Genomic DNA, 55,543 nt, shown 5'->3' on the forward strand with positions numbered 1-55,543 from the left:
CGTTCGGCGAGCCACCCGACGGTGTCCCAGGAGTTCTCGCCGCGGGTGGACCACAGGTACAGCCCGGCTTCGGAGTGGTCGACGGTGAAACCGGCGGCGCGCAGCGCGGGCAGCAGCACGGCTCGGCGGGCCGCGTAGCGGTCGCGTTGGGCGGTCGTGTGCTCGTCGTCCGAGAGCGCCGCCGTCATCGCCGCCTGCACCGGTCTCGGCATGATCATCCCGGCGTGCTTGCGCCGCTCCAGCAGGTCGGCGACCAGCTCGGGGTCACCGGCGACGAACCCGGCCCGGTACCCGGCGAGGTTGGACGACTTCGACAGCGAGTGCACGGCCAGCAGCCCGTCCAGCGAGCCGCCGGACACCGCGGGGTCGAGCACGGACACCGGGGTGGCGTCCCACGACAGGGCCAGGTAGCACTCGTCGGAGGCCACCACGGCGCCGACGGCGCGGGCGGCGGAGACGGCGGCGGCCATCGCCGACGCCGACAGCACCCGGCCGGTCGGGTTCGACGGCGAGTTCAGCCACACCAGCGCGGTGCCCGCGGGGGGCTCCTCGCCGTCGGCGAGCCGCACCACCGAAGCGCCCGCCAGCAGCGCGCCGACCTCGTACGTCGGGTACGCCAACTCCGGGATGGCCACGACGTCGCCGGGGCCGAGGCCGAGCAGCGTCGGCAGCCAGCCGACCAGTTCCTTGGACCCGATCGTGGGCAGCACGGCGGCGGGGTCGAGCCCCGCCAGGCCGTACCGGCGCGCGAGCGAACCCACGACCGCCGAGCGCAGCTCAGGTGTGCCGTGGGTGGTCGGGTAGCCCGGCTGGTCCGCCACGGAGCTGAGCGCGGTCCGGATCAGCGGCGGCACCGGGTCCACCGGGGTCCCCATCGAGAGGTCGACCACGCCACCGGGGTGCGTGCGCGCCTTGGCGGCGTGATCGGCCAGCGAATCCCAGGGGAAGTCCGGCAGCGCCGGCCCCCTGCGCGTTCGCGGGGTCACTCGGAGGCTTGCGGGGGCAGCGCCTTGATCCAATCCGGGTCGGCGCTGGTCTTGCCGACCTTGGAGGCACCGCCGGGCGAGCCGAGCTCGTTGAAGAAGTCGACGTTCGCCTTGGTGTAGTCCTTCCACTCATCGGGGACGTCGTCCTCGTAGTAGATGGCCTCCACCGGGCACACCGGCTCGCAGGCGCCGCAGTCAACGCACTCATCCGGGTGGATGTAGAGCATCCGGTCGCCTTCGTAGATGCAGTCGACGGGGCATTCCTCGATGCATGCCTTGTCGAGCAAGTCCACGCACGGCTGGGCGATCACATAGGTCACTGCGGTTCTCCTGCTCTTCCTGGTACACCGCGCAAGCCGCAGACTACGCGGCGAACTCGGCCAACTCATGGTGAGGCTTGCCTTAGCAGGCACGCGCTCGGCTCCGCGAAATCCAGTTTCCCGCACCGGGGAGGATGGTGGGGTGGATCCGGTCTTCGAGGTGGAGCAGCGGTGTGCTGAGGCGTGGCCCGCACTGGTGGAGGAACGGCTCGGGGAGTGGAGGATGCGCGCGGCGGCCGGGTTCACCGGTCGCGCGAACAGCACGTTGACCTGCGGTGATCCGGGCGTTCCGGTGCCGGAGGCGCTGGACCGGGTGATCGCGTTCGCCGAGGCGAACGACATCGGTCCGACCGCGCACGTCGTACGTGATTCACGGCACGAAGATGCCGTCGGATCGGCCGGATGGGTGGTGGCCGACGACCATCCGGGCGGTGCCGAGTCCGGCGTCCTGGTCGGTGAGCTGGCCGGGTTCCGGGGCGCGGAGGTGGACGGGGCTTCGGTGTCCGACGCGCCCGGTCCCGGATGGTGGGAGTTGACGGCGTCCGCCACGCCGACGGAGGCGCAGCGGCACGTGCTGGCCTCTGGGCCGAGGACGGGGTTCGGGGTCGTCGAGCGGGACGGCGAGGTGGTCGCGGCGGTGCGCGGGGCCGTCGTCGGGGACCTGCTGCACATCGCCCGGCTGGCCGTGCGGCCGTCGCACCGGCGCGGGGGCCTCGCACGGGGGCTGCTGGTCGAGCTGGCGGCCTGGGCCGCGGCGAACGGGGCCGTCAGGTGCGCGCTCCAGGTGGCCGAGCACAACACGGCCGCGTGGAAGCTCTACGAGTCGCTGGGGTGCGTCGAGCACCACCGCTACCGGTACTGGGTGCCCGCGTGACCCGCTACCCCCGCCGCATCTCCTTGGGCACGTAGTTGCGGCCCATCGACGCGCCGACGGCCAGCGCGCCGGGCAGGGCGCCGCCCGCCAGCAGGGCCAGGCTGCGCCAGTCGTTGGGCAGCATGACGTCGCCGCCGGGGCCGAACAGGCCGAGCACCACCAGCGCCGTCAGCCACACCAGCAGCGGCGAGCTGGAGACCAGCAGGCCGCGCTGGAGGTCCGACGCCCACAGCACCAGCAGCGGCGTCGTGAGGACCGCGACCAGGACGGCGATGGGGAACGGCCAGTCCGCGCCCCACTGCGGCAGCAGGGTGCCGTCGAAGCGGAGCGGGAGGTAGAACAGCTCCAGCACCGCCAGCACCAGCGACTCGACCCACAGCATGGGCAGCACCCACCACCCCGGTTTGCGGTCACCGCTCACGAGTCACCCCAGTCCGCCGAACAGGTCGGTCTCGGCCCCCGCGCCGGAACCCTTGGCCAGCACGTAGAACTCGCCCTGCACGAGCGGCTGGGCGATGCCGTTGGACAGCGCGTAGGCGGCACCGCCCGCACCGTCCTGCCAGACGCTCACCTGGGTCGAGTGCGCCCGCAGCGCGCGCAGCTTCGCGGACAGGTGCTCGGAGATGTCGACGGTGGTGGTGATGATCGCGTCGTCGGTGACCGGCAGCTCGCCGGGCTCCGGCAGGCGGAACGGCAGGTCGGCCAGTTCCGCCAGCGCGGCTGCGCCCTTCTCCGTCGCGTCGCGGGACGTGACCGCGTAGAAGACGCGGTCGACGTCCGGGACGACGGCGGTGGCGGCCGTGGTGATCTCGTGCGCGCGGATGTGGTCCGGGTGGCCGTAACCGCCGAACGCGTCGTAGGTGACGACCACCTGCGGCTTCACCTGGCGGAGCACGTCGACCAGCATCGCCGTCTGCTCGTCGACCGAGCCCTGGACGAACGCCCTCGGGTGCTCGTTCGACGGGACGCCCACCATGCCGGAGTCGCGCCAGCGGCCGACGCCGCCCAGGAAGCGGTGGTCCGTGACGCCCAGCGCGGCGCACGCGGAGCGGAGTTCGGCGACCCGGTACCCACCGAGCTGGTCTGCGGCGTCGGCGGCGAGTTCGCGCAGCCCGGCCGGGATGATCTCGCCCTCCTCGCCGAGGGTGCACGTGACGACGGTGACGAGCGCGCCGGTCGCGGCGTATCTCGCGATGGTGCCGCCCGTCCACAGGCTTTCGTCATCCGGGTGCGCGTGTACCAGCAACAACCGTGGTGGGGAGGTGAGCGTCACCGGATCAGAGTAGAGGCACTTGCGCACGGTCACATGACGGCACCACCCCGGAATGCCGTCAGGGCCACCATAGCGTCGCCGTGGTGGCCCTGACAGAACCCGTGGTGGAGCAGTCGATCACGCCAGGAGCGAGCGCTCCTCGGCGAAGTGGCACGCCGACAGCGTGCCGTCGCCCGCGCCGCGCCGTTCCAGCTTCGGCTCCTCGACGGCGCAGATGTCCTGCGCCTTCCAGCAGCGCGTGCGGAACCGGCAGCCCGACGGCGGGTTGACCGGGCTGGGCACGTCGCCGGTGAGCACGATCCGCTGGCGCCTGCGCTCCAGCTTGGGGTCGGGCACCGGCACCGCGGACAGCAGCGCCTGGGTGTACGGGTGCATCGGCCGCGCGTAGATGTCCTCGCGGTCACCGAGTTCGATGATCTTGCCGAGGTACATCACCGCGACCCGGTCCGAGATGTGCCGGACGACCGACAGGTCGTGCGCCACGAACAGGTAGGCCAGGCCCAGCCGTTCCTGGAGCTCCTCCAGCAGGTTGACCACACCGGCCTGCACGGACACGTCCAGCGCGGACACCGGCTCGTCCAGCACGACCAGCTTCGGGTTGAGCGCGAGCGCCCGCGCGATGCCGATGCGCTGCCGCTGGCCGCCCGAGAACTCGTGGGCGTAGCGGTTGCGGTGCTCCGGGTTCAGGCCGACGAGCTCCATCAGCTCGTTGACCCGGTGCTGGACGTCCTGGCCCTCGGCGCCGTGGATGCTGAACGGCTCCGAGATGATGTTGTTGATCTGCCAGCGGGGGTTCAGCGAGGCGTACGGGTCCTGGAAGACGATCTGCATGTCCTTGCGGACGTTCTGGAGCGCCTTGCCGCGGAGCTTGGTCAGCTCCTTGCCCTCGAACTTCACCGAGCCGGAGGTCGGCTTGTGGAGCTGGAGGATCGCCCGGCCGGAGGTGGACTTGCCGCAGCCGGACTCGCCGACCAGACCCAGGGTCTCACCGGGGTACAGGTCGAACGAGATGCCCGACACGGCCTGCACCTGGCCCACGGTGCGCGGGATGATCCCGCCGCCGCGGACCGGGAACGACTTGACCAGGTCGTTGACTTCGAGCAGCGGCGTCTTGCCCGCGTTCTTGGTCGCGGAAGAGGGTTTCACCGCGGTCAGGACGCTGGGCCCGTCAGTCGGGGTCGTCATGATGGCGGGTTCTCCTCTTCTTCCTGCATCCGGGCTTCCACCACGTCGACGTCCTCGACGATGGGCATGTCCGGGTCGGCCACGAGGAGCGAGGCGGGGTTCTCGACCACGCCGATCTCGTCCGTCGCGAACAGCTTCTGCGGGTCCACGATCGTGGCCAGGTGGGCGGACCGGTGGCAGCGGGAGAAGTGCCCGTGCCGATCGGTCTCCAGCAGCTCCGGCTCGGTCTCGCGGCACTCATCGATCGCCAGCGGGCAGCGCGGGGAAAACGCGCAACCCTCGGGCAGGTTCATCAACGAGGGCGGCGCGCCCTTGATGGGCGTGAGCCGCTTGCCGAGCAGGCTCGGGTTCGGGATCGACCCGAGCAGGCCGACGGTGTACGGCATCCGCTGGGTCTCGAAGACCTCGTCCACGGTGCCCTGCTCGACGACCGTGCCGCCGTACATGACCTGGACGCGGTCCACCATGCCCGCCACGACACCGAGGTCGTGGGTGATCACGATGATGCCCGCGTTCGTCTCGTCCCGGATCCGCAGCAGCGTGTCCAGGATCTGCGCCTGCACGGTGACGTCCAGCGCGGTCGTCGGCTCGTCGGCCACGATCACGTCGGGGTCGTTGATGATCGCCATCGCGATCATCACGCGCTGCCGCATGCCGCCGGAGAACTCGTGCGGGTACTGCGCCGCGCGCCGGTCGGGCTGCGGGATGCCGACGAGCTCCAAGGAGTCGACGGCCTTGGCCCAGGCGGCCTTCTTCGACACGTCGTGGTGCGCCTTGTAGGCCTCGGCGAGCTGCCACCCCACGGTGTAGACCGGGTTCAGCGACGTCATCGGGTCCTGGAAGATCATCGAGATGTTGTTGCCGCGCACCGGCATCATCTGCTTGTAGTTCAGGCCCACGAGCTCGCGGTCCTTGAACTTGATCGACCCGGTGACGTTCGCCGTCTTGGGCAGCAGGCCCATGATCGCCATGGACGACACCGACTTGCCGGAACCCGACTCGCCGACGACGCCCAGCACCTCGCCGGGGGCGAGGGTGAACGTCACGTTGCGCACGGCGTGCACGACGCCGTCGTCGGTCGGGAAGTCGACCGACAGGTCCTTCACCGTGAGCAGCTTCTCGCCGGACGCCGAGCGGCCCGCGGACTCGGGTGCGTCCATCACGTCCAACTCGCTCATGCCTTCACCTCGCTGACGCTCGGCACGAAGCCATGCGCGTCCAATGATTCGCTCGTGAACTCGCTCATGCCTTCACCCTCTTCTGCCGCGGGTCGAAAGCGTCCCGGAGCCCGTCACCGATGAAGTTCACCGACAGCGAGATCAGCACGATGAACACGAAGGGGATCAGGAACAGCCACGGGTGCAGGTTCAACTCGTTCTTGTTCAGCGAGATCATCAGCCCGAGCGAGGTGTCCGGGCTGTGCACGCCGAGTCCGATGAAGGACAGGGCGGCTTCCAGCAGCACCGCCTGCGCGACCGCGAGGGTCGCGTTCACGATGATGACGTCCACCGTGTTCGGCAGGATGTGCCGGAAGATGATCCGCGGCGTCGACGCGCCCAGCGCGCGGGCCGCCTCCACGAACTCCTTCTCGCGCAAGGACAGCACCATGCCGCGGATGACGCGGGCGATGGAGAGCCAGCCGATCAGGCCGAGGTAGAGGGCGACCACGAGCCAGTTGCTGCCGCCGTTGCTGCCCGTGGCGGAGGCCACGAAGCTGTTGCGCACCAGCACGGCCGCGATGATGAACGACGGGATCACCAGCAGCAGGTCGATGAACCGGCTGATCGCCGTGTCCACCCAGCCGCCCTTGTAGCCCGCGAGCGCGCCGAGCACGACGCCGATCAACGTCGACAGGAACGCGACGACGAGCGCGATCTGCAACGAGAACTGCGTGCCGCGGATCGTCTGGGCCACCATGTCGGCGCCCAGCCGGTCCGTGCCGAAGGGGTGGTCGGCCGTCGGGTTCTGGTACCGGGGGAACCCGAGGTCGGTGTAGCTGTACTGCCAGAAAGCGCTGCCCAGGAAGGCGAACAGCACCAGGATCACGAAGATCACGACGCCGACGACAGCGGCGCGGTGCCGCAGGAACCGGCGGGCGATGACCTGCCACTGCTTGCGCGCCGACGACGAGTCGAACTGGCTCTTGTCGGCCGTGGTGGGAGCCGCGGGTGGCACCGCGGGCGTAGTCAGGTCAGTCAAGGCGGATCCTCGGGTCCATGAACGCGTAAAGGATGTCCGCGATCAGGTTGAACACGATGATGAACACGGCGGTCACCATCATGAAGCCCAGCACCTGGAACGGTTCGAGCTTGGTGATGGCGTCGACCAGGAACTTGCCCATCCCCGACCAGCCGAACACCGTCTCGGTGATCACGGCGCCGCCGATGGTGGCGCCGAAGTTCAGCGACGACACGGTGACGATGGGGATGAGGGCGTTGCGGAAGGCGTGGCGGAAGATCGACCGGGCCTCGGAGATGCCCTTGGCCTGCGCGGTGCGCACGTAGTCGGCGTTCAGCGTGTCCAGCATGGACGCGCGCTGGAAGCGGCTGTAGAGCGCGAACTGGATGACGACCAGCGAGATCGTCGGCAGGATGTACGCGCCGGTGTACTGGAAGAACTGCTCGCCGAAGCCGCCCTTGAACCCGTCACCCGGTGGTCCGGCAGTGACGATCCAGCGGTCCGCGCCTATGGACTCCAGCCAGTTGTTGAGCGAGATGCCGCCGGTTTTCAGGATGAGGGCGACGCAGAACAACGGCATCGAGAACATCGCGAACGATATTCCGGTAGCCGTGTAGTCGAAGAGCGAATACTGTCTGACAGCGCCGATGACGCCGACGATCATGCCCAGCAGGAGGGCGATGATCTCGGCGACGATGACCAGCCGGAAGGTGACGACGAAGGCCTTGCCGATGTCTTCCTTCACGGAGCGGCCCGCGTTGCCGGGGACGACGGACTCGCCCCAGTCACCGGTGACGAAGTCGCCCGCCCAGTTCGCGTAGCGCTCCAGGAACGGGTCGTTGTAGCCGGTCCGCTCGTACGCCGCGGTGATCTCGGCAGGGGTGCGAGGCTTCTGCAACTTCCACTCGCCCAGGGGGTCGCCCATGGCCGTGGTGAGCCCGAAGCAGAGGAACGACGCGAGGATCAACAGCGGGATGGAAATCATCAACCGCCGGATTATGTATCGCAGCATGAGAGGTCTCCCTAGGCACCCCCGCAGGCGCGGGCGAGCCTACCGGACGGTGACACCGTCCGGGGGGTTGGTGCTCGTGGCACCAACCCCCCGGCCCGGTTTGGTTATGTTCGGAACAGCTCGGTGACTACTTCTTCTGCCACGCGAAGATGTTCCAGGTGACACCGCCGCCGACGCCCACGTAGCCGATCGGGCCGATGTCGGCGCTCGAAGCCGCGAAGTCGGGGAGCTGGAACAGCGGGACGCTGTGGAGGTCGTCGCGCATCTGCTTGTCGACCTCGTTCATCAGGGTCACGCGCTTCTTGTAGTCCAGCTCGCCGTTGGCGGCCTTCCACTTCTCGTCCACGACGGAGGAGGAGTAGTTGTTGTAGTTGCCGGAGCCGCCCTTGTCCTTGCTGGCGTAGTTGCCGTACGCGCCGGCCTTCAGGGGCTGGCCGACCCAGGCGAACAGGGCCGCGTCGAACTCGCTGGCCGGGAGTCGCTTGTCGTTGAAGTCGACGTCCTGGTCGTCCACGATCTCGATGCCGGCCTGCTTGCACTTGTCCTGGAGGATGCGGACGGTGTCGGCACGACGCTGCACGACCTTGTGGCCGAGCTTGAAGGACGCGCGGAACTCGCCCTTGGTGTAGATGCCGTCGGCGCCCTGCTTCCAGCCGCCGCCTTCGAGGGTCTTCTTGGCCGCTTCGACGTCACCCTTGCCGATGTCGCTGAAGTGCTCCTCGTAGCCGACCTCGTTGGGCATGAAGGTGAGGCTGTTCAGGGGCTTGGCGTTCGGGTCGACGTCCTTGACCAGCTTGTCGACCAGGGACTGGCGGTCGAAGCACTGGGCGATGGCCAGGCGCAGGTCGGCGTTCTGCTTGAACAGCGGGCGCGCCATGTTGAAGTCGACGTGCTCGAAGGTCTGGCCACCGGCGGCGAACACGTTGAACGCGCTGTCGCCGCGGAGCTGCTGCGCGACGGCCGGGTCGGCCTGCGGAGCGATGACCTGGACTTCCTTGTTCTGGAGCTGCTGAGCCGCAGACTGGGAGTCGGTGTTGGTCTTCAGGATGATCTTGGACGAGGAGCCCTTCTCACCCCACCACTTCGGGTTGCGCTCCAGGACCGTCTGGTCCTTCAGGTCCGTCGAGGTGATCGTGTAGGGACCACCGGAGAGCGCGACGGCGGCGTCGAAGCCCAGCCAGCCCTTGGTGTAGAACTCGGCGACCTTCTTGACGGTCTCGTCGTTCTGGCTCGGGAGCACCTTGGTGATGTCCGCGACGCCGGTCTTCTCCTCCAGGATGTGCGCGGGGAGGAGGCCGTCGCTGCCCGGCGAGGAGAAGATGCCGCGGTAGTCCGCGTAGTTCTTGTTCGCGAAGAAGGTGGTGGTGATGGTCTTGTTGTTGTCCGAGCAGTCCAGCTTCTCGATGTCCTCGTAGCCGGTGGGGCTGGAGTCGAAGATGCTGGCCTCGGAGCCGTCCTCACCCTTCACGGTCGCCTTGCTGGCGCCCGCGAGCCACTTCAGGTGGAAGTCCTTGCAGTCGATCGGCTTGCCGTCCGACCAGACCGCTTCCTTGCGGACCTTCCACACGATGGTCTGCGGGGAGTTCGAGGTGACCTCGATCGACTCCATCAGGTCGCCGTCGACCTTGATCACGAGCTTGCCGTCGACCAGCTCGGAGATGAACGGGGAGGGCTGCACGGACGACAACGCGATGGTGCTGGAGAAGTTGTTCGTCGCACCGATGTTGTTGTTGTAGTTGTGGAAGCCCTCTTCGATGGCGACGGCGATCTCGCCGATGTCCTCGACCTTCGGCCGCTTGTAGACCTGGTCCGCGCCGCCGACCTCACCAGGGTTGGAATCCTGCTGCCCGGCATCGCCAGATCCACCCGTACCGCCTGAGCCGCATGCACCCAGGACGAGTGCGGAGCTCGTCAGCAGCGCGAGCGCCGAGACAGCCTTTGATTTCCTCATCGACACGTGCCCTCCTAGCACCGGGTTGGAGCGGCCGTTTGAGCCGTCGTCCACCCATAACCGTGATGTGCCAAACGCGCCCCGAACCGACACACCGTTGCAGCACGATAAGAACGGTTGAGCAGCACGGTCACTGCCCAGCGGTCGATCGTGACCAAAGGGTGACACGCTGGTAGCAGCACGCTACTTCGCGGTTACCGGGCGGGAGCGTTCGTTAACCGGACGGAGGGAATACTGTCAAAATTAACATCCGGCGGCCAGTCGAGGAAGAGGTCGCCGGAAAGTCGATTCTCAGCCGCCTTCGCGGCGCCAGCTCGCGGCACCGCTGAGCGGGCCCGCGAAGGGTGCTCCGACGTCCGCGCCCTGGGCCTCCGGAAGGACTACCAGGAGGTCCGCCACCTGGAACAACGGGAGCGCAATCGCTTGCTGCCAGAGCGTCGGTTCGATCTTGGTCAGGGCCTCGGCCAGCAGGGTCCGACCGCTCAGGGCGGCGTCGATCGTGGGCTGGAGCGTTTGGTCGCAGAATCCGGCCACATTAGCCGGAATGGGTGTAGATCCGTCCTCGACCGAGGGACGGCAACCAAATGACGAGGCCAGCGTGGCGGCCGAATCACCCGTGTCGACCTGCGGGATCACGGTTAGGTCAACCGTTGTGGTCTGTTCACCATTGGGTGAACCTGTGAGGTCCTGTTCGAACAACTGATTCGCGGGCGGCGAGATCACCTTGGCCCGGATTCCGGCCAAAGCGAGTTGGCGCTGCACCTGCGCGGCGACCGTGCCGTAGGGCTCCGCGCCTTCCGGGGCGGCGATGACCAGGTTCAACGGCTTCCCGTCCCGCGACCACACGCCCCCGTCCGGCCGGACGTACCCGGCCTCGCCGAGCAGCCGCGCCGAGGTGGCCAGGTCCAGCACCCCGACGCCCGGCGGGATCGTCGGCACGTAGCCGGGCCTGCTCGGCGCGACGACCTGCGAGTCGGCGCGCAACTTCGCGGCCGGACCGTTGCCCGTGCCCACCGCGATCAGCGCGTCGCGGTCCAGGGCCGCCAGGACGGCTTGACGGACCTTGAGGTCGACGAGCTGCGGGGAGGCGGGGCGCAGGAGGACCTGGACCACCTCAGGCCTCGGGACCGGCTTGCTCACGAGGGGGGTGGTCTTCGCCAGGTCCGCCACCGTGTTCAGCGCGATGGCGTCCGCGCGGATCAGCGCGGCCTGGTCGTCGCGGTCCCGCAGCGCGTTCACGACACCCTCGTGACTCGCCCGCCGCAGGACCACCCGGTCCAGCGCGGTCGCCTGCTCCCAGTACCGGTCACTCCGCTCGAGCACGATCTCACCGCGCGGCTGGTCGAGCGTCTTCACCTGGAACGGTCCGCCCGTCGCCGGGAAGCTGTCCGCCAGCGCGGACGCCCAGCCACCCGGCTGGTCCTTCAGCAGGTGCGCGGGCAGCAGGTTGCCGAACAGCGAACGCCAGCCGGGGTACGGCTTGTCGAACGTGACCTCGACGGTCTTGCCACCGTCGCGCGAGGCGATGTTGGAGATCAACCGGTAGCCCGCCGGGTCGACCACACCGGTCTCACCGCGCATGCGCTGCCAGAGGTAGACGAAGTCCTCGGCGGCGATGGGCGCGGTGTCCGTCCAGGACGCGTCCTGGCGGACCGTGTAGCTGACGGTGTACGGCTCGGTCTTGATGACCTCCGCGGAGACCATGAGGGTCGTGTCGAGCCGCGGGGTGCCGTCCGGGGCGGTGCGGAAGACCGAGGGGAGCAGGAGGCTGGTCAGGGCCGTGGTGATCGTCGACTGACCGGCGATGGTGTGGGGGTTGTAGCTGCCCTTGACGTCGTCCACGCCGACCACGACCTCGTTGAGGGTCTCCTCGGGGACGATCGACATGCCGGGGGTGGAGGGGACCAGGGGGAGGGGGCCGGAGTTGGTGCAGGCGGACAGGGCTCCGGCGGCCGCGAAGAGGATGGCGGCAGTTCGAGTCCCCCCAGACCGAGTCATGTTCCGCAGCCTGCCAGACGGGGTTGACCGTTGACGTGGGGGCCTTGGGTTCATGTTCGGGAGACGTTTGGGGGTGGGTGGGGGTTGTGCGGTTTTGGGTTTGGCGTTCGGGGGTCTGTCGTTCGTGGGGGTCGGGTTGTGGGTGGGTTCTGGCGGTTTGGGGCAGGGAAGACAGGTAGCGCTGTAGGTGATCCTCGGGCGGCCGATTTGACTTGGGGCCCCTAGATTTGCCCCTTCGTCGGACAATAAAGGGCAGAAGGTGAAGCTGCCGTCCGACGCAAGTTTAAGGGGCAAATCCCCCAAGTAAAATCGGCCTCTACGCGAGACGTTCGCATGACCGTAAGCAGTCAATCGGCAGTCAGTGGTTGAGGTCCGCGTTCGCTTGAGTGCGCACTAACGCTGGTACGCCGAACTACCAGCGTCAGTCCTTGGTTGCACAGAAGCCAACGCGCTCCTACTTCCCCACCACCACTCTCACCTGCGCTTTTCGCCTTGATCTCAGCCCCGTACACAGGGTGCACGCGCAGTGTCTTTCAGACTTCCCCGCCCCGATCCCAAGCGCCCTCCTCTTTGATCTTGGTTTGTCAAGGCATCTTTCCCGCCTTGACAAACCAAGATCAAAGATTGAGATAATTGCGCGAGCGGGGCGGAAAGACGTCACCACCCGAACCAAAAGAGGGACCACCCCAAACAAACATCCCCCAATAGCAAAAGGGGCCATCCCCCAAAAGGAACAGCCCCCTTCACCCCAAAAACTACCCGCGAAGCTTGTTACGCGACCTCTCACGACCACGCGAGTTCGCGTCCAGGATCAACTTCCGAACCCGGACCACATCCGGAGCCACCTCGACGCACTCGTCCGAAGCGCAGAACTCCAGCGCCTCTTCCAGCGACAGCTTCCGCGGCCGGGCCAGCGTCTCCATGACATCCGCGGACGACTGCCGCATGTTGGTGAGCTTCTTCTCACGGCACACGTTGATGTCGAGGTCCTCGGCGCGCGGGTTCTCGCCCACGACCATGCCCTCGTACGCGTCCGCGCCGGGTTCGACGAAGAACGTGCCGCGGTCGGCCAACTGGATCATCGCGTAGGCGGTGATCATGCCGGAGCGGTCGGCGACCAGGGAGCCGTTGTGGCGGGTGCGGATTTCGCCCGCCCACGGGAAGTAGCCCTCGGACACGGCGTTGGCGATGCCGGTGCCGCGGGTTTCCGTGAGGAACTCCGTGCGGAAGCCGATGAGGCCGCGCGACGGGATGACGTAGTCGAGCTTCACGCGGCCGCTGCCGTGGCCGGACATGTTCTCCATGCGGCCCTTGCGGTTCGCGAGGAGCTGGGTGACGGCGCCGAGGTGCTCTTCGGGGGCGTCGATGGTGACGCGCTCGAAGGGCTCGTGCAGCTTGCCGTCGACGGTGCGGGTGACCACCTGCGGCTTGCCGACGGTCAGCTCGAAGCCTTCGCGGCGGATCTGCTCGACGAGGATGGCGAGGGCCAGTTCGCCGCGGCCCTGCACCTCCCAGGTGTCGGGGCGCTCGGTCGGGAGGACCCGGATCGAGACGTTGCCGACCAGTTCCGAGTCGAGGCGGGCCTTGAGGACGCGGGCGGTCAGCTTGGTGCCGCCGCCACGGCCGGCGAGCGGCGAGGTGTTGACGCCGATCGTCATCGAGATGGCCGGGAGGTCGACGGTGATGCGCTCGAGCGGCACCGGGTTGTCGGCGTCGGCGAGGGTGTCGCCGATCGTGATCTCCGGGATGCCCGCGATGGCGACCAGGTCGCCCGCGTGCGCCTCTTCCGCGGGGACGCGGTCGAGGGCCTCGGTGATCAGCAGCTCGGTGATGCGGACGCGCTGGGTCGTGCCGTCCTCGCGGCACCAGGCGACCCAGTCGCCCTTGCGCATGCTGCCCGAGTGGATGCGGCACAGCGCGATGCGGCCGAGGAACGACGACGCGTCGAGGTTCGTGACCAGCGCCTGGAGGGGGGCGTCGACATCGCCGCGCGGGGCGGGGATGTGGTTGAGCAGCACCTCGAACAGGGTGTCGAGGTTCTCCTCGTCCGGGAGGCCGCCGTCGGCGGGCTGGGTCATGCTGGCGCGACCGGCGCGGGCCGACGCGTACACGACCGGCAGGTCGAGCACGGAGTCGTCGGCGCCGACCTCGGCGGCCAGTTCGAGCAGCAGGTCGTGGGCCTCTTCGACGACCTCGCTGATGCGGGCGTCGGGGCGGTCGACCTTGTTGACGACCAGGATCACGGGCAGGCCCGCGGCCAGGGTCTTGCGCAGCACGAAGCGGGTCTGCGGGAGCGGGCCCTCGCTGGCGTCGATGAGCAGGACGACGCCGTCGACCATGGAGAGGCCGCGCTCGACCTCACCGCCGAAGTCGGCGTGGCCGGGGGTGTCGACGACGTTGATCGTCACCGGGCCGTCGGGGGTCTCCCTGCGGACCGCGGTGTTCTTCGCGAGGATGGTGATGCCCTTCTCGCGTTCGAGGTCACCGGAGTCCATGACTCGGTCGACGAGTTCGGCGCGAGCCGAGAACGCTCCGGACTGCCGGAGCATGGCGTCGACGAGGGTGGTCTTGCCGTGGTCAACGTGCGCGACGATCGCGACGTTGCGCAGGTCAGCACGCACCTGAGCGGGCGATTCGTTGATCGACGCGGTGGCCGTGGGCACGCGGAACTCCTAGAGCTGGAAGTCGAGGAAGGGGGCCAGCGCCAGGACGGAGATCGCGCGCAGCCTTCACAAGAGTACCGGCTTCGTTGCCAATACCACACATCGCCGAGGGTGAGGTCAGCCTCACCTAGTCTGGGAATGGACTCTACGGGAGGGGCTCGCCGCACGTGGGCAAGGTGAAGAAGAAGTGCTGCCGATCGACGCCGCGGTGCAAGAAGTGCCCGGTAGTGGCCCTGCTCAAGGCTCGAGACAAGGCCAAGAAGAAGGCGCTCAAGAAGGAGCGCAAGAAGGACAAGAAGGCGGCCTGATCCGCCCGTCCGGTCCCCTGTCGGCCGGATGGTCGTGCGCGCTCGGCCGTCAGGCCGGGATGGCCTCGTTGAGCTTCGTCAGCTCCGGCGCCGTCCGCGTGGCCCGGAACTCGGTCACCTCGTAGCGCGCCAGCCGCTGCGCCACGTACGGGCAGGTCGCCATGATGGCGTCGAGCTTCCCGCGCGTCATGGCCTTCGCGATGATCACGACCCCGTCCGGCGGCACCTGGCGGCCGGAGACGAGGAAGTGCCCCGCCTCGTACTGCCGGGTCGACCACGCCACGTGGTCGGGCAGGGCCAGGTCGACGACGTCCAACGACCGGGTGAACTCCAGTACGACGATGTACATAGAAGAAATGTAGACCCGCCAGACAAGGCCCGAACACGATAGGCTCGCGGCCATGCGCAGTCTTCACACGTTCTGGTGGCCCGCCTTCCGGCGGCCGTAGAACTGTGCGTTGAAGACGACCACAGGCCGCCCGCTCGGGCGGCCTTCGTCATGTCTGGGGGTCCCGCGCCGACGGGTGGCACACCTGTCGAAGGGACCACCATGATCAGGCTTTCCGCCATCACCCCGTCCGGTCACGTCCAGCTCGGCAACTACCTCGGGGCCATCCGCCGCTGGGCGGCCGAGGGCACCGAGCAGGACGTGTACTTCATCAGCGACCTGCACGCCATGACGACCTCGCACAACCCGTCGAAACTCCGATCGCTGACGCGCGAGCAACTCGCGCTGCTGATCGCGGCGGGCGTCGACCCGCACTCGGTGTCCGTCCAGTCCGACCTCGTCCGCGAGCTGGGGGCGCTGACCTGGATCCTGGAGTGCACCTGCACCTACGGCGAGGCCGCGCGGATGATCCAGTTCAAGGAGAAGTCCGCCGGGCGCGACTCCGTCCGGTTGAGCCTGCTCACGTACCCCGTGCTCATGGCGGCCGACATCCTGCTCCAGGGCGCGCACGAGGTGCCCGTCGGCGACGACCAGGCGCAGCACGTCGAGCTGGCCAGAGCGCTGGCCAAGCGCTTCAACGGCACGTACGGCGAGGTCTTCGTCATGCCGCGCGGCACCGTGCCGCCCACCGCGTCACGGGTCCGCGACCTGGCGGACCCGACGCGGAAGATGGCCAAGTCGGCCACCGACGCGGCGGGCACCGTCTTCGTGCTCGACCCGCCGGACCTGATCCGCCGCAAGATCAAGCGGGCCGTCACGGACAACCTCAACCAGGTCCGCTACTCCCCCGACGAGCAGCCGGGCGTGGCGAACCTGCTGGAGATCATCGCCGCCTGCACGGGGAAGGCCGCGGACGAGATCGCGGACTCGTTGGGGAGCTACGCGGAACTGAAGGAAGTGGCCTCGGAGGCGGTCGTCGAGGAGCTGCGCGGCGTCCGCGACCGGACGCTGCGGCTCCTGGACGACGCCGGTGAGCTGGAACGGGTTCGCGCCGAAGGCGCCGCCCGCGCCCGCGCACGGGCACAACACCGGCTGGACGCGGCACTGCGGATGACCGGACTGGGCTGACCCTCAGGTGGGCGCGGAACCCCCGCGCCCACCCCGCTTCCGCACGACCACGGCCCCACCACCGACCACACCTGCCAGCACCCCGGCACCGGACGGGGACACCATGGCAACCGCACCGATGATGACCAGCACCAGCAACAACGCGGGGATCAGCACCATCAGCAGGCGCAGGGTGTTCCGGGTCCGCCGGTCATCCCGCACGATCCCGTCGAACACCGCCCACCCGGTCACCAGGCACGCTCCCGCTGCGGTTTCCGGAGTGCGTAGCTGAGCATGGGCGCTCCGAGCAGGATCCTCAGGGCGCACGCGATCCGAGTGCGCCGGGGAGATCCGCGAAGAACCAGTTCGTACACCTCGGAGCGGAATTCCTCCAGGTAGCGATCACGATCCGCCGCGGGCAGCAGTCGAACGGCCAGGGCGATGGACACACCCGGTCGTGCCACCCGACCAGACGAAATCCCGCCGATTCGTCGAGCCCCGTCGACCTCGACCACGTCCACGAAAAGGCTCCAGACGGACCTGGTGAGGGCTGCGGCCTTGCCCCAGGTCGACTGGACGAAGGCGCGCCGATCGTCCTCGACAGGCCCGAAGTCGTACTCGCTCACTGCGCACCCCCGGCTAACCTGGGCCGCAACCGCCCCAGCGCCTTGACCGACGCGTCGGCCCGGTGCAGCGCCGCCTGGACGTGCGCGATCGAATCCGACTTCAGGCGGTAGTACCGCCGCTTCGGCCGCCCCTGCTCGGCGGGATCGACTTCCTCCCACCGGCTTTCCAGCCACCCGACCCTCTCCAGCCGGGCCAGGATCGGGTGGATCGTCCCGCTCGGCAGCCCGGCCGCCGAGCAGATCTCCAGCCCGTACATCTCCCGCGACGGGTCGTCCATCAACTGCCGGAGCACCAACTGCGTGGGCAATGTCATCCGCGGTCCTGCCATACCCAGAACTCTACCTAGCCCCCTAGGTAGAGGACAAGAGGGCCCGCAGCCCCGGCACCAGGACGCGGTCCGCGGGCAGCCAGTCGAGCGCGTCCAGTTCGGACGGGCCGATCCAGCGCACGGCGCGGTGTTCCCGTGCCTCCGGTTCGCCCGACCCCAGCGTCGCCGCGAACACCCGCAGCAGCAGTTCGGCGCGCAACGGCACGTCCGGGCCGACCTGGTCGCCCACCACGACCTGCACGCCCAGCTCCTCGGCGCACTCCCGCGCCAGCGCCTCGCCGTCCGACTCGCCGTGGTCGACGCGACCGCCGGGCACCTCCCACTTGCCCGCCGCCTCGACCGGGAAGTCGCGCTGCTGCACCAGCAGCAACCCGTCCCGCACGATGGCCGCCCCCACGACGACGTTGGCGTTCACGAGCTGCGTCGCCCGCCGGGACACGGCGCCCGCGCGGGCTTCGAGGATCTTCAGCGCGAGGCCCCGGCCGACGACCACGTCGGCGAGCCGTCCGAAGGGGCCGCCGGGGCTGGTCCACTCGACCGCGTCGACGACGAGGGTGCCGCCGCCGGTCTCCACGAGGTCCGTGGTGAGGGCGAGCATCGGCAGCGGGCCGTCGACCAGCGAAGCCGCCACGCCGGTCACGTCCGCGCGGGTGACGACCAGCTTCCCGCGCACCGGGCCGACGGAACCGGCCAGCTCGGTGCCCACGTGGAGGATGCCGGAGCCCCCGGAGATCCGCACGCCGAGGCCGCGCACGGACGACGCGAGCAGGCGGCCGTCGAGGAGGGCGCCCGCGACGGTTCGGACGGGTGCTTCGACGAGCGTGGTGGCGCGGAGATCGGGCACGGCCGAATACTGCCATTCACCTGTGAAATCACCGGTAAGCGGGCCAACGGATCTCGAATCGCGCACCGCCCTGCGGCGAATCCGAGACCCGGACGGACCCCCTCCGCTGCCGGACGAGGTGGGCGACGAGCGCCAGTCCGAGGCCGAACCCGCCGCTGGCCCGGCCGCGGTGCTCCTCGACGCGGTAGAAGCGGTCGAACACGCGGGCCCAGTGCTCGGGCGGGATGCCGTGGCCGTCGTCGTCCACGACCAGGCGGACCTCGCGGGCCGCGGGCAGCACCGCGATGCGGATCAGGCTGGTCGCGTAGCGGGAGGCGTTGCGGACGAGGTTGTCGACGACCAGTTCGACCTCGGTCCGGGTCGCCGACACCATGCACGCGCTCATCGGGGCCGCGACCTGCACCAGCAGGTCGTGCGACGGCATCCGGTCGACGGCGGCGTGCACCTGGAGCACCAGGTCGACGGGTTCCGCGCGCGGCAGCTCGCCGCTGTCCGCGCGGGCCAGGATCAGCAGGGCGTCGACCAGCGCCGAGAGGCGTTCGGACTCCTCGACGACGGATTCGAGGACCTCGAGGGAGAAGTCCGGGTCGGGGTGGGCGACGGCGACCTCGGCCTGGGCGCGCACCGACGTGACGGGCGAGCGCAGCTCGTGGGCGGCGTCGCCGGTGAACCTGCGCAGCCGCTCGGTGGCCTCGTCACGCCTCGCGAGCAGACCGTTCAACGCCTGCGCGAGCGCTTGCAGCTCGTCCTGCGACTCCGGCACGGGCAGGCGTTCGCCGCGCGGGAGTTGGGCGGCGGCGACGCGCATCCGCTCGACCGGCCGCAGCGACGACCGGACGGACAGCCAGGTGGCGATGCCGACCAGCAGCGCGACCAGCGCGGTCGCGACGGCGAGCCACTTGGTGCCGAGGTCGTTGGCGCCGTTGTAGCCGACGAGCGTGTCACCAGCGGCGATGAGCCGCGGCGTGCCGTCTGGGGCGGTGTCGACGCGGCCCTGCCAGCGCATGGCGCTCTCGCCGTCCTCGCGCAGCACGGGCCTGCCGGACTTGAGCGTCCGCACCTCGGCGGGGGTCAGGTCCGGCGCCGGGAGGCCGTCCAACGGCGCGCCCGCGGTGTCCAGTACGCGCACCGACGGACCGGAGCCCACCGCGACCGCCTTGGTCAGTTCGGAGTCGACGGCGCTGATCTGCACGCGGGCGATCAGGCTCGGGGCGAGGCTCGTCAACGCCATCAGGCACAGCCAGGCGACGCCGGTCGCCACCACGGTGATCCGGAAGCGCAGGGTGCGCCGGAACCACCACCGCCTCGGGTTCACCTACGGGCCGCCCGCTGCGCGGTCGCGCCGAGCGCCGCGTCGAGGTCGGCGGTGGAGGCCAGGTAGCCGTGGCCGCGGACGGTGCGGACGACCTCGCCCGCGCCCATCGCGTCGAGCTTGCGCCGCAGGTAGCCGACGTACACCTCGACGGCGTTGCGGGTCGCCGCCTGCTCGTCGCCCCACACGGTCCGCAGCAGCTCGTCCTTCGTGACGACGGAACCCGCGCGGCCCGCCAGCACGTCGAGCACGGCGTACTCGCGGGGGCTCAGCGCCACCGCCGCGCCCGCCCACGTGACCTCGCGCAGCCCCCGGTCCACGACCAGTTCGCCCAGCTTGAGCCTGCGCCGGGAGTTGCCGCCGGAGTTGCGGCGCAGCAGCGCGCGCACCTGGGCGACCAGCACCACGAACGAGAACGGCTTGACCAGGTAGCCGTCGGCGCCGAGGTCGAGGCCGTCGGCCTGGTCGACCTCGCCGTCCTTCGCCGACACCATCAGCACCGGCGTGCGCACGCCCTCGGCCCGCATCCGCTGGAGCACCCGGTAACCGGACAGGCCGGGCAGCATGATGTCGAGCAGCACGACGTCGAACGCGCCGGTCAGCGCCACGCGCAGCGCGTTCGGGCCGTCCGCGGCGGTCACGACCTCCATGCCCTCCGCCGACAGCCCCCGTTCCAGCGCTCGCCGAACACCGATCTCGTCGTCGACAACCAGCACCCGTGGTCTCACACCCGCAAGCATGCCGCTTGAGGGGCACAATCGGCTGGGGATCTCAGCGGTCTCTCAGGCTCTCAGCGCGATCTCAGCACGGGGTGGGCACTGTCAGTGGTGTCGGACGGCACACGGCTGACCGGCAGGTTGAGGAGGGGACATGAACAGGAGAAGGGTGACCGTGGCCATCGCGGCGGCCGGGGTGGTCGCCGGGGTCGCCGGTCTGGGGGTGCTGGCCATGCCCGCCGGTGCGGGACCCGCGCCTGTGCTGCCTCAGGTCGACGCGCAGTCGCTGGTGGAGTCGGTGCTCACGGCCAAGCCCACCGCGTTCGGCGGCACGGTGGACGTGAACAACAGCCTCGGCATCCCGGCCATCGCCGGCCTGCCGCAGCTCTCCGACGGCGCCAGCCAGATCCGCGTGTGGAGCGACGGGGACAGCCGGTCCCGCGTGTCGCTGCCGACCGGCAACTCCGAGCGGACCATCGTCGACGACGGCACGACCGTCTGGTCGTGGAACTCGGAGACGCAGACCGTCACCAAGACGAAGCACGACACCGCGAAGGCGGAGGCCAAGCCGGACCTGGGTCTCGGCCTCGGTCTTGGCCAGGACGGCCAGGCCGTCGACCCGGTGCAGGTGGCGCGCGACGTCGTGGCCGAGATCGAGAAGTCCAGCACCGTGACCGTCGACGGGACGGCCCGCGTGGCCAACCGCTCGGCGTACGAGCTGGTCCTCACGCCGAAGCCCACCGAGCGGACGGTGCTGCGCGAGGTGCGCGTCGCCGTCGACTCGGAGCTGCGCCTGCCGCTGCGGGTGTCGCTGCTGACCAACGGCACCGACGAACCGGCCGTCCAGGTCGGCTTCTCGGAGCTGACCGTCGGCACCCAGGACGCCGGGCTGTTCCAGTTCACGCCGTCCGCCAGCGCCAAGGTCGAGGAGCAGGAGCTCAAGGGCCCGTCCGACCAGGACAAGGCCGACGCCGAGAAGGCACTCGGCGAGGCCTCGCCGCAGGTCGTCGGCGACGGCTGGGACACCGTGATCGTCGCGAAGACCCCGGCCGAGGCCCTCGCGGGCGCACAGCTCCCGGCCGAGGACAAGCCCGACCGCCGCGGCCCCGGCCGCGACCAGGCCGGCACGAACCCGCAGGACCTGCTGAAGCAGCTCGGCAAGCAGGTCAGCGGCTCGTGGGGCAGCGGAACGCTGATCAGCAGCAAGATCGGCAACGTCCTGCTGGCCGACGACGGGCGCATCGCGCTCGGCGCCGTGCCGGAGCAGGTGCTGACCGAGGCGATCGGCCAGTTGGCGCCCGCCCCGCGCTAGACCGCACGAGGCTTCCCCTGGCTCGGCTCACGCCGAGCCGGGGGCGGTTCCTGCTTCATCCACCACTGCCTGCCCGGAGGGAGGTCTCACATGGTGTCCACAGGCGTTTTCCCTCTCCGCCCGCCCGGCGGCGAGGATGTTGCGCGCGGCAACGTGATCCCTCTGGTGAACGGCACCGCAGCCCTCGCAGGTCCACACCCGGACCTCCAGCGGTTTGGCACCGGACCCGCGCCCGCAGTCCGCGCAGAGCCGACTGCTCGGGTGCCAGCGGTCGATCCGGTGCACCACTCGACCGCGGTACTCCGCCTTCTCCGCGAGCACCCTGCCGAACTGGGCCCACGCGGCGTCGTCGATGGCTCTGGCCAGCCTGCGGTTGCGGAGCATCCCGGCGACGTGGAGATCCTCGATGTAGATCGCTTGGTTGTCGCGAACCAGGTCGAGGGCCACTTTGTGGTGGTGGTCGAGTCGCGAACGCGCCACTTCGCCGTGCTGCCGGGCGATCCGCTGCCGGGTCTTCTCCCGGTTGCCGCTCCCCCTCCGCCGCCGCGCCTTCTCCCGCTCCAGCCGCCGGAGCTTGCGCAGCTTGGACTTCAGGAACCGCGGGTTGGCGACGTCGACAACACGGGGACCGGCACCGCCGGTCATCGCCACGGCGGCGAACGTGGTCAAGCCCAGGTCGACGCCCGCCTCCTGGTCGGTCGCAGGCAGCGGCTCGGCCTGGCGCTCGACCACGAAGGACGCGAAGAAGTTCCCGTCCGGTTCCCGGATGATCGTGACGGAGCTGGGTTCGGACGGAAGCGCTCGGGACCAGCGCACCCGCACGTCGCCCACCTTCGCCAGGAACAAGCGGCCGTTCTCCCGGAGCTTGAACCCGTTGCGGGTGAGCCGGAAGGACTGCCGCGTGTCCTTCCGGGACTTGAACCTCGGTTTGCCCGCTCGTCCACCCTTGCGCCTGCCCGCAAGGCCGTCGAAGAAGTTGCGGTACGCCCTGTGGCAGTCGCGGACGGACTGGATCAGGGCATCCGAGCTGACCTCGGCCAGCCACTCACGTTCGGACGTCTTCTTCGCCAGGGCGATCACCCTGGTCTGGATCTCCGAGTCGGACAGCCGTCGACCCTCACCCCTCAGCGACTCCCTCACCCTGATCGCGTCGTTGAACACCACGCGACAGCAGCCGAACTGCCTCGCCAACGCCTCCCGCTGAGCCGTGGTCGGCTCGATGCGGTAGCGGTAGCGGGCGAACATGGAACGGACCGTAGCGCCATGCACCGACAAGATCGGAAAACCCGTCTTCATCGAGAGGACGTGAAGTGACCACTTCGACCAGCGCACGGGTGGAGTCCGCTTCGGCGGGCTCCGCCCCGGTCCTCGCCGCTCGCACGCGGGGTCTGCGCAAGACGTACGGCAGCACGGTCGCGGTGGACCGGGTGGACCTGGACCTGCCCGAGGGTGCCGTGATGGGGATGCTCGGGCCGAACGGGTCCGGGAAGACGACGACCATCCGGATGCTGCTCGGTCTGGTGAAGCCGACCGAGGGGACCGTGGAGCTGCTCGGCCGGGCGTTGCCCGACGGGGCGGCCGACTCGTTGCCGCACGTCGGTGCGCTGGTCGAGGGGCCGGGGTTCCACCCGTTCCTGTCCGGCCGGGAGAACCTGCGGCGCAACGCCGCGTTCGAGCCGCTGCTGGCGACGGGCTCGATCAAGCAGGCGGTGGAGGACGCGCTGGAGCGCGTCGGGTTGGCGCAGGCGGCGCACCGGCGGTACCGGGGGTACTCGCTGGGCATGAAGCAGCGGCTCGGGTTGGCCGCGGCGCTGCTGGTGCCGCGCAGGCTGATCGTGCTGGACGAGCCGACGAACGGGCTGGACCCGGCGGGTACGCGCGAGGTGCGGAAGGTCATCGGCGACCTGCACGCGGCGGGCAGCACGGTGCTGGTGTCGTCGCACCTGCTGAGCGAGATCGAGGCGACGTGCACGCACGTGGCCGTGCTGCACCGGGGAACCGTGGTGGCGCAAGGGGAACTGGCGGAGCTGTTGCAGTCCGACAGCACGGCGCTCCAGGTGACGACGTCCGATGTGGACACCGCGCTGAACGTGCTGCGCGCCGCCCGGATCTCCGCCCGCCCCTCCGAGGAGGGCGTGCGGGTGGAGCTGATCGGCACGACCGCGCCCGCGGTCTTCCAGGCGCTGGTCCAAGCGGGCGTGGAGATCCACGAGGCGGTCCGCCAGCGCACCGGCCTCGAGGAGCTGTTCGCGCGGCTCACCGAGGCCGAGGAATCCGAACACCTGTCCACTGTGGACACCATTGAGGGGGCACGATGACCACGGCTGTCGCCACGCGCGCCCCGTTGGCCCGGCAGTTGCGCTCGGAGCTGCGGTGGATCCTGCGCCGCCCGCGCACGGTGATCGGGCTGGGGCTGCTGTGCGTGGTCCCGATCCTGGCCGGTGTCGGCCTGTGGTTCGCCGTCGACAACACCCAGGGCCCGGCGGGTCCGGGGCTCGCGGCGATCATCGCGGGCAACGGTCTCGTGCTGCCGATCTTCACGATGTTCCTGTCGCTGCCGCTGCTGCTGCCGCTGGTCGGCGCGATCTGGGCGGCCGACGGCCTCGCGGGCGAGGCGAACAGCGGCACCCTGCGCGGCCTGATGGTCGCGCCGGTGGGCCGGATCCGGCTGCTGGGCGTCAAGGCGTTCGGCATCGCCGTCATGTCGCTGTTCGCGGTGACGCTGATGGCACTGGTCGGCGCGATCACCGGCGTGGCCCTGTTCGGCATGGACGGGATGCTCACGGTGTCCGGCACGACGCTGCCGGTCGGCGCGGCGCTCGGCCGGATCGCGCTGACGATCGTGCTGGTCACGTTCCAGGTGTGGGCGGTCGCCGCCGTGGCGCTGGCGATCTCCGCGTGCACCGAGCACCCGCTGGTGGTGATGGCCGCGACCATGGCCGGGATCATCGTGTTCGCCGTGCTCGGGGCGTTCAGCTCGCTGGACTGGCTCCAGCCCTACCTGATCACCTCGGCGTGGGACGGCCTCGCCGACGTGATGCGCGACCCGATGCCGGTGGACGGCCTGTGGAACAGCACCGCGCTGGCCGCCTGCTACCTGGTGATCGGCCTGTCACTCGCCGCCATCCGCCTGGTCACCAAGGACGGCTAGCCCGTCCGGGTCGACCGAGAGGCGCACCCGGTCGCCGAGCGCTGGTGGCTCGGCGATCGGGGCGACGGCCTCGAACTCCTCGCCCCGGACGGTCACCAGCAGCCGCACGTGGTCGCGGCGGTGCACCCGTTCCTCGACCACGCCTTCCAGTTCGCCGTTCGGGGAGACGCGCAACGCCGTGGCGCGCAGGCCGACCCGGCCCGGAACGGTGATCCCCAGCAGGTCGAGCGCCACGTCGGCGGGCAGCACCTTGCCGCACCCCAGGAACTTCGCGGTGTCCACGTCGACCGGCGACCGCCACACCTCGGTGGGCGGCCCGACCTGCCGGACGCGGCCCGCGCGCATGACCGCGACCCGGTCTGCGAGGGTGAACGCCTCGTCGTGGTCGTGCGTGACGACCAGCGCCGTGGCGCCCGCTTCGCGCAGCAGCCGGGCGAGGTCGACGGCCAGTTGCTCCCGCAACGCCCGGTCCAGCGCCGACAGCGGCTCGTCCAGCAGCAGCAACCGGGGTCGGGGCGCCAACGCCCGTGCCAGCGCGACCCGCTGCTGCTCACCGCCGGACAGCTCGGTGACCTTGCGCTTCTGGTAGCCGCCGAGGCCGACCAGTTCGAGGAGTTCGGCCACGCGCTTGTGCCGCGCCTCGGTCTCCACGCCGTGCATCCTCATGCCGAACGCCACGTTGCCCGCCACGTCCCGGTGCGGGAAGAGCTGCCCGTCCTGGAACACCAGCCCGAAACCCCTGCGGTGCACCGGAACGCCCGCCAGGTCCTCGTCGTCCCACGCCACGACGCCCGCGCTGGGCCGTTCCAGGCCCGCGACGGCGCGCAACAGCGTCGACTTGCCGCAGCCGGACGGGCCGAGCAGCGCGACCACCTCGCCGTCCGCTACCGCGAGGTCCACATCGGACACGGCCGTCACGGCGCCGTAGCGGACGCCGACCCCGGTGAGCCGCAACGACATCAGAACTCCCCACTGCTGGGCACGCGCAGCTTCTCGATCAGCAGCACGGCCGCGATCGTCACGACCATCAGCATCGCGCACGCGGCGTAGGCCATCTGGCTGTTGAGCTGACCGGGCCGGGACATCAGCCGGGCGATCACGATCGGCAGCGTCGGCGCGTCCGGCCTGGCCAGGAAGCTGGTCGCGCCGAACTCGCCCAGCGCCACCACGAACCCGAACCCGGCGGCGGCGGCCAGCGACCGGCCCGCGAGCGGCAGGTCGACCTCGCGCCACACCCGCCACGGGCTCGCGCCGAGCGTCGCGGCGGCCTGCCGCAGCCGTTCGTCAACGGCCCGCAGCACGGGCAGGACGATCCGCACGACCAGCGGTGTCACGACGAGCGCCTGCGCCAGCGGGACCAGCGCGGGCGACGTGCGGAGGTCGCCGGGCAGCGCGTCCATCGTGATCAGGTAGCCGAACCCGACCGTCACCGCGGACACGCCCAGCGGCAGCATCAGCGCCGTGTCCAGCGCCTCCCCGATGCCCCAGGGTGTTCGGCCGCGACGCAGGCCGACCAGCACGACGGCCGAGAACACCCCGATCGTCAACGCCAGCAGCGTCGCGTCGGTGGCCGCGCGGAGGGAGTTCACCGCCGCGTCGACCCCGGACACCGCGAGGGTCCCGCGCTCCCCCGTACCGGTCAGCGCCCGGTACCCGGCGAGGCTCCAGCCGTCCACTGTGGACAGCGAGCGCAGGACCAGCCCGACCACGGGCACCAGCAGCGTGAGCACGACGGCGAACGCCGCCGCGACCACGCCCCACTCACCGCCGGTCGGCCTGCGCACCACGTCCGCCTTCCCGCGCAACGACAGCGCGGTCTCCCGCCGCCGCCGGGCCAGCCCGCCGAGCAGCAGCACGGCGAGCACGGCGGCGAACTGGAGCAGCGACAGCGCGGCGGCGCCGGACAGGTCGAACAGCTCCACCGTGCGCAGGTAGATCTCGGTCTCCAACGTCCGGTAGCGGGCCCCGCCGAGCACCAGCACCACGCCGAAACTGGTGGCGCAGAACAGGAAGACCACGGACGCGGCCGACCCGATGGCGGGCAGCAGCGCGGGCAGGACGACGGACGCGAACGCCCTGGGCCTGGACGCGCCCAGCGCGCGGGCGGCGTCCTCGGCACGGCGGTCGGTGTGCGCCCAGAGCCCGCCGACGGTCCGCGCCACCACTGCGACGTTGAAGAACGCGTTGGCCAGCACGATCGGCAGCACCCCGCCGTCCGGCCACAGCGCCCGGAAGGCGAGGCCCACCACCACGGTCGGCAGCACGAACGGCACCATCACCGCGGCCCGCACGAACCCCGTGCCCGCGACCTGGCAGCGGGCCAGCAGGAACGCGACCGGCAGGCCCGCGACCAGCGCCAACACCGTCGACGCCGCGGCTTGGCCGAGGGTGAACCCGACCAGCTCCCACGTCCCGGCGGCGGTCAACTCGTCGAGGAGCCCGCCGTCGCGCAGCCCGAGGTGGACGATCGCGAGCACCGGCCAGGCGAAGAAGACCCCGAGGAAGAGCAGCGGGACCAGTGCGGCGAACGCCCAGGTCAGCCCACTACGAGCGTGCGCCACTGGGACACCCACTGCTCGCGGTTCGCGCTGACCTGGTCGGCGGGCAACGTCCGCGGCGAGGTCGGCAGCGGCGCGGCCTTGGTCCACGCTTCCGGCAGCTTCACGCCTTCACGCGACGGGTACACGTACATCTGCTCGGGCACGTCGGCCTGGAACTGCTCGGAGAGCAGGAAGTCCAGCACCTTCTTGGCGTCCTCGGGGTTCTTCGCGCCGGTCAGCACACCCGCGTACTCGACCTGGCGGTAGCAGGTGCCGAGCACGGCCTTGGTGCGCGGCGTGCCGTCCTCGCCGATCTCGGCCGACGGCGACGACGCGTACGACACGACGATCGGCCGCGGCCCCTTGCCCGCGGACCCGGAGAAGTCCTGGTTGTAGGCCTCCTCCCAGCCGCTGACGACCTTCACGCCGTTGGCCTTGAGCTTGGTCCAGTACTCGGTCCAGCTCGTGGGGCCGTACTCGCCGATCGTGCCGAGCAGGAACGCGAGGCCGGGCGAGGAGGTCGCGGGGTCCTCGACGACCAGGAGGTCCTTGTACTTCGGGTCGACCAGGTCGGCGTACGACGTCGGCTCGGGCACGCCCTTCGCGGCCAGCCCGGCGATGTCGACGTTGAGGCACACGTCACCGACGTCGACCGCGTGCAGCTTGTTGCTGCCGTCGACCTGGTAGCGCTGCGCGCCCTTCGTCGCCTCGGGGCTCGCGTACTCCGCGAACACGCCCTCGGTGAGCGCGCGCGAGGCGAACGTCGAGTCCACGCCGAACGCCACGTCGCCGATCGGGTTGGACTTGGTCAGCACCAGCTTGTTGGTCAACGCGCCCGCGTCACCGCTCGCGACCTGCTTGATCGTGATGCCGGACGACGCCTTGAAGGCGTCCAGCGTCTCCTGCTTGGCGGTGAACGAGTCGTGCGTCACGAGCGTGACGACGTGGTCGCCCTCGGCGGGCGTGGAACCACCGCCACCGCTCAGGGAACACCCCGCGACCAGCGACAGGCAGGCGGCAGCGGTCAGAACTCGGCGAAGCATCAGGTCTCTCCCTACACCGGCATGATCCGGATCAGGTTGGACGGTCGAAGGCTCGCGCGCCTTCCTCTCAGCCCGGCGCAGCACCGGACTCCCGTGGTAGTCGGCAGCGTACGCGACTCGGTGGGACCATCAGGGCCATGGCCGAACTGATGACCGACGACCAGGTGACCGAGGCGCTGCGGAGCCTGCCCAGTTGGAGCGCGCAGGAGGACTCCCTGACGCGCATCGTGGAGCTGAAGAGCTTCACGCAGGCGATCCAGGTGGTGAACCGGGTCGCGGAGATCGCCGAGAACGACGACCACCACCCGGACATCGACATCCGCTGGCGCACGCTGACGTTCCGGGTCAGCACGCACTCCAAGGGTGGCGTCACCGCGCTGGACATCAGCCTGGCCAGTGAGATCGACGGCGTGGTCGACGCACTCGACTGACCGGTCGCCGGCCGGGCAGATGGCGTTGGACCGGGACGTTCCCGCAGTTCAGCGCGTCCTTGCGTGATCAGCTCGGACCCGCTTCGATGAGATCACCGCCGCCTCCGCTCAGGAGGCACCAGTGCTGATGATCTTCCGGAGGACCGCGCCCGTCGTGGCGGCCCTGCTCGTGGGCGGGCTCGTCGGGTCGCCGACGGCCTCCGCCCACCCCGCGCCCACCGCCGGGTGCGGCGTCACCGACCTGATGGTCAAGGCGTCCTCGTACTGGGTCGCCACCGACACCGACCAGGCCGCGAACAACTGGTCGAACGCGCTGTTCCACGTCGGCAACCTCGCCCAGGTCCGCACGACCGGGGTCAGCAACCACAAGACGTGGCCGTGGACCGAGGCGAACCGGTGGCTGCTGCCGACAGACCCGGCCCGGCCGTTCGCCGCCGACGCGCAGGCGTCCGGCGAGGCGTACCTGGACGTCTGGTACTTCCACCAGGAGGACCGCGTGCTCGACCCGTTGCGCGCCGAACTGGCGGCCGAGGCCGCGAGCGTCGCGCAGGGCCACACCCGGTACTGGACGACGCCGGACGCGCTGAACCTGTCGCTGCCGTCGTTCACCCGCGTCGGCGTGATGGACTCGAACCAGGCGCTGCTCGACGCGTCCGGGACGCTGTTCCGCGACGCCAGGAAGCGGCTGTTCAGCGACCTCAGCGGGCTGTGGCTGGGCAACGCCCAGGCCAACGGCTTCGCCGTCTCGGGGCTCGCGAAGGCCGTGCTCGCCCTGCCCGCCGACAGCCCGCCGCGCGCCGAGTACGCGCGGACGCTGCGGCGCTCGGCCGAGGCGCTGCGGTGGGCGCAGCGGCCGGACGGCTTCTGGAACGCCGAACTCCTGTTCGGCGGCAAGGAGTCCAGCAGCACCGCGCTGATCACCTACGCGCTGGCGGCCGGGATCAACGCGGGCGTGCTCGACCGGGCGGCGTACCTGCCTGTCGTGCGGAAGGGCTGGGAGGCGTTGACCACGGTCGCGCTGCGGGACAGCGGCAGGCTCGGCTACGTGCAGGCCCGCGGTTCGCACCGACGGGCGGGCGCGGACGACAGCGCCGCGTTCGCCGTCGGCGCGTTCCTCACCGCTGGTCAGCAGGTAGCGGCGCTGACTCCGGGCTGCTGATCTCCTCCGACGTCTGCGGGTCCGGCTTCCGGGCCCGCAGGCTGACGGCGATGGCGACCAGCGTGAGCAGGCCCGCGGCCGGGTAGACCCAGCCGAGCAGCGACTCCCACCAGGGGCGCGGGATGGTCCAGATCGAGTCCTGCCAGATGAGCAGGAACGAGATCAGGAAGCTGCCGATCGCCACGACCCACACGATCGCGGTGGCGTTGACCAGCCGGTGGCGGTTCGCCGACCCGTACAGCAGCCACATCAGCGCGGGCAGCGCCCAGACCCAGTGGTGGCTCCACGAGATCGGCGACACCAGCAGCCCGAACACCTGCACCACGACGATCGCGGCCAGCGTTTCCTTGGCCCGCAACGCTTCCCGCAGCGCCCACACCATCAGGCCCACCGCGACGGCGACGGCGACCAGGTAGATCGGGCCGCTCTCCACGTCGTAGCCGACCGTCCGCGACAGGGCTCCGCGCAGCGACTGGTTGATCGACGAGCCGACCGGGCCGACCCGCGAGGCGTCACCGAGCAGGTGGAACCAGTACTGCTCGGAGAGCTGCGGCGCGATCAGGAACCCGAAGCCCACGGTCAACGCGAACGCGACGACCGACCAGATCGCCGCGGCGAACCGCTTGGTACCGAGGAAGTACACGCCGGACACCGCGGGCGTCAGCTTGATCCCGGCGGTCAACCCCACGCCGAACCCGGCGACCCACGGCCGGGAACTCGCCATCGTGGCGAGGAGCACACCGGCCAGCAGCAGGTTGATCTGCCCGTAGTTGAGGGTCGTGCGCACCGGCTCGACCCAGATCGCCAGTGCCGTCCACAGCATCGCGCGCCGGGACAGGTGCTCGGCGTCGATCATCCTCAACGCCGTGCGGATCAACCAGTACAGGCAGGCGAGGCACAGGATCTGCCAGAACCAGCGCGCCACGCCCCACGGGACCCACGACAGCGGCACGAACACGAACGCCGAGAACGGCGGGTAGGTGAACGGCAGCGCGAACTTGTCCGAGAACTCGCTCAGGCGCCAGTCGTAGAGCAAACCGGTGAAGATCTCCGGCGACCCGTTCCGGTAGACCATCAGGTCGATCATGGTCATCTGCGTCTGGAACGCGACCATCGTCAACTGCCCCAGCAGGGACAACACCAGCAGCCACGGCGCGACAGCGAGCACGCGAGCTTCCACGGCGCGCGGATTCACGCGGGGCCTCCTCGGGGTTGGCGATATTTCCAGTGTGAAGTAGGTGACTCGGGGAGCAAAAACGGGGTACCCGAACGTCATGACAGGTGGGAGTCCACGACCACGGGGAGAATCATGACCGCAGACATCGTGGTGGCGATCGTCGCCGCTGTCGGAATGCTGTTCACCGCCGGTGGCGTGCTGGCACTGGCCGCACGCGACCGCCACCAGCTCCACTAGGCGTCCACGCGAGGGGGTTGTCCCGGTTCACGGGGCGGCCCCCTTCCTCATGCCCCGGTCCACGGCCGCAGCGGGGTGGAGCAGTTCGGCCGCATCGGCGTCGGGACGTCCCGGCACCGCCGCGATCACTCCGACTTCACGCGCCCGCCAGGCGTTCTTCCCACCGCGGGGCCAACACCGACGGCTCCCCGAACTCCGCCCGCAGGTACTCGCGCCTGCTGAGCGCCACGGCGTTCTCCTGCCACCGCCGCACCACCCACTCGCCGAGCCCGCAGATCAGCCGAGCCTGCGCCACGGCCTCGGACACGTCCGACGGCACCACGACCCTCGCCCGGCGCCGGAGGTCCTCCAGGGTCGCGGGCAGCGGGTCCGGCAGCGTCACCGGCCAGCGGAGGTCACCGGACTCCAGCCGGGCCGCCTGCTTCTCAGCCACCACCGCGGCGTACCCGGCCCGCGCCTCGGCCACCTCGGTCAGCGCCTCGGACAACGTCACGGTGACGAGGTTCACGTCCGTCGCCCCGTCGGCCAACGCCCACTCCCGCACCACCGCGACGGCTTCCGCCGCGTCCCACGCCAGCAGGGCCCGGCCCTCGCAGCGCTCCAGCAACGACTCCCCCACGGGTGCCACCCACTCGCCGGTCGTCACGCCGTCGGCGCCGAGGTGCGCCACGGCGACCTCACCGCCCGCCCGGCACACCACGACGTGGCCGATCAGGGCGCGGCCGTCCGCGGCGCGGGTGGTGAGCAGTTCTTCCTGGGTGCCGGTGGTCATACCTGTCCATCGCGGCGGTGATCGTTTCGTTTCGCCGCGGTCGCCGCCCACGCCTCGATCCCGTCGAGGAACCGGTCCACGCCGAAGCCGACCTCGGCGGGCAGCGCGTCCCCATCGGGCTCGTCGACGCCGGGGCGACCGGCGGCGCTCTCGGCGGCGTGGACGGTGGCCAGCGCCGGGTAGTCGTCCGGGTCGACGAGGTCGGACAGCGCCCGCACCAGTTCGGCTTCGGTGCGCGGGCGGCCGTCGTCGGTCTTGTGCGCGTTCCCCATGTCGATGCTGATCTGCGCGGTGCCGCGCACGACCGCGGTCAGGTGCAGCGCCGCGGCCCGCGCTTCGCCGGGTGCCAGGCCGACCGCCAGGAGGGGTCGCAGCAGCCGGTCGAGCCAGGCGAGCTGGTTGGGGCCGATCGGCGTGTGGTCGAGGGGGACGCGCAGCAGCCAGGGGTGGGTCTGGAAGCCCGCCCACAGCGCGCCGACCCAGTGCCGGACCGCGTGGCGGAAGTCGGGCGCGCCGTCGATCTCGGGCGGCTTCCCGGCAGCGACGTCCGCCGCCACCTCCAGCAGCAGGTCCTTGCTCGGGATGTGGTTGTAGATCGACATCGTCGCGCAGCCGAGGTCGGCGGCGATCCGCTGCATCGACAGCGCGTCCAGGCCGTCGGCGTCCGCGATCCGGATCGCCGCGGCCGCGATCTGCTCCGCGGTCAGCCGGGGCCGCGGCCCGCGCTTGCCCCGTGACCGCCCCGCCCACAGCAGCGTGAGGCTGCGTTGCAGGTCAGGACCCTTGCTGTCACTCGTCGGCATCCGCCATCCCGTCCTCGTCGTCGATGACCATCCTAAAACTACGTATGACATACGTTTAAATGCATGGTGTACGTAGTTATCGCCCATCGCGAACGGACCCCACCATGACCTCGACGACGACCGCGCCCGCTACTCCCCGACCCGCGCAAACCTGGTGGCGCCGCCCGTGGATCGGCCCGTTGATGCTGGTGGCAGCGGCCTTCCTCGCCTTCTCGGTGCCGCCGTACCTGACCTTCGACCCGGCCGCCTCCCGCCTGCCCCCACCACCGGGCAACGACTTCTACCACCCGCTGCTCGTGGCGCACGTCCTGTTCGGCACGGTCGCGATGGTCACCGCCTGCTTCCAGATCTGGCCCGCGTTCCGCACGCGCCACCGACGCGGCCACCGGATCACCGGCCGGGTCTACGTCTTCGCGGGCGTCCTGCCCGCCGGACTGCTCGGCCTGTACATCGGCTGGCACACCGCGGCGGGCCCGTCCGTGCGCGTCGCCAACCTCGTCGGCTCGGCGCTGTGGATCGCGGTCACGCTCATCGGCCTGCGAGCGGCCCGCCAACGCCGCTTCGGCGACCACCGCAGGTGGATGTCCCGCAGCTTCGCCCTGTCCATGTCGATCATCCTGAGCCGGGTGATCACCGTCGTGGCCACGATCGCGCTCACCCCCCAGGTGAACACCACCTTCGGCGGCAGCAACGAGCTGATGACCTACAGCGCCGCCAGCATCGGCGTCTGGCTCAGCCCGCTGCTCCTGCTGCTGCTCACGGACTGGCTGCTGGACCGCCGCAAACCCGGCGTCCGCGCACGGGCGGCCGTCGCACCGGCTCACTGACCGGGAACGCCAACGGCCGCCACGCGGAGTGCGTGGCGGCCGCTGGGAGGTGCGGGGGTCAGACGTTGAAGCGGAACTCGACCACGTCGCCGTCGACCATCACGTAGTCCTTGCCCTCCATGCGGACCTTGCCCGCCGCCTTCGCGGCGGACTTCGAGCCGGACTCGACCAGGTCGTCGTAGGAGACGACCTCGGCCTTGATGAAGCCCCGTTCGAAGTCCGTGTGGATCACGCCCGCCGCCTGCGGGGCGGTCGCGCCCTGCGGGATGGTCCACGCCCTGGCTTCCTTCGGGCCCGCGGTGAGGTAGGTCTGGAGGCCGAGGGTGTGGAAGCCCGCGCGGGCGAGGGAGTAGAGGCCGGGCTCGTGCTGGCCGATGGATTCGAGGAGTTCGCGCGCGGACTCCTCGTCGAGTTCGAGCAGCTCCGACTCGACCTTGGCGTCGAGGAAGACCGCGTCGGCGGGAGCGACGAGTTCGCGCAGTTCCTTCATCTTCGCGTCGTCGGTGAGGATGCCCTCGTCCGCGTTGAAGACGTACAGGAACGGCTTCGTCGTGAGCAGGCTGAGTTCGCGCAGCAGGTCGTTGTCCACTTCGGACTGCGCGCTGAACATCGTGCGGCCGCTGTCGAGGATCGCCTTGGCCTTCTGGGCGGCTTCGAGGGCGGGGCGGCGGTCCTTCTGGGTCCGCGCCTCCTTCTCCAGCCTGGGGATGGCCTTCTCCAACGTCTGGAGGTCGGCGAGGATCAGCTCGGTGTTGATCGTCTCCATGTCGCTGGACGCGTCGATGCGCCCGTCGACGTGCACCACGTCGGGGTCGTCGAAGACGCGGACGACCTGGCAGATCGCGTTGGCCTCGCGGATGTTGGCGAGGAACTTGTTGCCGAGCCCCTCACCCTCCGAGGCGCCCTTCACGATGCCCGCGATGTCGACGAACGACACGACGGCGGGCACGAGCTTCTCGGATCCGAAGATCTCGGCGAGCTTCGCCAGCCTCTCGTCGGGCAGCGGAACGACACCGACGTTGGGCTCGATGGTCGCGAACGGGTAGTTCGCGGCGAGCACGTCGTTGCGGGTCAGCGCGTTGAACAGGGTGCTCTTGCCGACGTTGGGCAGGCCGACGATGCCGAGGGTCAAACTCACGAACGGGAAGTCTACGCGGTGACCTGCAACGTCGAGCCGGTCCGGGCCTTGCGGACCCGCAGCCGGGTGGGGATGCGCTGCCGCAACTCCTCGACGTGCGACACCAGCCCGACGACCCGGCCGCCCGCGCGCAGCTCGTCGAGGGTGTTCATGACCAGGTCGAGGGTGTCGGCGTCCAGCGTGCCGAAGCCCTCGTCCACGAACAGGGTGTCCAGCAGCACGCCGCTGGTCTCGGCCGCGACCACGTCCGCGAGCCCGAGCGCCAGCGACAGCGACGCCAGGAACGACTCGCCGCCGGACAGGGTCTTCGCGGGCCGCTGCTGGCCGGAGTAGTCGTCCAGCACGTCCAGCCCCAGTCCGCCGCGGGTGCCGCGCGCGCCCGCTTCGAGCGAGTGCACGAACCGGTACCGGCCCTGGCTCATCCGCTCCAGCCGCGTGCTCGCGGCGACGGCGACCTCCTCCAGCCGCGACGCCAGCACGTACGTCCGCAGCGTCATCCGCTGGTGGTTCTGCCCGCGCCCGTTGATCACGTCCGTCAGCGCGTCCAGTTCGGCGAACTCCGCCTCGACCGGTTCGAACTCGACCCACAGCGCCCGCAGCCGCTCGGCCAGTTCCTCCACCCGCCGGGACGCCGCCCGCGCGGACGACAGCGCCGACGCGGCCCGTTGCGCCTCTTCGCGGCACGCCCGGAACCGCTCCTCCACGCCCGCCACGTCGACCTCGAGCGCGGGATCGACGTCCGCCAGGTCCGCCAGCGCGGACGACGCCGCCACCCGTGTGTTGTCCAACGAGGTGATCCGCTGGTCCAGCACCGTCAGCGCCGCGTCGGTCCGGGCGGCCGAGAGCGCTTCCTCCACGTCCGCGAACCCGGCCCTGGCGGCCAGTTCCGACGTCGCGACCCGCTGCTCCTCCAGCCGCGCCACCTGCTCCGCGACCGCCGCGCGTCGGTTCGCCGCCTCGACCAGCGCGTCGGCCAGGTCGAGCAGGTGGGCCCGGCGAGCCAGCACGTCCGGGAAGGCACCACGGGCTTCGTCCAGCCGCTCGGTCCGCGCCCGCACGGTGTCCTCCAACGCCGTGAGCTGAGTGGACACCTCCACCAGTTCGCGTTCGGCGACCGCGTGGGCCGCGGTGGTCTCCTCCAGCCGCCGTTCCACGCCGCGGAGCGCCGACTCCCGCGCGGACCGCTGACCGGCCAGCGCGGACGTCTCCTCGTGCTCCTCGATCAGCTCGGCGAGCGGCCGGTCGTCGACCACCTTGAGCAGCGTCTCCACCCGGTGCTCCGCCGTCTGCCGCTCCTGCTCCGCCACGCCGCGCCGCCGGGCCGCCGCCTGCTCGCGCTCGGTCGCCAGGTCCTCGTCCGCCGCCCCGACCGCGTTCAGCATCGGCTGCGCGGGCGCGGGGTGCTCGGCCGAGCCGCACACCAGGCACGGCTTGCCGGGCGTCAACGCGGCGGCCAGTTCGACGGCCATCCCGTCCAGCCGCTGCCGCCGCACGTCGAGCAGGTGCCCCTGCGCCTTCTGGTGCGCGTCGACCGCGGTGCGCACGGCGTCACCGGCGGCCGTCAGCGCCTGCTCGGCCGCGGGGAGCCGCCGGGCCGCGTCCGCCCACGCCGCCACCTCGGCGAGCCGCGCCGCGGCGACCGTCGACCCCTCCAGCGCCGCGCGGGCCGCCACCACCTGGTCCGGGAGCGTCGGGTCGACGGCGGCGACCTGCCGCTCCAGCCGGGCCCGCGAAGCGGTCAACGCGACCACCCGCGCCGAGTCGCGCTTCTGCTGCTCGGCCTCGGCGGCGAGCTGGTTCAGGCCACCCGCTTCCTCCCGCAGCCGCTCGGAGTCACCCCGCAGGTCGGTGCCCTCGTAGCCCACGAGGACCGAGAAAGCCGCTTCCTCCAACGATCTCGCCGACGCCAGCGACCGTTCCGATCGGACGGTCGCGTCCCGCGACGGCACCACGGGAGCCGCCCGCCGCGCGGCGTCGCGCTCGGCCACCCACTCCAGCCGCCGCGGTTCGGCCTCGTCGCACGACGCCAGCGCCCGCCGCGCTTCGCGCACCCGACGCACCCGGTCGGCCTCGACGCGGACCGACGCCAGCGCCCCTTCGGCCGCTTCACGGGCGGCCGACGTCGACAGCGCCACGGCCTCGGCCTCACCCGCCGTCTCCCCGAGCCGCTTCAGCACGGAGCTGAGCCACTCCTCGTCGCCGACCTCCGGCGCCTCTTCGCCCGCGGCCTCGGACACCCGCTGCACCAGCGCGCGACCGGCCTGCCGGTGCTGTTCCAGTGCCTGGCCCGCGGCGGTCCGGCGGGTGCGGAACCAGTTCTCCACGTCCAGGAACCGCTGCGTCCCGAACAGCTTCTCCAGCAGCTTCTCGCGCTCGGCCGTGTCCGCCCGCAGGAACCGGGCGAACTCGCCCTGCGGCAGCAGCACGACCTGGAAGAACTGCTCGGCGTTCATCCCGAGCAGGCCCTCGACGACGTCGGCGACCTCGTCGATCCGGATGTGCCCATCGCCCTGCCACCCGCTGATCCAGGTCAACGAGACCCTGGCCTGTTCCTTGGTGAACCCCTCGCCGCGCTTCTTGGGGCGCGTGTACTCCGGGCTCCGCGAGATCCGGAACCGCCTGCCCTGGACCGTCAGCTCCAGCACCACGACGGTCCGCTCGTCGACGTCCGCGTAGTCGCAGCGCAGCCTCTTCACGTCGCCGCGCGCGCCGGGGACCTTGCCGAACAGCGCGAACGCGACCGCGTCCAGCAGCGTCGTCTTGCCCGCTCCGGTGTCGCCGTGCAGCAGGAACAGCCCGTCCGCGCCGAGCACGTCGAAGTCGACGGTCTCGCGCTTCGGGTACGGCCCGAACGCCGTCAGCTCCAGGCTGTGCAGCCTCACTGGGCCTCCCTCGCCGCGGCGGCGAACGCTTCGCGCAGCAGGGCCTGCTCGCGCGGGTTCGGCCGCTCTCCCCGGCAGTCGTCCACGAAGCAGCAGGCGACCTCGTCGTCCGACCGGCCGCGCACCGCGAACCGCACCTCGGCCGCGCGGCCGCCCGCGGGCTTCCACTCGACGTGCACGGCGTGCGGGAACCGCTGCTGGAGCCGCCGCAGCGGGTCGAGCGGGCGGACCGGGTCCGTCAGCACCACGGACAGGAAGCTGTCGGCCACGGCGTCGTGCGCCGGGTCGCGCACCAGGTCCTCCAGTGCCCCGCTCAGGGTCGCCAGCGCTCGCGGCACCGGCAGTTCGCGCTCCTCGACGCCCACCAGCCCGCCCTCGTCCAACTCCACCAGCCAGACGGACTTCACCTGCCGCGCCTCGGAGAACGAGTACGCCATCGGGCTGCCCGAGTACCGGAGCCGCTCCGACAGCACCTGCGGCCCGTGGAGGTGGCCCAGCGCCACGTAGTCGACCCCGTCGAACACCGACGTCGCCACGTCCTGCACGCCGCCGACGGTGATGGTCCGCTCCGAGTCGCTGCTCGCGCCGCCGGACACGAACGCGTGCGCCAGCACCACCGACCGCGTCCCGGCGCGCGCGGCGAGGTCGGCCCGCACCCGGCGCATCGCCTCGGTCAGCACGCCAGCGTGGCCGCGCGCCTCGGGCACGCCCAGCGCCTGCCGGGCGGGCTCCGGCTCCAGGAACGGGATCCCGTACAGCGCCACGGGGCCGTGCGCGTCCTCCAGCAGCACCGGCTGGTCCAGCTCGGCGATCCGGGTGCGCGTGTGCAGCCCGCCCGCCGCGGTGAACTCGCCGAACACGCCGATCCGCGCCGCGGAGTCGTGGTTCCCCGGCGTGATCACGATGCGGGCGCCCGCCGCGCGGATGCGCGACAGCACCCGCGCGCACGTCTGCACGGCCTCGGCGTTCGGCACCGCCCGGTCGTACAGGTCGCCCGCGACGACGACCACGTCCACCCGGTCCGTCACCACCACGTCCGCCAGCCCGCTGAGCACCGCTTCCTGCTCGGCGAGCAGGTCCCGACCGTGGAACGTGCGGCCCACGTGCCAGTCGGAGGTGTGCAGCAGACGCATGGGGCAACGCTAGGACCAAGCACCGACAGTCCCGCGCACCACCGGGCCGGCGTGTCGCCCGATCGAGTGCTATGGGTCGATGCGTCATGATCGGTGGTGTGACAGCGGTTCTCAGCACTGCGGCAGTCGTCGTCGCGCTCCTGCTCGCGGGAGCGCTCCTCTTCCTGTGGCGCCTCTACCAGGACAGCGTCCGTAGGACGGACGCCGCGCTGGAGGCGATCCAGGCCGAGCGGATGCGCGGCGAGGCCCACCAGGCCGCCCTCCAGCGGTACGAGGTGGCTTTTTCCTCGGTCACCGGAAGGGGTGAACTCGGCGAGCAGGTGCTGGTCGAGACCGCCCGCGCGCTCGGCCTGCGCGAGGGCATCCACTTCAGCGTCCAGGTCGACGTCGCGGGCGGCGGCGCCGTCCGCCCGGACATGGTGCTGACCGTCGGCGGCGGCAGGCAGGTCCCGGTCGACGCCAAGATGAGCATGGTCTGCTGGGCCGAGGCCGTGGAGACCGACGACCTCGCCGAACGGGCGGACGCGCTGCGCGTGCACGTCCGGAACATCCGTTCGCGCGCGGCGGAACTGGCGGGCAAGGGCTACCAGCGCTGGGCGGACGCGATCTACGGGACGATCATGTTCGTCCCGAACGACGGCGCCGTCGTGGCCGCGCTGGACACCGACCCGGAGCTGCTGCGCTGGCTGCTGGACCGCCGGGTGTTCCTCTGCGGACCGACCGGTTTCGCCGTGATCGCGTCGGCCGCGATGTTCGCCGTGACGGACCGCGCGCTCGCCGACGACGTGGAACAGGTCCGCGCGCAGGCCACCCGCGCCCACCGCGCGGCGGACGGCGCCGTGGACGCGGTGAACCTGTCCAGCACGCACCTCCAGCGGTTCCTGTCCGCCCGACGGCGCGAGTTGGACGCCTTGGAGGGCTTCCGAGCTGCGGTGGAACCGCTCAGCACGGCCGCGGCGAGCCCGACGCCCATCCCGATCGTTCGTCGAGCTGACGAACAATCCGGTCTCGGTGCATCCTTTGAGGCGCGTGAAGCGTGAAAGACAGTGGGACGTTTCACGGCCGTAGCGTGCGCTAACACGGCACCGACTACCGTGTGCCCCTTCCGTGGACGATGCCGAGCAAGGAGAGTGCGTGACGGTGACGCGCGAGCGGCTAAGCGAGCTGGACGACGACGAGGACTACTCGGACGACGTCGCCTGGAACGATCGCGCCCTCTTCGGCAACTTCAAAGGTCTGCCCTGGTGGGCGGCGGTGGCCATCGCCTTCGTGCTGGCGATCATCGGCACGTTCATCGACGTGAGCTCGACGAAGACGGTCGGGTGGATCTTCACCATCCTGTTCTTCGTCGGGTGCGTCGGCGCGATCGTGTTCGTCGAACGCAGGAGCATGTTCGGGCCGGTCGTGCAGCCACCGCTGATCCTGGCGATCGTGGTGCCGTTGGTGGTCGTGGTCACCGAGGGCATGCCTGCTACTGGTGGGTTGAGCAGTCTTGCGTTGACGTTGGGGAAGCCGCTGATCAACGGGTTCCCGACGATGGCGGTCACCACCGTTTGCACGGTGTTGATCGGGGTGGCGAGGGTGGTCCGGCAGCGGGATCCGAATCGGGTTACTCGGGATGAGGCCCGTGAGGTGAAGAAGGCTGATCGGGCGGAGCGGGCTGATCGGGGAGAACGGTCGGATCGGTCGGAGCGGGGTGGGCGGTCGGATCGGGCAGAACGGTCGGAGCGCTCGGATCGGGCAGAGCGGGCGGAGCGGCCCTCGCGGCCTGTGGTGAAGCCTGGGGTGGAGAAGGGGCGGGAGGACACCGGGCCTCGGCGGCGGCCTGCTCCGGTTGAGGGGAAGCGGCCTGCTGGTGGGGATGAGGAGCGGAGGGGGCGGCCTCGGCCTGCTCCTCAGGGGGAGCGGCGGAGGGCTGCTACTCCGCCTGCTGAGCGGCCTTCGTCGCCTCGGCAGGGGGGTCGGGGGGTGCCTCCTCGGCGGCCTCGGCCTCGTGAGGACGATTGATATTGTTTGGGGTGGGTCGGACGAACCCCGATTGCGCGATTATCTCGATGCCCCTTTTGCTTTGTCAAGGCGGGAAAGATGCCTTGACAAAGCAAAAGGGGCACGACGTGCGCTAAGAATCGGGATCCGGCCGGGGGAAGGTTTGGAAAAGCGGTGGGTAACCAGACTTGGCAGCGAGGTCCAGTTGCGGCCGGGGGCCCAAAACAGGACAGCGGCGGTAAGTCCGGGGCGAGTTGAGGCTGGGAGCCCAGTGGCGTAGGCGGCTCAGCGGGCACACCAATGCGCGCGTTCAGCCCAACTCACCAATGCATGTGCACCACTCAAGCACGCCACCACTAAGCGCACTTACTTATCTTTCCCCTACCACCCACGAAACCGGACGCCGCCTACGCAGCGTGGCCGATTTTACTTGGGGGATTTGCCCCTTAAACTTGCGTCGGACGGCAGCTTCACCTTCTGCCCTTTATTGTCCGACGAAGGGGCAAATCTAGGGGCCCCAAGTCAAATCGGCCACCCCACGCTGGGACCCCGGTACGCAACCCCCCAAAAACAACGATCAACGAACCCGACTCTGCCGCACTTCCTTCGGCAACGCGAACGCAATCGTCTCATTGGCCGTGGTGATCTCCTCCACGTCCCCGTACCCACGCTCACCCAGCCACTTCAACAACTCCATCACCAAAATATCCGGTACAGAAGCCCCACTGGTCACCCCAACAGTGGAAACCCCGTCCAACCACGCCTCATCCACTTCCTTGGCGTAGTCGATCAGATAAGAAGCCTTGGCCCCGGACTGAAGCGCCACCTCAACCAACCGAACCGAATTGGAAGAGTTCTTAGACCCCACCACCAACACCAGATCACAAGAAGGCGCCATCGTCTTCACAGCAGTCTGCCGATTAGAAGTCGCATAACAGATGTCATCACTAGGCGGATCCTGCAACTCGGGAAACTTCCCCTTGAGCTGATTAACCCTGACCATGGTCTCATCAACAGACAAAGTGGTCTGCGACAACCAGATCACCTTAGAAGGATCCCGAACAACGACCTTGTCAACATCCTCAGCGGTATCCACGAGCTGGATGTGATCGGGTGCTTCTCCGGCGGTGCCCTCGACCTCCTCGTGCCCCTCGTGGCCGATCAGGAGGATGTCGTAGTCGTCGCGGGCGAAGCGCTTGGCCTCCATGTGGACCTTGGTCACCAGCGGGCAGGTGGCGTCGATCGTGCGGAGGGACCGCTGGGCGGCTTCCTCGTGCACGGCGGGGGACACGCCGTGGGCCGAGAACACGACCAGCGCGCCCTCGGGGACCTCTTCGGTCTGGTCCACGAAGATCGCGCCGCGGTCGCTCAGGGTCTCGACCACGTGCTTGTTGTGGACGATCTCCTTGCGCACGTACACGGGCGCGCCGTACTGCTCCAGCGCCTTCTCGACCGCGACGACCGCACGGTCGACACCCGCGCAGTAGCCGCGTGGCTTGGCCAGCAGCACACGTTTCGGAGTGGCGGTCTCAGTCGGTGCGGTCATGGCTCCAGGGTACGGGGACACCGCTGAGAGGCCGAAATGCGCAGCGTCACGCGTACCGGAGGTAGGCATTGGGCCCCGAAGTGCGGGAAGCTGGTCGCATGAAGCCATTGCCGCTGCCGGTCCGCATCGCGGCAGGCCTCGCGGTCACCGCCGTCGAGCGGGCCCGTTTGCTCCCGCAGCAGCTCGCGGGCCTGCCCGTGACGGTCGTGAGCGAGGCGCTGCAACTGTCCATGCGTCTTCAGCAACAGGTCACCGAGCTCGCGATCAAGGGTGACGACGTGCTGTCCGGGATGCGTCCGCCCGAGGACGAGCCTGAATGGGCCACGTTCGACGAGGACGAGAGTCCCCCGATCGTGTCCGTGAACACACCGGTGGACCCGCCGGAGGACACAGCGGACGACGACGACCCGTGGACAGAGGAAGAGCGCGCCATCGCGGCCGAGCCGCCCGCCGCGCTGCCCGTCTACGACGACCTGTCGCTGCCGCAGTTGCGGGCGCGGTTGCGGACGCTGTCGGCCGAGGACCTGGAGGAGCTGCTGGCGTACGAGCGGGCGCACGACGACCGGCCGCAGTTCACCGGGATGTTGAACCGGCGCATCGCCACCGTGCGCGCGCAGTCGTGACGCAGTCGGACGCGCCGTCCACCCCGGAGCAGCCGTGGCCGGTTCGGACGGTGGCGCGCAAGATCAACGAGTGGATCAACCGGCTCGGCGCGGTGTGGGTCGAGGGCCAGATCACGCAGGTGTCCGCGCGTCCCGGTACGGCGACGGCGTTCCTGACGCTGCGCGACCCGTCGGTGGACATGTCGATGTCGCTGACGAGTCCGATCGGGCTGGTGCGCGGGATGGAACCGCCGCTGACCGACGGCAGCCGGGTGATCGTGCACGGGAAGCCCGCGTTCTTCGCCGGGCGCGGCACGTTGAGCCTGCGGGTGGACGAGATCCGCGCGGTGGGCATCGGGGAGTTGCTGGCGCGGATCGAGCGCCTGCGGAAGCTGTTGAACGCCGAGGGGTTGTTCGACCCGCGGCGCAAACGCAGGCCGCCGTTCCTGCCCAACAAGATCGGACTGATCACCGGGCGGGCTTCGGCGGCCGAGCGGGACGTGCTGACGAACGCGCGCAACCGTTGGCCGGGCGCGAGGTTCCGGGTCGTCAACGTCGCCGTGCAGGGCGCGACGGCGGTTCCGCAGATCCTCACCGCACTGTCCACTCTGGACCGTGACGCCGAGGTGGACGTGATCGTGCTGGCGCGCGGCGGCGGCAGCGTCGAGGACCTGCTGCCGTTCTCCGACGAGGCGCTGTGCCGGGCGGTGGCGTCGTGCCGCACGCCCGTCATGTCCGCGATCGGACACGAACCGGACAGTCCTCTCGTCGACTACGTCGCGGACGTCCGCTGCTCCACGCCGACCGATGCGGGCAAACGGGTGGTTCCCGATGTGGCGGAAGAAGCAGAGCGAGTACGCCAAATGCGCGACCGCGCCCGCCGAGCGCTGCACGGCTGGGTGGACCGCGAGCGCAAGCTGCTCCAGTCGCTGCGCTCCCGACCTGCGCTTTCCGACCCGTACGGCCCGCTGGACCGCCGCCGCGAGGACGTCGACCGACTCCGGGAACGGGGCCGCCGCGCGGTGCTCGCCCGGTTGTCGACCGAGCAGAACGGCCTGGCCTCCACAAAAGCGCGCTTGACGACCCTCGGACCGGCAGCCACGCTTGCGCGCGGATACGCGGTAGTGCAACGCGTCACACCCGAGGGTGTCGACGGCGTGCTGAGGTCGATCGAGGAGGCCCCGGCCGGGACGCGGCTGCGCGTGCGCGTGGCGGACGGGGCCGTGCACGCGGTCGTGAGCGAGGACGGAGGCAGTGGTGCCAAACCCGGCGCGTGAACCCACGTTCCTCCCGTTGACGATGGCCGCGGCCGGGTCGGCGGCGGACGGCTCGTCCGACCCGCTGGCCCGCGACAGCGCGCAGGTCGTCCAGGACCGCGCGCGGACGGCGAATGCCGCCGCCGCCGACTGCTGGACGTCCCTGGTCGCGGGCTGCACGTCCGGCCGCCAGACGTTGATCAACGAGTTGCACGACCTGTCCTTGGCGACCTCGCAGTACGCGGGCACGCGGTGGTGGCTGAGCCACGGTTCCGTGCACCGCAGGCGTGTCGTGGCGGCCGAGGGCCGCATCGACGACGCGGTGCGGGATGGTGACGGCGCCGAGTTCGCGGAGGCGTTCGTCGGGTACGACCAAGCCGTGGCCACGGTCGTGGCGCACGCGCAGAGCAGATTGGGGAGTTTGGCCCAGTGAGTTCCACCGAGACCGAACTCGGCTACGAGGCCGCCCGCGACGAGCTGGTGGAGGTGGTCCGCAAGCTCGAAGCGGGCGGCCTGTCGCTGGAGGACTCCATCGCGCTGTGGGAACGCGGCGAGGCGCTGGCGAAGACGTGCGAGAGCCACCTGGACGGCGCGAAGGAACGGATCGACGCCGCGCTGGCGGTCGTCGAGGAGGACGTCGAGGGCTGACATTGGGACCCTGGTCACGGGGTACTCCGTGCGAGGATTGGTCTACCGGCCGATCATCCCAGGAGGAGCACAATGGTGAGCTCGAACCCTTCCGAACGCCGCCGCGAAGCGCCTGACCGCAACCTGGCGCTGGAATTGGTCCGGGTCACCGAGGCCGCCGCCATGGCCGCGGGGAGATGGGTCGGCCGGGGTGACAAGAACGGTGGCGACGGCGCGGCCGTGGACGCCATGCGCAAGCTGATCCACACCGTGTCGATGCGCGGTGTCGTCGTGATCGGCGAGGGCGAGAAGGACGAAGCGCCCATGCTCTACAACGGCGAGGAGGTCGGCAACGGCGACGGCCCGGACTGCGACGTGGCCGTGGACCCGATCGACGGCACGACGCTGATGGCGAAGGGCATGCCGAACGCCCTCGCGGTGCTCGCGGTGGCCGAGCGCGGCGCGATGTTCGACCCGTCGGCCGTGTTCTACATGGAGAAGCTCGCCGTGGGCCCGGAGGCGGCGGACGTCATCGACATCACCGCGCCCATCGCGGAGAACATCCGCCGCGTGGCCAAGGCGAAGCACATCGACGTGACGGACGTGACGGTCTGCGTCCTCGACCGGCCGCGCCACGAGCACCTGGTGCACGAGGTCCGCGAAGCCGGGGCCCGCATCCACTTCATCTCCGACGGCGACGTGGCGGGCGCCATCTCCGCGGCCCGCCCGGACACCGGCGTGGACCTGCTCGTCGGCATCGGCGGCACGCCGGAGGGCATCATCGCGGCTGCCGCGCTCAAGTGCATCGGCGGCGAGATCCAGGCGAAGCTGTGGCCCAAGGACGACGAGGAGCGCCAGAAGGCGATCGACGCGGGCCACGACCTGGACCGCGTGCTGACGACGCGGGAACTGGTGCGCGGCGACAACGTCTTCTTCTGCGCGACCGGCGTCACGAGCGGCGACCTGCTGCGCGGCGTGCACTACCGCTCCGGGGGCTGCACCACGCAGTCGATCGTGATGCGCTCGAAGTCCGGCACCGTGCGGATGATCGACGGCTTCCACCGGCTGACGAAGCTGCGCGAGTACTCGTCGGTCGACTTCGACCGCCTGGCCGAGGCGGAGGCCGAACACCTGCTCCCGCCGCTGCCCTAGCGGCACGGGCAGCCGGTCACCGCGCCCAGGCCCGTTCCGCGGCCCGGAAGGCGCCGGGGGTGTTCCCCGTCTCGCGGGTGAAGAACTTGCCGAAGTTGGTCGGTTCGGTGAAGCCGAGCCGGTGGCCGACGGCCGCGACCGGCAGGTCGGTGTGCGCCAGCAACCGCTTGGCCTCCAGGGTGACGCGGGCGTCGACGAGCGCCTTGGCGGTGCGGCCGGTGGCGGCCTGGCAGGCGCGGTTGAGGCTGCGCAACGAGTAGCCGACGCGGGCGGCGTAGTCGGCGGCGTTGCGCGTCTCGGCGAACGACCGCTCCAGTTCGTGCCGGAACCGCTGGAAGGTCGGGTCGTGACCGGGTCCGTCGGCCGGGGCGAGTCGGGCGACGCGCAGCAGCACGGCCGCGAGCAGGTGCCGCAGCAGGTCGACGGTGACGGCGTCCGGTCCCCGAACGGCCCGGCGGTACTCGACGGCCAGTTCGGCCACCGCCGTGGTCAGCTCGTCGAGCGGCACGGTCCGGACCACCGGTCCGAACGAGCCGAGCAGGGCGGCGGCCCCGTCGAGCCGGGGCGGGAAGTCCGCGGTGAACAGCACCACCGTCGCGTCCACGCCGGTCGACGGCAGCCGCAGCACCCGGCCGGGCGCCACGTGCAGCAGCGTGCCCGCCGAGCACGGGCGGTCGACGAAATCGACCATCGCGACACCCGATCCCCCGGTCACCAGGAAGAGCTGGTGGAAGTCCGCTCGGTGCACCGTGGCCAACGTCTGAGCGGGCAGTCTGGCCGCGAGTGCCGCGAAGTCGACCACCTCGACACCGAGCCGCGGCACGTCGGGGTTGCTGAAGCCGAACTCGGCGACCTGTCCACTTCCGACCATGGTGGGACGAAATCCTACCTCGTGGTCGCGGCCTGGTTCGGGCGATTCTCTTGGGGCGGCGAGCGGGCACCGGGTCCGCCGCCCTCGACGGAACGGACACCTCTCGTGGACAACAAGGATCTGGTTCTCCAGGCGGCGGGCGAACTGTTCGGCGACAGGGACCCCGCCGCGGTGGACCGCTGGGTCTCGCCGGACTACCGGCAGCACAGCTCGCTCGCCGCCGACGGCCCCGAGGCGCTGCGCGGCCTGGTCGCCTCCCTCCCAGTCGACTTCCGCTACGAGGGCGCACGGGTGATCGCCGACGGCGACTTGGTGGCCCTGCACGGCACGTACCACGGCTTCGGCCCCGTCCCGCTGGTCGCGTTCGACCTCTTCCGCGTCGCGGACGGGAAGTTGGCGGAGCACTGGGATGCCCTGACCCCCGTGGTCGCGGCGACCGTCAGCGAACGGTCCCAGACCGACGGCCCGACCACGCCGTCCGACCTCGACCGGACCGAGCACAACCGAGCCCTCGTCGCCGAGTTCGCGCGGCGGGTCCTCGTGGGCGCCGACTACTCGGTGCTCACCGACTACATCTCCACCGACCGCTACGACCAGCACAACCCGGAGGCGGGCGACGGCCTCGCCGGTTTCGGCGCCGCCGCGGCGAAGTGGGCCGAGCAGGGGAAGGAACTGCGCTACAAGACGGTGCACCGGGTCGTGGCCGAGGGCGATCTCGTGCTCCTCCAGTCGGAGGGCGAGTTCGGCGAACCGGTCGCCTACTGGGACCTGTTCCGCGTCGCCGACGGCCGGATCGTCGAGCACTGGGACGTCATCACGCCCGTCCCGGCTTCGCTCCCGCACGGCAACGGCCTGTTCTGAAACCGCTTTCATTGAACGGTGTGTGAACAGTTAAGGACCCCTCACAGGCCGTGTGGGGGTGGTGACCATGTGAGACATGTCCCTAGTTTCCGTTTCGTCCCCGGCAACCCTGCGCCGGAGACGGGAAGGAACGGAAACGATGAGGGCACGTTCCCTGTTCACCGCGGTAGCCGTCGCGCTCGGTATGGCGTTCGCCTCGATGGGCGCGGCGTCGGCACAACCCGTACCCGACGACGGCGGCGTCTCGCCGATGATCGTCGGCGGCGGCAACGCCACCCAGGTCTACTCGTTCATGGTGTCCCTGCAGAGCACCTCGGGCGGTCACTTCTGCGGTGGTTCGCTGATCAAGGCCAACTGGGTCGTCACGGCCAAGCACTGCGTCCAGGGCCGCACACCGGCCTCGACGCGGGCGCGCATCGGCACGACCAACCGGACCAGCGGCGGCACCCTGGCCTCCGCGAGCCGGATCGTCCTGCACCCGAGCGCTGACCTGGCGCTCGTCCAGCTCTCGACGTCGGTCACCCAGACACCGGCGAAGATCTCGACCTCGTCCGGCGCGGTCGGCACCGCCACCCGCATCATCGGTTGGGGCCAGACCTGCCCGTCGTCGAGCGGTTGCGGCGCGGCGCCCGTCACGCTCCAACAGCTCGACACGTCGATCGTCGCGGACAGCCGGTGCTCCGGCATCAGCGCGTCCACCGAGATCTGCACGAACAACACCGGCGGCAACAAGGGCGCCTGCTACGGCGACTCCGGCGGCCCGGAGATCAAGTCCGTCGGCGGCGTGTGGGAGCTCATCGGCGCCACCAGCCGCAGCGGCGGCGGTGCCACGTGCGCGACCGCTCCGTCGATCTACGTCGACGTCCCCGTGTTCCGCACCTGGATCAGCGGGTACGCGGGCACCGTTTAGCACTTCGGCCTGACGCGCATGGTTGACCGCCTTCGGGGATACCCGGAGGCGGTCAACCTTTGTCGTGGGCCACTCGTCTTGCTCCACGACAAGGCGAACCTGGAGTGGTGGATGCGCTTTCTTCTCGTACTGGCAACGGCTTTGCTGGCCTCGGCGTGCGCCCAGCAAGCGCCCTTCGCGGCCCCTGTGGTCACCAGCACCACGACGACGACCACCGAGGCGCCCCCTCCACCCCAACCCGCACCACCGCGCGCGCCGGTCAACCCGTGCTCCATCACCGACGGGGCGTGCGTGCGCCTGTCCACGTCGGAGAGTTGGTTGATCACCGGCGGGGCCATCTCCTACGGCCCGGTGCCGTCGGCGTTCGGCATGGCGGGCCACGAGACGCCGACCGGTGACTTCTCGGTGCTGTACAAGGTCCGCGACGACTGGAGCGTCCCCTACGACACCCCGATGCCGTACACCGTGTACTTCCGCGGCGACGGGATCGCGTTCCACCAGGGCGACCTCGCCCCGGCTTCGTCGCACGGCTGCGTGCACCTGTCCGAGGAGGCCGCGGCGACGTTCTTCGACTTCCTCCAGCCGGGAGCGCGGGTTCAAGTCGTCGCCTAGGCGTCCCCCATTCGTTACCGGCGGTGGGCAACCATGATCGGGTGACAGGCGTCTCACCTCCTGACACGACGATCAGGGGGCTCGGACATGCGCGTTCTTCTCGTACTGGCAACAGCGTTGCTCGTCACCGCGGGGTGCGCGCGCGGTGAGCAGACCGAAGCGGCTTCCCCGTCCGCCACGAGCGCCTCCACGTCGGCGTCCGCTCCGGCCTCGTCGTCCTCGTCCGCCACCCCGGTCCCGTCCACCTCCGAGGCCCCGCCCGCGCCGTCCTCGACCGAGGCTCCGCCGCCCGCGCCGACCACGACCACGACCACGTCGTCGGAGGCTCCGCCCCCGCCGCAGCCCGCGCCGCCGCCCCCGGCCGTCCAGGTCGAGGGAACGCCGTGCGACATCACGAACGGCGCCTGCGTGGAGCTGTCGAGCCAGCAGACGTGGCTCATCAGCAACGGCGTGGTGACCTACGGTCCCGTTCCCATCACGTCGGGCCGGCCGGGCTACGAGACGCCCACGGGCTACTTCCCGGTGCTGCACAAGGTCCGCCACGAGGTCAGCCGCCCGTACAACAACGCGCCCATGCCGTATTCGGTGTACTTCACCAGCTACGGCATCGCCTTCCACGAGGGCAGCCTCACCGATCCGTCGCACGGCTGCATCCACCTGTCCCAGGAAGCCGCCGCGACGTACTTCGACTTCCTCCAGTCGGGCCAACAGGTCCAGGTCACCCCCTGATCCCACCCTGCGCTCCTGCCGGGGTGATTGGATGATCCATCCCGTGGGTACCCAACGGGATGAGGGGTGATTCGAGATGAGGATTCTCGGCACTGTTGTCGCAGCACTGGCCCTGGCCACCGGCTTCGCGATCCCCGCGCAGGCGGCAGCCTCCGACTACCCCTGCACCATCGCAGAGGGTGCCTGTCTCCGACTGTCCACGAACGAGGCCTGGCTCGTCTTCAACGGATCCGTCAGCTACGGCCCGGTTCCCGTGACCCACGGCAGGCCCGGCTACGAAACGCCGACCGGCACGTTCCCCGTTCTGCGCAAGGTGCGGAACGACTGGAGCATTCCCTACAACGCGCCGATGCCGTACTCGACGTACTTCACGTCGGACGGCATCGCCTTCCACGAAGGCAGCCTGACCGACCCGTCGCACGGCTGCGTCCACCTGTCGAACGAGGCGGCCATCGTCTTCTACGACAACCTGCTCGTCGGTGAACAGGTACAGGTGGTCCCGTAACGCCACAGCGGTCGAACGGGCCCCCGGTTCAGCCGGGCGGCCCGTTCCGCCGCTTCGACGCCCTCGGCCACGGCAGGATCCCCACTTCACGCCGCCACACCGCGGGTCTGGCAGGCTCCTTCACCTTCATGAGGTTCACCGGCATCCCGCCGGTCGTGTTCGTCGAGACCGAGAACTCCAGCCTCTTCGTCGAGGACAAGGCTCCGGTGACCGGCTACCGAACCGTTCTGGATTCACTCGCCTCGGTCGCCTTGGATGAGGAACAATCGCGAGAGCTGATCAGCACGATCGCGACCTAGGAGGGCTTGGGCATGGGCACTTGGCTCAAGAGCAGCTACAGCGCTCCCAACGGCGACTGCATCGAGGTCGGGCGCGGCATCGGCATCCGCGACAGCAAGTCGTGGCGCAAGAGCACCTACAGCGCGAACGCGAACGACTGCGTCGAGATCGGTCGTCGCGTCGGCATCCGGGACAGCAAGTCCACCGGTCACCTGCCTGTGGCGGCTCCGGCGTGGTCGGCGTTCCTGGCGGCCGTGAAGTCCGACAGCTTCCGATGCCGTTAGCCTTCGCCGTCCTCGACCGGGCGGGCCAGACCCGCCGCCTCAAGCGCCTGGCCCGTCTCGCGCTGGCCGAGCACGACATCCCGGCGGCCACCCTCACCCTGCTGCCGAACGGCTGGAACACCAACTTCCGCGTCGACCGCGACCACGTGCTCCGCGTCCGCGCCACGACACCCCGGTTCGCCGAGGCGGAGACCACCTGGTTGACCGCGTTGGCGAAGGACACCACCCTGGGCGTCCCGGAACCGGTCCCGACCCGCACGGGCGAGTACGTGACGACCGTGACCACCCCCGACGTCCCCGGCAGGCGGACGTGCGTCCTGTACCGCTGGGTCGAGGGGAGGTTCCACGGCAAGTCCCTCAGCGCCGACGACATCCGCAAGGTCGGCGAGTTCACCGCCCACCTCCAGCGGCACGGCAAGACCATGCCGCCACTGGCTCGCAACCGCGTGGACACCCTGCCCGACCACACCGCCCAACTGGCTGCGGACCTCCACTCCCCCGAGGCGGGTGTCCTCTTCGAGCGGGCCGTCACCCGCATCCGGGCCACCCTGGCGGCGCTCGGCAACGAGGCCCACGGCCTCATCCACGCCGACCTGCACCAGGAGAACTTCCTGTTCCACCAAGGCGAAGTCCGGGCGATCGACTTCGACGACTGCGGCTACGGCCACCACCTCTACGACCTGGCCGCGACCATCAGCGAACTCGACGACCCGTCCCTGCGCGCCCCGCTACTGGAGGGCTACCGCTCGGTCAGCCCCCTGGAGCACGAGGAGGCCCTGGAGGACCTGCTCCTCCTGCGCCGCCTGCAACTCACGACGTGGGTCGTCCAGGAACGCCACCTGCCCCAGTTCCGCGGCACGTGGGCCGCGACCCTGGCCCGCACCGTCGACCGCCTGCGCGGCTAGGTATCGACTGGAGGTGGTCGCGGCGGTCGTGGTAGGCACTCCCCCGTGTCGAAAAGAACCCTGGCCATCCTCCTGTGCGGCGCGCTGGCGCTCTCCGCGTGCACGTCCTCCACCCGTGAAGGCCCGCTGACGGCGACCGACGCGCTGGGCGACCTGAAGACGATCGACTACTGCACCGTCATCGGCGAGTCCGGCGACTCGGCGTTCGAGCACTGCCGGATCGCGAACGGCGTGAAGATCATGGCCGTCGGTCCGGTCGAATCCGGCGAGAACAAGGACCTCTACCCGGTCGAGTACCACGGTTCCGCGATGCCGGAGGGGATGCGGGTCCAGGGCTCGACGTTCAACTCCAAGCAGTCCTGCACCAGGCTGCTGACGTTCAGCGACGACGTCCGGCTGCGCTTCCTGGTCACGGGCGAGGCCAACGACGAGGCGAACTGCGCGAAGGCCATGGAGTTCGTGGAGTCCGCGCTGGGCGTCATCAACGAGAACAAGGTCGGCCGCCGCCAGTTCGCCGACAACTCCTTCGGTCGCCTGGACCCGTGCGCACTCCTCTCGACCCCCGAGGTCGAAGCAGTCCTCGGCAAGGACCGGAAGAAGACCCCCGGCATCACCGGCCACAACTGCCTGTTCGGCGACGTCGCCCTCACGTTCGACCAGAAGCAGGCCGTCGTCGGCGACGAGGAGACCATCGCGGGCTACCAGGCGACCGTCAGCAAGATCAGCCTGTTCTGCACCGTCCACCTGAACAGCGGCGACGAATCGGCGGCCGTCAAAGCCATCAGCATCACCGGCGAAGCCGACGACAGCACCTGCGACAAGGCCCGCCAGGTAGCCGAACTGGTCTTCCCCACCCTGCCGAAACCCTAGCCCTCGTTGCTCGAATGACCGGGGAACAGGTGCGCCGCCGGGTTCAGCGCTACCCCGGTGGCGATCAACTCAGCCGCGTTGGTCACGCGACGTGACGGATGTCGTAGCCGACAGCGACATCCAGGTTGACTCGTGTGGACCAGCGCGTATTCTGAATTCGGAGTTCGCACACCGCGGGTGTCGGACGAGTCGCAAGGCCAGGTGCACCCGGGGCAGACCGGGACCCTGGCCTTACGCATGTCCTCAGCAGTCGGTCACGACGTCGACCTCGTGCACGCACTCCGCGAGCACGTCGAGCAGATCCGCCCGGCCCTGCTTGGCAGCCCGCACCGCACCTGCGTCGACCCCGAACCCGTGCAACTCCCTCACCAGCGAGTTCAGGCACAGCGCCCGCGCCTGTTCCTGACGTCTGCGCGGCACCGGCGTTCCCACGGTGACCACGTGGAAACCTTCAAGCGCCGCAACGGTCTTGGCCGCCACGGCTTGCTGGTGGCGATCCATCTCGTTCCAGTGCAACTTCGTCGACTTCCTGACGCCGCGCAACCCCAGCATCGCTTCCCTTGTCCACCATGATCGGGTCAGCCCTCGTTGCTCGAATGGCCGGGGAACAGGTGCGCCGCCGGGTTCAGCGCGACCGCGATGTTGTTCACCGCTGTGGCCGCTTCACCGAACCCGGTGGCGATCAGCTTCACCTTCCCCGGATACGCCGCCACGTCCCCGGCGGCGTAGACCAGTTCGCGCTGCGTCCGCATGGTCGTGTCCACGGACACCGCCCGGTGGTCCAGTTCCAGCCCCCACGACTCGATCGGGCCGAGGTCGGCCGTGAAGCCGAGCGCGGCCACGACGGCGTCGGCGGGCAGCACCTTCACGTCGCCGGACTTGAGCTTGACCTCCACCTCGGCCAGCGCGGGCGCGCCGCGCAGGGCTGTCACCTCGGCGTCGGTGATGATCTCCACGCCCAGTTCGCGCACCGCTCGCACGGTCGGCGGGTGGGCGCGGAAGTTGGCGCGGCGGTGCACCAGCGTGACGCTGGCGGCGATCGGGTGCAGTGCCAGCGCCCAGTCGAACGCCGAGTCGCCGCCGCCGACGATCACGACGTGCTGGGCGGTGTGCGCCGCCAGTGACGGCACGAAGTGCACCATCCCGCGCCCGAGCCAGTCGTCGCCCGCGGGCAGCGGGCGGGGGCGGAACTCGCCCATGCCCGCGGTGATCAGCACCGCGCCCGCGTTGACCTCGGTCCCGTCGGCCAGCCCGACGCGCACCCGCGAGTCCACAGTGGACAGGGTGCGGGCCTGGCGGCCGAGCAGGTACGTCGGTTTCCACTGCGCGGCCTGCTCGACCAGCGCGTTGACCAGGTCCCGACCTCGGACGGCCGGGAAGCCCGCCACGTCGAAGATCATCTTCTCCGGGTACATCGCGGTGACCTGGCCGCCCGCTTCGGGCAGCGCGTCGACCAGTGCGACGGACAGGTCCCGGAACCCCGCGTAGTAGGCCGCGAACAGCCCCGTGGGACCGGCGCCCACGATCAACAAGTCGACATCCATGGGTTGAACCCCTCTGCCAGTGGTGGGTGGCAGTGCAGGGATTCGACCTTAGGTGCTCAACGCCACCGTGCCCAGATCCCCCTACGGGGACAAACTGGGGACTATGGGTGAACAGGGGTACCGCGTCGAGCACGACACCATGGGCGAGGTCCGGGTGCCGGTCGACGCGTTGTGGCGGGCGCAGACCCAGCGGGCGGTGGAGAACTTCCCGATCTCGGGGCGCGGGCTGGAACGGTCGCAGATCCGGGCGATGGGGCTGCTCAAAGCGGCTGCGGCGAGGGTGAACGAGCGGCTCGGCGTGCTGCCGTCCGACGTGGCGAAGGCCATCGCCGCCGCGGCCGACGAGGTCGCCGAGGGCGAGCACGACGCGCACTTCCCGGTCGACGTGTTCCAGACCGGGTCCGGCACGTCGTCGAACATGAACGCGAACGAGGTGATCGCGACCCTCGCCACCGCGAGCCTAGGCCGGGACGTGCACCCGAACGACCACGTGAACGCGTCGCAGTCGTCCAACGACACGTTCCCGACGACGCTCCGGGTCGCCGCGACGGAGGCCGTCGTCAAGGACGTGGTCCCGGCGCTGGAGCACCTCGCGACGACCCTGGAGGGCCGTTCGGCGGAGTGGGCCGACCTGGTCAAGTCCGGTCGCACGCACCTGATGGACGCGGTGCCGATCACGCTCGGCCAGGAGGCCGGGGCGTGGGCGGCGCAGGTCCGGTACGGCGTGGAGCGGCTGACGTCGTCGGTGCCGCGCCTGGCCGAGCTGCCGATCGGCGGCACGGCCGTCGGCAGCGGCCTGAACGCGCCGGAGGGCTTCGGCGCGGCCGTGTCCGCCGAACTCGCGGACGTGACCGGGCTGCCGTTGACCGAGGCGCGCGACCACTTCGAGGCGCAGGCGACGCAGGACGGCGTCGTGGAGATCTCCGGTCAGCTCAGGACCACCGCCGTGGCGCTGTTCAAGATCGCGAACGACCTGCGCTGGCTGGGTTCCGGGCCTCGCACGGGCCTCGGCGAGCTGGCGCTGCCCGACCTCCAGCCGGGCTCGTCGATCATGCCCGGCAAGGTCAACCCGGTGATCTCCGAGGCGACCATGATGGTCGTCGCGCAGATCATCGGGAACGACGCGACGGTCGCGTTCGCGGGCAGCCAGGGCAACTTCCAGCTCAACGTGATGCTGCCGGTGATCGCCCGCAACGTCCTGGAGTCCGCGCGCCTGCTCGCCGCCGTCGCCCGGCTGCTGGCGGACAAGGTCCTCGTCGGCACCGAGCCGCAGGTGGAGCGGCTGCGCGAGCTGGCCGAGTCGTCGCCGTCGATCGTGACGCCGCTCAA

General features: G+C 70.2%; 58 protein-coding genes (2 of these 58 only partly in view). 26 read left to right on the forward strand and 32 right to left on the reverse strand.

The features are described from left to right. Positions 1-986, reverse strand: the 5' portion of a protein-coding gene (gene dapC, locus NZH93_RS23240; protein WP_259625288.1) for a succinyldiaminopimelate transaminase. 115 nt of this gene lie to the left of the window's left edge; only the first 986 of its 1,101 coding nucleotides appear in the window; its start codon is at positions 984-986; its stop codon lies beyond the left edge, outside the window. Continuing rightward, positions 983-1,306, reverse strand: a complete 324-nt coding sequence (gene fdxA / locus NZH93_RS23245; RefSeq protein ID WP_259625289.1) for a ferredoxin — start codon at positions 1,304-1,306, stop codon at positions 983-985. Before fdxA ends, dapC begins: the two co-directional genes overlap by 4 nt. Positions 1,307-1,448: 142 nt before the next feature. On the opposite strand from fdxA, the gene NZH93_RS23250 reads away from it, so the two are divergent. After that, positions 1,449-2,180 (forward strand): GNAT family N-acetyltransferase, encoded by a 732-nt coding sequence (locus NZH93_RS23250; RefSeq protein WP_259625290.1) that lies wholly within the window; start codon positions 1,449-1,451, stop codon positions 2,178-2,180. 4 nt (positions 2,181-2,184) lie between these two features. On the opposite strand, the gene NZH93_RS23255 is transcribed toward NZH93_RS23250, so the two are convergent. The 9 genes from NZH93_RS23255 to typA all read right to left on the reverse strand — a co-directional run bounded on the left by NZH93_RS23255 (position 2,185) and on the right by typA (position 14,440). Next, the gene (locus NZH93_RS23255; RefSeq protein WP_259625291.1) at positions 2,185-2,601 is read right to left on the reverse strand and encodes a hypothetical protein; all 417 of its coding nucleotides are present in this window, start codon (positions 2,599-2,601) and stop codon (positions 2,185-2,187) included. Positions 2,602-2,604: 3 nt separating this feature from the next. Next, positions 2,605-3,453 carry an N-acetyl-1-D-myo-inositol-2-amino-2-deoxy-alpha-D-glucopyranoside deacetylase gene (mshB, locus tag NZH93_RS23260; protein ID WP_259625292.1) on the reverse strand — a complete coding sequence of 283 codons (849 nt, stop codon included), beginning with the start codon at positions 3,451-3,453 and terminating at the stop codon, positions 2,605-2,607. A gap of 117 nt (positions 3,454-3,570) precedes the next feature. Further along, positions 3,571-4,638: an ABC transporter ATP-binding protein gene (locus tag NZH93_RS23265; RefSeq protein ID WP_259625293.1), complete on the reverse strand. Its 1,068-nt coding sequence runs from the start codon at positions 4,636-4,638 to the stop codon at positions 3,571-3,573. Further along, positions 4,635-5,816 (reverse strand): ABC transporter ATP-binding protein, encoded by a 1,182-nt coding sequence (locus NZH93_RS23270; protein ID WP_259625294.1) that lies wholly within the window; start codon positions 5,814-5,816, stop codon positions 4,635-4,637. The genes NZH93_RS23265 and NZH93_RS23270 overlap by 4 nt, the downstream gene beginning before the upstream one ends. Positions 5,817-5,880: 64 nt before the next feature. After that, a complete protein-coding gene (locus NZH93_RS23275) occupies positions 5,881-6,837 on the reverse strand; it encodes an ABC transporter permease (RefSeq protein ID WP_259625295.1) in 957 nt (318 codons plus the stop codon). Then, positions 6,830-7,828 carry an ABC transporter permease gene (locus NZH93_RS23280; RefSeq protein WP_259625296.1) on the reverse strand — a complete coding sequence of 333 codons (999 nt, stop codon included), beginning with the start codon at positions 7,826-7,828 and terminating at the stop codon, positions 6,830-6,832. The genes NZH93_RS23275 and NZH93_RS23280 overlap by 8 nt, the downstream gene beginning before the upstream one ends. Positions 7,829-7,955: 127 nt before the next feature. Next, positions 7,956-9,779 (reverse strand): ABC transporter family substrate-binding protein, encoded by a 1,824-nt coding sequence (locus NZH93_RS23285; protein WP_259625297.1) that lies wholly within the window; start codon positions 9,777-9,779, stop codon positions 7,956-7,958. Positions 9,780-10,070: 291 nt separating this feature from the next. Next, positions 10,071-11,777 (reverse strand): ABC transporter family substrate-binding protein, encoded by a 1,707-nt coding sequence (locus tag NZH93_RS23290; protein WP_259625298.1) that lies wholly within the window; start codon positions 11,775-11,777, stop codon positions 10,071-10,073. 755 nt (positions 11,778-12,532) lie between these two features. Next, positions 12,533-14,440, reverse strand: a complete 1,908-nt coding sequence (typA, locus tag NZH93_RS23295) for a translational GTPase TypA (RefSeq protein WP_259625299.1) — start codon at positions 14,438-14,440, stop codon at positions 12,533-12,535. Between the two features lie 167 nt (positions 14,441-14,607). Here typA and NZH93_RS23300 point away from each other — a divergent pair, with 167 nt between their 5' ends. Continuing rightward, positions 14,608-14,748, forward strand: a complete 141-nt coding sequence (locus NZH93_RS23300; protein WP_259625300.1) for a hypothetical protein — start codon at positions 14,608-14,610, stop codon at positions 14,746-14,748. Positions 14,749-14,797: 49 nt separating this feature from the next. Here NZH93_RS23300 and NZH93_RS23305 read toward each other — a convergent pair whose 3' ends face one another. Next, the gene (locus tag NZH93_RS23305; protein ID WP_259625301.1) at positions 14,798-15,097 is read right to left on the reverse strand and encodes a YciI family protein; all 300 of its coding nucleotides are present in this window, start codon (positions 15,095-15,097) and stop codon (positions 14,798-14,800) included. Positions 15,098-15,298: 201 nt separating this feature from the next. Here NZH93_RS23305 and trpS point away from each other — a divergent pair, with 201 nt between their 5' ends. Then, positions 15,299-16,264 (forward strand): tryptophan--tRNA ligase, encoded by a 966-nt coding sequence (trpS, locus tag NZH93_RS23310; protein ID WP_259625302.1) that lies wholly within the window; start codon positions 15,299-15,301, stop codon positions 16,262-16,264. A gap of 3 nt (positions 16,265-16,267) precedes the next feature. On the opposite strand, the gene NZH93_RS23315 is transcribed toward trpS, so the two are convergent. From NZH93_RS23315 to NZH93_RS23340, 6 genes are read right to left on the reverse strand one after another with little or no spacing between them, the layout of a single operon-like run. After that, a complete protein-coding gene (locus NZH93_RS23315) occupies positions 16,268-16,495 on the reverse strand; it encodes a hypothetical protein (protein WP_259625303.1) in 228 nt (75 codons plus the stop codon). Continuing rightward, positions 16,492-16,869: a hypothetical protein gene (locus NZH93_RS23320; RefSeq protein WP_259625304.1), complete on the reverse strand. Its 378-nt coding sequence runs from the start codon at positions 16,867-16,869 to the stop codon at positions 16,492-16,494. The genes NZH93_RS23315 and NZH93_RS23320 overlap by 4 nt, the downstream gene beginning before the upstream one ends. Continuing rightward, positions 16,866-17,183 (reverse strand): PadR family transcriptional regulator, encoded by a 318-nt coding sequence (locus tag NZH93_RS23325; RefSeq protein ID WP_259625305.1) that lies wholly within the window; start codon positions 17,181-17,183, stop codon positions 16,866-16,868. The genes NZH93_RS23320 and NZH93_RS23325 overlap by 4 nt, the downstream gene beginning before the upstream one ends. Positions 17,184-17,220: 37 nt before the next feature. Further along, positions 17,221-18,042: an NUDIX domain-containing protein gene (locus NZH93_RS23330; protein ID WP_259625306.1), complete on the reverse strand. Its 822-nt coding sequence runs from the start codon at positions 18,040-18,042 to the stop codon at positions 17,221-17,223. A 28-nt stretch (positions 18,043-18,070) separates the two neighbouring features. Then, positions 18,071-19,357, reverse strand: a complete 1,287-nt coding sequence (locus NZH93_RS23335; protein WP_259625307.1) for a sensor histidine kinase — start codon at positions 19,355-19,357, stop codon at positions 18,071-18,073. Further along, positions 19,354-20,094, reverse strand: a complete 741-nt coding sequence (locus tag NZH93_RS23340) for a response regulator transcription factor (RefSeq protein ID WP_259625308.1) — start codon at positions 20,092-20,094, stop codon at positions 19,354-19,356. Before NZH93_RS23340 ends, NZH93_RS23335 begins: the two co-directional genes overlap by 4 nt. A gap of 130 nt (positions 20,095-20,224) precedes the next feature. On the opposite strand from NZH93_RS23340, the gene NZH93_RS23345 reads away from it, so the two are divergent. Next, positions 20,225-21,382 carry a LolA family protein gene (locus NZH93_RS23345; protein ID WP_259625309.1) on the forward strand — a complete coding sequence of 386 codons (1,158 nt, stop codon included), beginning with the start codon at positions 20,225-20,227 and terminating at the stop codon, positions 21,380-21,382. Positions 21,383-21,409: 27 nt separating this feature from the next. Here the strand turns inward: NZH93_RS23345 and NZH93_RS23350 are convergent, their stop codons facing one another. After that, a complete protein-coding gene (locus NZH93_RS23350) occupies positions 21,410-22,627 on the reverse strand; it encodes an RNA-guided endonuclease InsQ/TnpB family protein (protein WP_259625310.1) in 1,218 nt (405 codons plus the stop codon). 65 nt (positions 22,628-22,692) lie between these two features. On the opposite strand from NZH93_RS23350, the gene NZH93_RS23355 reads away from it, so the two are divergent. Next, positions 22,693-23,700, forward strand: a complete 1,008-nt coding sequence (locus NZH93_RS23355) for an ABC transporter ATP-binding protein (protein ID WP_259625311.1) — start codon at positions 22,693-22,695, stop codon at positions 23,698-23,700. Next, positions 23,697-24,533, forward strand: coding sequence for an ABC transporter permease (locus tag NZH93_RS23360; RefSeq protein ID WP_259625312.1), 837 nt, complete (start codon positions 23,697-23,699; stop codon positions 24,531-24,533). The genes NZH93_RS23355 and NZH93_RS23360 overlap by 4 nt, the downstream gene beginning before the upstream one ends. On the opposite strand, the gene NZH93_RS23365 is transcribed toward NZH93_RS23360, so the two are convergent. Genes NZH93_RS23365 through NZH93_RS23375 form a run of 3 tightly spaced genes read right to left on the reverse strand, consistent with a single transcriptional unit; the run spans position 24,495 to position 28,116 of the window. Next, on the reverse strand, positions 24,495-25,493 hold the full coding sequence (locus tag NZH93_RS23365) for an ABC transporter ATP-binding protein (protein WP_259625313.1): 999 nt from the start codon (positions 25,491-25,493) through the stop codon (positions 24,495-24,497). The genes NZH93_RS23360 and NZH93_RS23365 overlap by 39 nt on opposite strands. Continuing rightward, on the reverse strand, positions 25,493-27,106 hold the full coding sequence (locus NZH93_RS23370) for an ABC transporter permease (protein WP_372506762.1): 1,614 nt from the start codon (positions 27,104-27,106) through the stop codon (positions 25,493-25,495). Before NZH93_RS23370 ends, NZH93_RS23365 begins: the two co-directional genes overlap by 1 nt. Next, on the reverse strand, positions 27,070-28,116 hold the full coding sequence (locus NZH93_RS23375) for a thiamine ABC transporter substrate-binding protein (protein WP_259625314.1): 1,047 nt from the start codon (positions 28,114-28,116) through the stop codon (positions 27,070-27,072). Before NZH93_RS23375 ends, NZH93_RS23370 begins: the two co-directional genes overlap by 37 nt. A 137-nt stretch (positions 28,117-28,253) precedes the next feature. On the opposite strand from NZH93_RS23375, the gene NZH93_RS23380 reads away from it, so the two are divergent. After that, on the forward strand, positions 28,254-28,547 hold the full coding sequence (locus NZH93_RS23380) for a 4a-hydroxytetrahydrobiopterin dehydratase (protein WP_259625315.1): 294 nt from the start codon (positions 28,254-28,256) through the stop codon (positions 28,545-28,547). A 127-nt stretch (positions 28,548-28,674) separates the two neighbouring features. Next, entirely contained in the window at positions 28,675-29,706 is a 1,032-nt protein-coding gene (locus NZH93_RS23385) for a glycoside hydrolase family 88 protein (RefSeq protein WP_259625316.1), read from the forward strand. Here the strand turns inward: NZH93_RS23385 and NZH93_RS23390 are convergent. The 3 genes from NZH93_RS23390 to NZH93_RS23400 all read right to left on the reverse strand — a co-directional run bounded on the left by NZH93_RS23390 (position 29,663) and on the right by NZH93_RS23400 (position 32,695). After that, positions 29,663-30,901, reverse strand: coding sequence for a mannosyltransferase (locus NZH93_RS23390; RefSeq protein WP_259625317.1), 1,239 nt, complete (start codon positions 30,899-30,901; stop codon positions 29,663-29,665). The two genes, NZH93_RS23385 and NZH93_RS23390, sit on opposite strands and share 44 nt — an antisense overlap. Before the next feature lie 355 nt (positions 30,902-31,256). Beyond that, positions 31,257-31,892 (reverse strand): DUF6218 family protein, encoded by a 636-nt coding sequence (locus NZH93_RS23395; RefSeq protein ID WP_259625318.1) that lies wholly within the window; start codon positions 31,890-31,892, stop codon positions 31,257-31,259. Next, a complete protein-coding gene (locus NZH93_RS23400; protein ID WP_259625319.1) occupies positions 31,889-32,695 on the reverse strand; it encodes a TetR/AcrR family transcriptional regulator in 807 nt (268 codons plus the stop codon). The genes NZH93_RS23395 and NZH93_RS23400 overlap by 4 nt, the downstream gene beginning before the upstream one ends. 182 nt (positions 32,696-32,877) lie before the next feature. Between NZH93_RS23400 and NZH93_RS23405 the strand changes: the two genes are divergently transcribed. After that, the gene (locus NZH93_RS23405; RefSeq protein WP_259625457.1) at positions 32,878-33,522 is read left to right on the forward strand and encodes a DUF2306 domain-containing protein; all 645 of its coding nucleotides are present in this window, start codon (positions 32,878-32,880) and stop codon (positions 33,520-33,522) included. Positions 33,523-33,580: 58 nt separating this feature from the next. Here the strand turns inward: NZH93_RS23405 and ychF are convergent, their stop codons facing one another. Genes ychF through NZH93_RS23420 form a run of 3 tightly spaced genes read right to left on the reverse strand, consistent with a single transcriptional unit; the run spans position 33,581 to position 38,675 of the window. Beyond that, complete coding sequence (gene ychF / locus NZH93_RS23410; protein ID WP_259625320.1) at positions 33,581-34,660, reverse strand: redox-regulated ATPase YchF; 1,080 nt, start codon at positions 34,658-34,660, stop codon at positions 33,581-33,583. Positions 34,661-34,671: 11 nt separating this feature from the next. Further along, positions 34,672-37,542, reverse strand: coding sequence for an AAA family ATPase (locus NZH93_RS23415; RefSeq protein WP_259625321.1), 2,871 nt, complete (start codon positions 37,540-37,542; stop codon positions 34,672-34,674). Continuing rightward, positions 37,539-38,675: an exonuclease SbcCD subunit D gene (locus tag NZH93_RS23420; protein ID WP_259625322.1), complete on the reverse strand. Its 1,137-nt coding sequence runs from the start codon at positions 38,673-38,675 to the stop codon at positions 37,539-37,541. Before NZH93_RS23420 ends, NZH93_RS23415 begins: the two co-directional genes overlap by 4 nt. A 71-nt stretch (positions 38,676-38,746) precedes the next feature. Between NZH93_RS23420 and NZH93_RS23425 the strand changes: the two genes are divergently transcribed. After that, positions 38,747-39,715, forward strand: coding sequence for a DNA recombination protein RmuC (locus tag NZH93_RS23425; RefSeq protein WP_372506763.1), 969 nt, complete (start codon positions 38,747-38,749; stop codon positions 39,713-39,715). A gap of 229 nt (positions 39,716-39,944) precedes the next feature. Then, positions 39,945-40,682, forward strand: a complete 738-nt coding sequence (locus tag NZH93_RS50770; RefSeq protein WP_308214234.1) for a DUF6542 domain-containing protein — start codon at positions 39,945-39,947, stop codon at positions 40,680-40,682. Positions 40,683-41,238: 556 nt separating this feature from the next. Here NZH93_RS50770 and NZH93_RS23435 read toward each other — a convergent pair. Further along, positions 41,239-42,207, reverse strand: coding sequence for a 4-hydroxy-3-methylbut-2-enyl diphosphate reductase (locus NZH93_RS23435; RefSeq protein ID WP_259625325.1), 969 nt, complete (start codon positions 42,205-42,207; stop codon positions 41,239-41,241). Positions 42,208-42,305: 98 nt separating this feature from the next. Between NZH93_RS23435 and NZH93_RS23440 the strand changes: the two genes are divergently transcribed. The 5 genes from NZH93_RS23440 to glpX all read left to right on the forward strand — a co-directional run bounded on the left by NZH93_RS23440 (position 42,306) and on the right by glpX (position 45,844). Beyond that, the gene (locus NZH93_RS23440; protein ID WP_259625326.1) at positions 42,306-42,830 is read left to right on the forward strand and encodes a lipid droplet-associated protein; all 525 of its coding nucleotides are present in this window, start codon (positions 42,306-42,308) and stop codon (positions 42,828-42,830) included. Continuing rightward, positions 42,827-44,086, forward strand: coding sequence for an exodeoxyribonuclease VII large subunit (gene xseA / locus NZH93_RS23445; protein WP_259625327.1), 1,260 nt, complete (start codon positions 42,827-42,829; stop codon positions 44,084-44,086). Before NZH93_RS23440 ends, xseA begins: the two co-directional genes overlap by 4 nt. Beyond that, complete coding sequence (locus tag NZH93_RS23450) at positions 44,067-44,498, forward strand: sugar ABC transporter substrate-binding protein (protein ID WP_259625328.1); 432 nt, start codon at positions 44,067-44,069, stop codon at positions 44,496-44,498. Before xseA ends, NZH93_RS23450 begins: the two co-directional genes overlap by 20 nt. Continuing rightward, positions 44,495-44,713 (forward strand): exodeoxyribonuclease VII small subunit, encoded by a 219-nt coding sequence (locus NZH93_RS23455; protein WP_259625329.1) that lies wholly within the window; start codon positions 44,495-44,497, stop codon positions 44,711-44,713. The genes NZH93_RS23450 and NZH93_RS23455 overlap by 4 nt, the downstream gene beginning before the upstream one ends. 72 nt (positions 44,714-44,785) lie before the next feature. Next, entirely contained in the window at positions 44,786-45,844 is a 1,059-nt protein-coding gene (gene glpX, locus NZH93_RS23460) for a class II fructose-bisphosphatase (RefSeq protein ID WP_259625330.1), read from the forward strand. A 16-nt stretch (positions 45,845-45,860) separates the two neighbouring features. On the opposite strand, the gene NZH93_RS23465 is transcribed toward glpX, so the two are convergent. Continuing rightward, entirely contained in the window at positions 45,861-46,715 is an 855-nt protein-coding gene (locus NZH93_RS23465) for a helix-turn-helix domain-containing protein (protein WP_259625331.1), read from the reverse strand. Positions 46,716-46,820: 105 nt separating this feature from the next. Here NZH93_RS23465 and NZH93_RS23470 point away from each other — a divergent pair, with 105 nt between their 5' ends. The 9 genes from NZH93_RS23470 (at position 46,821) to NZH93_RS50775 (ending at position 52,670) form a co-directional block, all read left to right on the forward strand. Further along, positions 46,821-47,576 carry a nuclear transport factor 2 family protein gene (locus NZH93_RS23470; RefSeq protein WP_259625332.1) on the forward strand — a complete coding sequence of 252 codons (756 nt, stop codon included), beginning with the start codon at positions 46,821-46,823 and terminating at the stop codon, positions 47,574-47,576. Positions 47,577-47,715: 139 nt separating this feature from the next. Beyond that, a complete protein-coding gene (locus NZH93_RS23475; protein WP_259625333.1) occupies positions 47,716-48,486 on the forward strand; it encodes a S1 family peptidase in 771 nt (256 codons plus the stop codon). Between the two features lie 111 nt (positions 48,487-48,597). After that, positions 48,598-49,098 (forward strand): L,D-transpeptidase, encoded by a 501-nt coding sequence (locus NZH93_RS23480; RefSeq protein ID WP_259625334.1) that lies wholly within the window; start codon positions 48,598-48,600, stop codon positions 49,096-49,098. Positions 49,099-49,185: 87 nt separating this feature from the next. Further along, entirely contained in the window at positions 49,186-49,827 is a 642-nt protein-coding gene (locus NZH93_RS23485; protein ID WP_259625335.1) for a L,D-transpeptidase, read from the forward strand. A gap of 76 nt (positions 49,828-49,903) precedes the next feature. Continuing rightward, positions 49,904-50,332 carry a L,D-transpeptidase gene (locus NZH93_RS23490; protein WP_259625336.1) on the forward strand — a complete coding sequence of 143 codons (429 nt, stop codon included), beginning with the start codon at positions 49,904-49,906 and terminating at the stop codon, positions 50,330-50,332. Positions 50,333-50,409: 77 nt separating this feature from the next. Further along, positions 50,410-50,631, forward strand: a complete 222-nt coding sequence (locus NZH93_RS23495) for a Scr1 family TA system antitoxin-like transcriptional regulator (protein ID WP_259625458.1) — start codon at positions 50,410-50,412, stop codon at positions 50,629-50,631. 12 nt (positions 50,632-50,643) lie between these two features. Then, positions 50,644-50,895, forward strand: coding sequence for a DUF397 domain-containing protein (locus NZH93_RS23500; RefSeq protein ID WP_259625337.1), 252 nt, complete (start codon positions 50,644-50,646; stop codon positions 50,893-50,895). Next, on the forward strand, positions 50,886-51,800 hold the full coding sequence (locus NZH93_RS23505; RefSeq protein WP_259625338.1) for a phosphotransferase enzyme family protein: 915 nt from the start codon (positions 50,886-50,888) through the stop codon (positions 51,798-51,800). The genes NZH93_RS23500 and NZH93_RS23505 overlap by 10 nt, the downstream gene beginning before the upstream one ends. A gap of 45 nt (positions 51,801-51,845) precedes the next feature. After that, a complete protein-coding gene (locus tag NZH93_RS50775) occupies positions 51,846-52,670 on the forward strand; it encodes a DUF3558 family protein (protein WP_259625339.1) in 825 nt (274 codons plus the stop codon). A gap of 243 nt (positions 52,671-52,913) precedes the next feature. Here the strand turns inward: NZH93_RS50775 and NZH93_RS23515 are convergent, their stop codons facing one another. Next, positions 52,914-53,111 carry a hypothetical protein gene (locus tag NZH93_RS23515; RefSeq protein ID WP_259625340.1) on the reverse strand — a complete coding sequence of 66 codons (198 nt, stop codon included), beginning with the start codon at positions 53,109-53,111 and terminating at the stop codon, positions 52,914-52,916. Between the two features lie 137 nt (positions 53,112-53,248). Beyond that, positions 53,249-54,214: an NAD(P)/FAD-dependent oxidoreductase gene (locus NZH93_RS23520; RefSeq protein ID WP_259625341.1), complete on the reverse strand. Its 966-nt coding sequence runs from the start codon at positions 54,212-54,214 to the stop codon at positions 53,249-53,251. A gap of 103 nt (positions 54,215-54,317) precedes the next feature. On the opposite strand from NZH93_RS23520, the gene NZH93_RS23525 reads away from it, so the two are divergent. Then, positions 54,318-55,543, forward strand: the 5' portion of a protein-coding gene (locus NZH93_RS23525; protein WP_259625342.1) for a class II fumarate hydratase. The gene runs 169 nt beyond the window's last position; only the first 1,226 of its 1,395 coding nucleotides appear in the window; it begins with the start codon at positions 54,318-54,320; its stop codon lies off the right edge, out of view.

It is taken from the genome of Umezawaea endophytica (genome assembly GCF_025061645.1).
Taxonomy (GTDB): Bacteria; Actinomycetota; Actinomycetes; order Mycobacteriales; family Pseudonocardiaceae; genus Umezawaea; species Umezawaea endophytica.

Excerpts from the sequence above, each read along its gene's own strand:
- NZH93_RS23280 (WP_259625296.1), bottom strand. The coding sequence starts at position 7,828 with ATGCTGCGATACATAATCCGGCGGTTGATGATTTCCATCCCGCTGTTG.
- NZH93_RS23440 (WP_259625326.1), top strand. The coding sequence starts at position 42,306 with ATGAAGCCATTGCCGCTGCCGGTCCGCATCGCGGCAGGCCTCGCGGTC.
- NZH93_RS23435 (WP_259625325.1), bottom strand. The coding sequence starts at position 42,207 with ATGACCGCACCGACTGAGACCGCCACTCCGAAACGTGTGCTGCTGGCC.
- NZH93_RS23425 (WP_372506763.1), top strand. The coding sequence starts at position 38,747 with ATGGGTCGATGCGTCATGATCGGTGGTGTGACAGCGGTTCTCAGCACT.
- NZH93_RS23385 (WP_259625316.1), top strand. The coding sequence starts at position 28,675 with ATGATCTTCCGGAGGACCGCGCCCGTCGTGGCGGCCCTGCTCGTGGGC.
- NZH93_RS23285 (WP_259625297.1), bottom strand. The coding sequence starts at position 9,779 with ATGAGGAAATCAAAGGCTGTCTCGGCGCTCGCGCTGCTGACGAGCTCC.
- NZH93_RS23325 (WP_259625305.1), bottom strand. The coding sequence starts at position 17,183 with ATGACATTGCCCACGCAGTTGGTGCTCCGGCAGTTGATGGACGACCCG.
- NZH93_RS23475 (WP_259625333.1), top strand. The coding sequence starts at position 47,716 with ATGAGGGCACGTTCCCTGTTCACCGCGGTAGCCGTCGCGCTCGGTATG.
- NZH93_RS23395 (WP_259625318.1), bottom strand. The coding sequence starts at position 31,892 with ATGACCACCGGCACCCAGGAAGAACTGCTCACCACCCGCGCCGCGGAC.
- NZH93_RS23420 (WP_259625322.1), bottom strand. The coding sequence starts at position 38,675 with ATGCGTCTGCTGCACACCTCCGACTGGCACGTGGGCCGCACGTTCCAC.
- NZH93_RS23465 (WP_259625331.1), bottom strand. The coding sequence starts at position 46,715 with ATGGTCGGAAGTGGACAGGTCGCCGAGTTCGGCTTCAGCAACCCCGAC.
- NZH93_RS23345 (WP_259625309.1), top strand. The coding sequence starts at position 20,225 with ATGAACAGGAGAAGGGTGACCGTGGCCATCGCGGCGGCCGGGGTGGTC.
- NZH93_RS23265 (WP_259625293.1), bottom strand. The coding sequence starts at position 4,638 with ATGACGACCCCGACTGACGGGCCCAGCGTCCTGACCGCGGTGAAACCC.
- NZH93_RS23360 (WP_259625312.1), top strand. The coding sequence starts at position 23,697 with ATGACCACGGCTGTCGCCACGCGCGCCCCGTTGGCCCGGCAGTTGCGC.
- NZH93_RS23505 (WP_259625338.1), top strand. The coding sequence starts at position 50,886 with ATGCCGTTAGCCTTCGCCGTCCTCGACCGGGCGGGCCAGACCCGCCGC.
- NZH93_RS23290 (WP_259625298.1), bottom strand. The coding sequence starts at position 11,777 with ATGACTCGGTCTGGGGGGACTCGAACTGCCGCCATCCTCTTCGCGGCC.
- NZH93_RS23480 (WP_259625334.1), top strand. The coding sequence starts at position 48,598 with ATGCGCTTTCTTCTCGTACTGGCAACGGCTTTGCTGGCCTCGGCGTGC.
- NZH93_RS23520 (WP_259625341.1), bottom strand. The coding sequence starts at position 54,214 with ATGGATGTCGACTTGTTGATCGTGGGCGCCGGTCCCACGGGGCTGTTC.
- NZH93_RS23375 (WP_259625314.1), bottom strand. The coding sequence starts at position 28,116 with ATGCTTCGCCGAGTTCTGACCGCTGCCGCCTGCCTGTCGCTGGTCGCG.
- NZH93_RS23485 (WP_259625335.1), top strand. The coding sequence starts at position 49,186 with ATGCGCGTTCTTCTCGTACTGGCAACAGCGTTGCTCGTCACCGCGGGG.
- NZH93_RS23305 (WP_259625301.1), bottom strand. The coding sequence starts at position 15,097 with ATGTACATCGTCGTACTGGAGTTCACCCGGTCGTTGGACGTCGTCGAC.
- NZH93_RS23500 (WP_259625337.1), top strand. The coding sequence starts at position 50,644 with ATGGGCACTTGGCTCAAGAGCAGCTACAGCGCTCCCAACGGCGACTGC.
- NZH93_RS23365 (WP_259625313.1), bottom strand. The coding sequence starts at position 25,493 with ATGTCGTTGCGGCTCACCGGGGTCGGCGTCCGCTACGGCGCCGTGACG.
- NZH93_RS23380 (WP_259625315.1), top strand. The coding sequence starts at position 28,254 with ATGGCCGAACTGATGACCGACGACCAGGTGACCGAGGCGCTGCGGAGC.
- NZH93_RS23270 (WP_259625294.1), bottom strand. The coding sequence starts at position 5,816 with ATGAGCGAGTTGGACGTGATGGACGCACCCGAGTCCGCGGGCCGCTCG.
- NZH93_RS23340 (WP_259625308.1), bottom strand. The coding sequence starts at position 20,094 with ATGCTTGCGGGTGTGAGACCACGGGTGCTGGTTGTCGACGACGAGATC.
- trpS (WP_259625302.1), top strand. The coding sequence starts at position 15,299 with ATGATCAGGCTTTCCGCCATCACCCCGTCCGGTCACGTCCAGCTCGGC.
- glpX (WP_259625330.1), top strand. The coding sequence starts at position 44,786 with ATGGTGAGCTCGAACCCTTCCGAACGCCGCCGCGAAGCGCCTGACCGC.
- NZH93_RS23400 (WP_259625319.1), bottom strand. The coding sequence starts at position 32,695 with ATGCCGACGAGTGACAGCAAGGGTCCTGACCTGCAACGCAGCCTCACG.
- NZH93_RS23405 (WP_259625457.1), top strand. The coding sequence starts at position 32,878 with ATGCTGGTGGCAGCGGCCTTCCTCGCCTTCTCGGTGCCGCCGTACCTG.
- NZH93_RS23350 (WP_259625310.1), bottom strand. The coding sequence starts at position 22,627 with ATGTTCGCCCGCTACCGCTACCGCATCGAGCCGACCACGGCTCAGCGG.
- NZH93_RS23490 (WP_259625336.1), top strand. The coding sequence starts at position 49,904 with ATGAGGATTCTCGGCACTGTTGTCGCAGCACTGGCCCTGGCCACCGGC.